This is a genomic window from Acetobacter fallax, assembly GCF_011516735.1.
GTDB classification, from domain to species: Bacteria; Pseudomonadota; Alphaproteobacteria; order Acetobacterales; family Acetobacteraceae; genus Acetobacter; species Acetobacter fallax.
Window position 1 is genome coordinate 1 of the sequence record NZ_WOSX01000001.1, and the last position, 57671, is coordinate 57671.

General features: G+C 59.4%; 53 protein-coding genes and 1 tRNA gene (1 of these 54 running past the window's edge). 27 read left to right on the forward strand and 27 right to left on the reverse strand.

Annotated elements, in window-relative coordinates; genetic code table 11:
* The first annotated feature begins 269 nt into the window (after positions 1-269).
* The 3 genes from GOB85_RS00005 to GOB85_RS00015 are packed head-to-tail and all read left to right on the forward strand — an operon-like array spanning position 270 to position 3521.
* Positions 270-1499: a glycosyltransferase gene (locus tag GOB85_RS00005; RefSeq protein WP_173575575.1), complete on the forward strand. Its 1230-nt coding sequence runs from the start codon at positions 270-272 to the stop codon at positions 1497-1499.
* Positions 1500-1536: 37 nt separating this feature from the next.
* Entirely contained in the window at positions 1537-2952 is a 1416-nt protein-coding gene (locus GOB85_RS00010) for a hypothetical protein (RefSeq protein WP_173575576.1), read from the forward strand.
* Positions 2949-3521, forward strand: coding sequence for a phosphatase PAP2 family protein (locus GOB85_RS00015; protein ID WP_173575577.1), 573 nt, complete (start codon positions 2949-2951; stop codon positions 3519-3521). Before GOB85_RS00010 ends, GOB85_RS00015 begins: the two co-directional genes overlap by 4 nt.
* Before the next feature lie 534 nt (positions 3522-4055).
* On the opposite strand, the gene GOB85_RS00020 is transcribed toward GOB85_RS00015, so the two are convergent.
* Positions 4056-5555, reverse strand: a complete 1500-nt coding sequence (locus GOB85_RS00020) for a carboxypeptidase M32 (protein WP_173575578.1) — start codon at positions 5553-5555, stop codon at positions 4056-4058.
* Between the two features lie 32 nt (positions 5556-5587).
* The gene (locus GOB85_RS00025; RefSeq protein ID WP_173575579.1) at positions 5588-7303 is read right to left on the reverse strand and encodes a SulP family inorganic anion transporter; all 1716 of its coding nucleotides are present in this window, start codon (positions 7301-7303) and stop codon (positions 5588-5590) included.
* Between the two features lie 84 nt (positions 7304-7387).
* Between GOB85_RS00025 and GOB85_RS00030 the strand changes: the two genes are divergently transcribed.
* On the forward strand, positions 7388-7855 hold the full coding sequence (locus tag GOB85_RS00030) for an NUDIX hydrolase (protein WP_173575580.1): 468 nt from the start codon (positions 7388-7390) through the stop codon (positions 7853-7855).
* A gap of 31 nt (positions 7856-7886) precedes the next feature.
* Entirely contained in the window at positions 7887-8756 is an 870-nt protein-coding gene (gene mazG / locus GOB85_RS00035; RefSeq protein ID WP_173575581.1) for a nucleoside triphosphate pyrophosphohydrolase, read from the forward strand.
* A 260-nt stretch (positions 8757-9016) separates the two neighbouring features.
* Here the strand turns inward: mazG and GOB85_RS00040 are convergent, their stop codons facing one another.
* A complete protein-coding gene (locus tag GOB85_RS00040) occupies positions 9017-9796 on the reverse strand; it encodes an SDR family NAD(P)-dependent oxidoreductase (protein ID WP_173575582.1) in 780 nt (259 codons plus the stop codon).
* 50 nt (positions 9797-9846) lie between these two features.
* On the opposite strand from GOB85_RS00040, the gene GOB85_RS00045 reads away from it, so the two are divergent.
* Positions 9847-10569 (forward strand): GNAT family N-acetyltransferase, encoded by a 723-nt coding sequence (locus GOB85_RS00045; RefSeq protein ID WP_338421589.1) that lies wholly within the window; start codon positions 9847-9849, stop codon positions 10567-10569.
* A 411-nt stretch (positions 10570-10980) separates the two neighbouring features.
* On the opposite strand, the gene GOB85_RS00050 is transcribed toward GOB85_RS00045, so the two are convergent.
* Positions 10981-12876: a tetratricopeptide repeat protein gene (locus GOB85_RS00050; RefSeq protein WP_173575584.1), complete on the reverse strand. Its 1896-nt coding sequence runs from the start codon at positions 12874-12876 to the stop codon at positions 10981-10983.
* Positions 12877-13033: 157 nt separating this feature from the next.
* Between GOB85_RS00050 and GOB85_RS00055 the strand changes: the two genes are divergently transcribed.
* Together GOB85_RS00055 and GOB85_RS00060 are read left to right on the forward strand one after the other, a co-directional pair.
* Positions 13034-14182, forward strand: coding sequence for an acyltransferase family protein (locus GOB85_RS00055; RefSeq protein WP_198912176.1), 1149 nt, complete (start codon positions 13034-13036; stop codon positions 14180-14182).
* 89 nt (positions 14183-14271) lie between these two features.
* Positions 14272-15942, forward strand: a complete 1671-nt coding sequence (locus GOB85_RS00060; RefSeq protein WP_173575585.1) for an NAD(P)/FAD-dependent oxidoreductase — start codon at positions 14272-14274, stop codon at positions 15940-15942.
* A 72-nt stretch (positions 15943-16014) separates the two neighbouring features.
* Here GOB85_RS00060 and GOB85_RS00065 read toward each other — a convergent pair whose 3' ends face one another.
* From GOB85_RS00065 to GOB85_RS00075, 3 genes are all read right to left on the reverse strand, one after another.
* The gene (locus GOB85_RS00065; protein WP_173575586.1) at positions 16015-17178 is read right to left on the reverse strand and encodes a 5-(carboxyamino)imidazole ribonucleotide synthase; all 1164 of its coding nucleotides are present in this window, start codon (positions 17176-17178) and stop codon (positions 16015-16017) included.
* Positions 17162-17686: a 5-(carboxyamino)imidazole ribonucleotide mutase gene (purE, locus tag GOB85_RS00070; protein WP_242011210.1), complete on the reverse strand. Its 525-nt coding sequence runs from the start codon at positions 17684-17686 to the stop codon at positions 17162-17164. Before purE ends, GOB85_RS00065 begins: the two co-directional genes overlap by 17 nt.
* A gap of 131 nt (positions 17687-17817) precedes the next feature.
* Entirely contained in the window at positions 17818-18018 is a 201-nt protein-coding gene (locus GOB85_RS00075; protein ID WP_173575588.1) for a YdcH family protein, read from the reverse strand.
* A gap of 269 nt (positions 18019-18287) precedes the next feature.
* Between GOB85_RS00075 and GOB85_RS00080 the strand changes: the two genes are divergently transcribed.
* Entirely contained in the window at positions 18288-18458 is a 171-nt protein-coding gene (locus GOB85_RS00080) for a YdcH family protein (RefSeq protein ID WP_173575589.1), read from the forward strand.
* A gap of 63 nt (positions 18459-18521) precedes the next feature.
* Here the strand turns inward: GOB85_RS00080 and GOB85_RS00085 are convergent, their stop codons facing one another.
* Both GOB85_RS00085 and rpmE read right to left on the reverse strand, forming a co-directional pair.
* A complete protein-coding gene (locus GOB85_RS00085; RefSeq protein WP_173575590.1) occupies positions 18522-19097 on the reverse strand; it encodes a DUF1013 domain-containing protein in 576 nt (191 codons plus the stop codon).
* Between the two features lie 251 nt (positions 19098-19348).
* Positions 19349-19579 (reverse strand): 50S ribosomal protein L31, encoded by a 231-nt coding sequence (gene rpmE, locus GOB85_RS00090; RefSeq protein ID WP_173575591.1) that lies wholly within the window; start codon positions 19577-19579, stop codon positions 19349-19351.
* Between the two features lie 338 nt (positions 19580-19917).
* Between rpmE and mscL the strand changes: the two genes are divergently transcribed.
* Positions 19918-20382 carry a large conductance mechanosensitive channel protein MscL gene (gene mscL, locus GOB85_RS00095; protein WP_173575592.1) on the forward strand — a complete coding sequence of 155 codons (465 nt, stop codon included), beginning with the start codon at positions 19918-19920 and terminating at the stop codon, positions 20380-20382.
* 84 nt (positions 20383-20466) lie between these two features.
* Here the strand turns inward: mscL and GOB85_RS00100 are convergent, their stop codons facing one another.
* From GOB85_RS00100 to GOB85_RS00110, 3 genes are read right to left on the reverse strand one after another with little or no spacing between them, the layout of a single operon-like run.
* On the reverse strand, positions 20467-21798 hold the full coding sequence (locus GOB85_RS00100) for an MFS transporter (RefSeq protein ID WP_198912177.1): 1332 nt from the start codon (positions 21796-21798) through the stop codon (positions 20467-20469).
* Positions 21799-21852: 54 nt separating this feature from the next.
* Positions 21853-23064: a CaiB/BaiF CoA transferase family protein gene (locus tag GOB85_RS00105; protein WP_338421590.1), complete on the reverse strand. Its 1212-nt coding sequence runs from the start codon at positions 23062-23064 to the stop codon at positions 21853-21855.
* Positions 23009-24202, reverse strand: a complete 1194-nt coding sequence (locus tag GOB85_RS00110) for an acyl-CoA dehydrogenase (RefSeq protein WP_173575593.1) — start codon at positions 24200-24202, stop codon at positions 23009-23011. The genes GOB85_RS00105 and GOB85_RS00110 overlap by 56 nt, the downstream gene beginning before the upstream one ends.
* Before the next feature lie 163 nt (positions 24203-24365).
* Between GOB85_RS00110 and GOB85_RS00115 the strand changes: the two genes are divergently transcribed.
* From GOB85_RS00115 to GOB85_RS00165, 11 genes are all read left to right on the forward strand, one after another.
* Positions 24366-25274 (forward strand): LysR substrate-binding domain-containing protein, encoded by a 909-nt coding sequence (locus GOB85_RS00115; protein ID WP_173575594.1) that lies wholly within the window; start codon positions 24366-24368, stop codon positions 25272-25274.
* A gap of 390 nt (positions 25275-25664) precedes the next feature.
* Positions 25665-27224, forward strand: a complete 1560-nt coding sequence (locus GOB85_RS00120; RefSeq protein ID WP_173575595.1) for an MBOAT family O-acyltransferase — start codon at positions 25665-25667, stop codon at positions 27222-27224.
* Positions 27225-27268: 44 nt separating this feature from the next.
* On the forward strand, positions 27269-29227 hold the full coding sequence (locus tag GOB85_RS00125; RefSeq protein ID WP_173575596.1) for an HAD-IIIC family phosphatase: 1959 nt from the start codon (positions 27269-27271) through the stop codon (positions 29225-29227).
* A complete protein-coding gene (locus tag GOB85_RS00130) occupies positions 29220-29462 on the forward strand; it encodes an acyl carrier protein (protein WP_173575597.1) in 243 nt (80 codons plus the stop codon). Before GOB85_RS00125 ends, GOB85_RS00130 begins: the two co-directional genes overlap by 8 nt.
* Positions 29463-29470: 8 nt before the next feature.
* The gene (locus tag GOB85_RS00135) at positions 29471-30526 is read left to right on the forward strand and encodes a hypothetical protein (protein ID WP_173575598.1); all 1056 of its coding nucleotides are present in this window, start codon (positions 29471-29473) and stop codon (positions 30524-30526) included.
* 337 nt (positions 30527-30863) lie between these two features.
* Positions 30864-31634, forward strand: coding sequence for an IclR family transcriptional regulator (locus GOB85_RS00140; RefSeq protein ID WP_173575599.1), 771 nt, complete (start codon positions 30864-30866; stop codon positions 31632-31634).
* Positions 31624-32601: a 2-dehydro-3-deoxygalactonokinase gene (locus GOB85_RS00145; RefSeq protein WP_173575600.1), complete on the forward strand. Its 978-nt coding sequence runs from the start codon at positions 31624-31626 to the stop codon at positions 32599-32601. Before GOB85_RS00140 ends, GOB85_RS00145 begins: the two co-directional genes overlap by 11 nt.
* Complete coding sequence (locus GOB85_RS00150; RefSeq protein WP_173575601.1) at positions 32598-33215, forward strand: 2-dehydro-3-deoxy-6-phosphogalactonate aldolase; 618 nt, start codon at positions 32598-32600, stop codon at positions 33213-33215. The genes GOB85_RS00145 and GOB85_RS00150 overlap by 4 nt, the downstream gene beginning before the upstream one ends.
* Before the next feature lie 77 nt (positions 33216-33292).
* Positions 33293-34441 carry a galactonate dehydratase gene (gene dgoD, locus GOB85_RS00155; RefSeq protein WP_173575602.1) on the forward strand — a complete coding sequence of 383 codons (1149 nt, stop codon included), beginning with the start codon at positions 33293-33295 and terminating at the stop codon, positions 34439-34441.
* Between the two features lie 103 nt (positions 34442-34544).
* The gene (locus GOB85_RS00160) at positions 34545-35822 is read left to right on the forward strand and encodes an MFS transporter (protein ID WP_338421591.1); all 1278 of its coding nucleotides are present in this window, start codon (positions 34545-34547) and stop codon (positions 35820-35822) included.
* A gap of 4 nt (positions 35823-35826) precedes the next feature.
* On the forward strand, positions 35827-36798 hold the full coding sequence (locus GOB85_RS00165) for an SMP-30/gluconolactonase/LRE family protein (RefSeq protein ID WP_338421593.1): 972 nt from the start codon (positions 35827-35829) through the stop codon (positions 36796-36798).
* A 350-nt stretch (positions 36799-37148) separates the two neighbouring features.
* Here the strand turns inward: GOB85_RS00165 and GOB85_RS00170 are convergent, their stop codons facing one another.
* The 4 genes from GOB85_RS00170 to aceA all read right to left on the reverse strand — a co-directional run bounded on the left by GOB85_RS00170 (position 37149) and on the right by aceA (position 42162).
* Positions 37149-37895 carry an LrgB family protein gene (locus tag GOB85_RS00170; RefSeq protein WP_173575603.1) on the reverse strand — a complete coding sequence of 249 codons (747 nt, stop codon included), beginning with the start codon at positions 37893-37895 and terminating at the stop codon, positions 37149-37151.
* A gap of 2 nt (positions 37896-37897) precedes the next feature.
* Entirely contained in the window at positions 37898-38341 is a 444-nt protein-coding gene (locus GOB85_RS00175) for a CidA/LrgA family protein (protein ID WP_173575604.1), read from the reverse strand.
* Positions 38342-38498: 157 nt separating this feature from the next.
* A complete protein-coding gene (locus GOB85_RS00180) occupies positions 38499-40718 on the reverse strand; it encodes a malate synthase G (RefSeq protein WP_173575605.1) in 2220 nt (739 codons plus the stop codon).
* A 133-nt stretch (positions 40719-40851) separates the two neighbouring features.
* Complete coding sequence (gene aceA, locus GOB85_RS00185; protein WP_173575923.1) at positions 40852-42162, reverse strand: isocitrate lyase; 1311 nt, start codon at positions 42160-42162, stop codon at positions 40852-40854.
* Positions 42163-42297: 135 nt separating this feature from the next.
* On the opposite strand from aceA, the gene GOB85_RS00190 reads away from it, so the two are divergent.
* From GOB85_RS00190 to GOB85_RS00200, 3 genes are all read left to right on the forward strand, one after another.
* Entirely contained in the window at positions 42298-43728 is a 1431-nt protein-coding gene (locus tag GOB85_RS00190) for a helix-turn-helix domain-containing protein (protein ID WP_173575606.1), read from the forward strand.
* Positions 43729-43989: 261 nt separating this feature from the next.
* On the forward strand, positions 43990-44316 hold the full coding sequence (locus GOB85_RS00195; protein ID WP_173575607.1) for a hypothetical protein: 327 nt from the start codon (positions 43990-43992) through the stop codon (positions 44314-44316).
* 434 nt (positions 44317-44750) lie between these two features.
* Complete coding sequence (locus GOB85_RS00200) at positions 44751-45152, forward strand: VOC family protein (protein ID WP_173575608.1); 402 nt, start codon at positions 44751-44753, stop codon at positions 45150-45152.
* Between the two features lie 129 nt (positions 45153-45281).
* Here the strand turns inward: GOB85_RS00200 and GOB85_RS00205 are convergent, their stop codons facing one another.
* From GOB85_RS00205 to GOB85_RS00225, 5 genes are all read right to left on the reverse strand, one after another.
* Positions 45282-45824, reverse strand: coding sequence for a DUF3035 domain-containing protein (locus GOB85_RS00205; RefSeq protein WP_173575609.1), 543 nt, complete (start codon positions 45822-45824; stop codon positions 45282-45284).
* Positions 45825-45834: 10 nt separating this feature from the next.
* Complete coding sequence (lspA, locus tag GOB85_RS00210; RefSeq protein ID WP_173575610.1) at positions 45835-46374, reverse strand: signal peptidase II; 540 nt, start codon at positions 46372-46374, stop codon at positions 45835-45837.
* Complete coding sequence (gene ileS / locus GOB85_RS00215) at positions 46371-49313, reverse strand: isoleucine--tRNA ligase (RefSeq protein WP_173575611.1); 2943 nt, start codon at positions 49311-49313, stop codon at positions 46371-46373. The genes lspA and ileS overlap by 4 nt, the downstream gene beginning before the upstream one ends.
* Before the next feature lie 124 nt (positions 49314-49437).
* Positions 49438-49998: a GNAT family N-acetyltransferase gene (locus GOB85_RS00220; RefSeq protein ID WP_173575612.1), complete on the reverse strand. Its 561-nt coding sequence runs from the start codon at positions 49996-49998 to the stop codon at positions 49438-49440.
* 69 nt (positions 49999-50067) lie between these two features.
* A complete protein-coding gene (locus GOB85_RS00225) occupies positions 50068-51225 on the reverse strand; it encodes a PepSY domain-containing protein (protein WP_173575613.1) in 1158 nt (385 codons plus the stop codon).
* A 491-nt stretch (positions 51226-51716) separates the two neighbouring features.
* Between GOB85_RS00225 and GOB85_RS00230 the strand changes: the two genes are divergently transcribed.
* Positions 51717-51854 (forward strand): hypothetical protein, encoded by a 138-nt coding sequence (locus GOB85_RS00230; RefSeq protein ID WP_173575614.1) that lies wholly within the window; start codon positions 51717-51719, stop codon positions 51852-51854.
* Between the two features lie 120 nt (positions 51855-51974).
* Here the strand turns inward: GOB85_RS00230 and GOB85_RS00235 are convergent, their stop codons facing one another.
* Both GOB85_RS00235 and GOB85_RS00240 read right to left on the reverse strand, forming a co-directional pair.
* Complete coding sequence (locus GOB85_RS00235) at positions 51975-52184, reverse strand: TOBE domain-containing protein (RefSeq protein WP_173575615.1); 210 nt, start codon at positions 52182-52184, stop codon at positions 51975-51977.
* Between the two features lie 31 nt (positions 52185-52215).
* A complete protein-coding gene (locus tag GOB85_RS00240) occupies positions 52216-52740 on the reverse strand; it encodes a TlpA disulfide reductase family protein (RefSeq protein WP_242011174.1) in 525 nt (174 codons plus the stop codon).
* A gap of 69 nt (positions 52741-52809) precedes the next feature.
* Here GOB85_RS00240 and argH point away from each other — a divergent pair, with 69 nt between their 5' ends.
* Together argH and GOB85_RS00250 are read left to right on the forward strand one after the other, a co-directional pair.
* Positions 52810-54258 (forward strand): argininosuccinate lyase, encoded by a 1449-nt coding sequence (argH, locus tag GOB85_RS00245; protein ID WP_173575617.1) that lies wholly within the window; start codon positions 52810-52812, stop codon positions 54256-54258.
* Entirely contained in the window at positions 54255-54392 is a 138-nt protein-coding gene (locus tag GOB85_RS00250; protein WP_173575618.1) for a hypothetical protein, read from the forward strand. The genes argH and GOB85_RS00250 overlap by 4 nt, the downstream gene beginning before the upstream one ends.
* 190 nt (positions 54393-54582) lie before the next feature.
* Here GOB85_RS00250 and GOB85_RS00255 read toward each other — a convergent pair whose 3' ends face one another.
* From GOB85_RS00255 to GOB85_RS00270, 4 genes are all read right to left on the reverse strand, one after another.
* Positions 54583-55455 (reverse strand): glycosyltransferase family 2 protein, encoded by an 873-nt coding sequence (locus tag GOB85_RS00255; RefSeq protein WP_173575619.1) that lies wholly within the window; start codon positions 55453-55455, stop codon positions 54583-54585.
* A gap of 189 nt (positions 55456-55644) precedes the next feature.
* Positions 55645-55719 (reverse strand) — tRNA-Met (locus GOB85_RS00260).
* 62 nt (positions 55720-55781) lie between these two features.
* Entirely contained in the window at positions 55782-57329 is a 1548-nt protein-coding gene (locus tag GOB85_RS00265) for an amino acid permease (RefSeq protein WP_173575620.1), read from the reverse strand.
* 304 nt (positions 57330-57633) lie between these two features.
* Positions 57634-57671, reverse strand: partial view of an undecaprenyl-diphosphate phosphatase gene (locus GOB85_RS00270; protein WP_173575621.1) — the 3' portion only. 826 nt of this gene lie beyond the right edge of the window; 38 of the gene's 864 nt are visible here — the last part of the coding sequence; its start codon lies off the right edge, out of view; the stop codon is at positions 57634-57636.

Genomic DNA, 57671 nt, shown 5'->3' on the forward strand with positions numbered 1-57671 from the left:
TCGCCTCCAGCGCAACCCGTGACTTGAACTCTGCCGCATACCGTTTCCGCGTAACCTTGCCCATAAAACCCGTCCTCGTTCAGGCCAGATGATAGCTTATCGCCCTGTCCGAAAAATGGGGACCACCTCTGGTCTTCCGATATTATCGTCGGTAATTATTAATAATGTGCTAATTGTCCTTACGATTTGTGTGAAGAAACTTTCGGCAATTAAGTCGCGTCTCACCGTCGACTGACACATACAGAACGATCATATAGACTGACGGTTTTATGAGGCATGCCAGAGTCTGGACCGCGAAGCAGGTCGGACGTTTCAGGCAGATACGGGAGAGCAGTGTGACAGCATCAGGACCAAAAGTAGCAATTGTCCATGAATGGCTGGAACATTATGCGGGCTCTGAGCGCGTGGTGGGTGAGTTGCTCAGGGTTTTCCCGCAGGCGGATCTCTTCGCTGTGGTCGATTTTCTGCCGAAAGCGGAAAGGGAATTTCTGGGTGGCCGGAAAGTCACCACGACATTTATTCAGAAGCTGCCTTTCGCCCGACGGCATTTTCGCAATTATCTGGGGCTGATGCCGCTGGCAGTGGAGCAGTTCGATCTTGCGGGGTATGATCTGGTATTTTCCAGCCACCACGCAGTTGCAAAGGGGATCATTACCGGTCCCGACCAGATTCATATCAGTTATGTTCATTCGCCGATGCGCTATGCCTGGGACATGCAGGCATCCTATCTGCGCCAGAGTGGCCTTGAGCATGGTCTGAAAGGTTTTTTCATCCGGTGGCTGCTTCATCGGATCCGTAACTGGGATGTCAGATCGGCTGCTGGCGTGGACGCCTTTGTGGCCAACTCCGCGTATATCGCACGCCGCATCAGAAAAGTTTACCGCCGCGAAGCTGAAGTCATTCATCCGCCGGTGGATGTGCATCGTTTTATGCCGGCACAGAAGCAGGCCGACAGAAAGCAATATCTCGTCGCAGCCCGGCAGGTTCCTTACAAACGTGTCGATCTGGTGGTGGAAGCTTTTCGCCTGATGCCGGAGCGGGAGTTACTGGTTGTGGGAGATGGCCCGGAGCATGAAAAAATTGCGGCTCTTGCCGCAGGGGCGCCCAACATCACGCTGCGCGGCAAAATTTCTGATTCTGAATTACTCACTCTGATGCAGCAGGCACGCGCTTTCGTGTTTGCCGCTGAAGAGGATTTCGGGATCACGCTTGTTGAGGCTCAGGCCTGCGGAACCCCGCTTATTACATATGGTCGCGGCGGCGCTCTGGACATTGTGCGTGAAGAGGGTGATCCGGACGGCGTTTCGGGTGTTCTGTTCCGTGAGCAGACTGCCGCATCCATTGCTGAGGCAGTCGGCCGGTTCGAGACGATCCGCGAACAGGTCACGACAGAGAACTGTCGCGGCAATTCCCTGCGCTTTTCCCGCGAGGCATTCCAGGGGCATATTGAAAGTCTTGCCGCACGACTGCTTGACGAGAACGGCACCGGAGCGATCTGATCGGTATGGTTTTGATTATGGCAGAAAGGCGGAACTGATGTCACTTCCGCTTATGGGCGCGATTCTGTTCCCGCTCTGCCTGATTTTCTGGACGAAACCTTCCCGGCTTCTGGAGTTTTTGCTGATTGCCGGGATTTTCCCGGCAGCGTCGGCTCTGACGCTCGGCGGTCTTGCTGTCCAGCCTTCTCTTGTTCCGGGTCTGGCGTTTCTTTCCTATATTGTTTTGCAGAAGATGCTCGGGGTTCGGTATCCGGGGCAGACTGACGTGATGCGGCTATGTGCCCCGATGATTTTCAGCACGGCGTGGGCAATTTTCGGATCGCTTGCGATGCCACGTCTGTTTCACAACCAGGTGCTTGTCTGGCCACAGAAGCTCGATGCATTTGGCGCGCGTACGTTGCTGGCGCCGAGTTTTGGCAACGTCACTCAGGACATCTATCTTCTTCTGAACGTGGCGCTGATGGTGTACGCGGCACAGTATCTGACGCGGTATCAGGTCAGTATCGCGCGGATGTATTATGCGTTTCTCGTAGCGGGCTGGATGGTCGTGGTCCTCTGCGTCTGGCAGTTTGCGGCGCGCACGGCGGGCGTTCCGTTTCCAAAGACCTTCCTTTACTCCAATACGGGATGGTCTGTGCTTGATAGCCAGGTTGCGGGGCCGGTGCCCCGGATCAACGCAAGTTTTTCTGAACCGGCAGCCTGCGCAACCTATCTTGCGGGTGTTCTGTTTTCTACTGTCTGGGTGACGCTCAAGGGATATCGTGTTCGCGGGGTAAAACCGCTGATCGCGGCATCGGGACTCTGTCTGTGTCTTACGACGTCGACAACCGGTTTCGCGACAGTTGCTATCGGCGCGTTGCTGCTGCCGGTGATGGTTGTGGCGACAGGCGCCGCGCGGTTACTCGGGCGAGTGGGGCAGCTTGCGATGATTGCGGCGGTCCTCCTTGGGGTGAGCGGTCTGGTTGTGGCGACTTTTATTCCGAAGGCTGTCACAGGGGCACAGAGTGTCGTTTCAGGCACGGCGGAAAAGAAAGACAGCGCATCTTACAAGGAGCGCAGCCAGGCGGATGCCGACGCGGTTTCAGAATTTGTGGAGACATATGGACTGGGTGTCGGGTGGGGAAGCAATCGCTCATCGAGCCTTGTTCCCGGGTTGCTGGCAACCGTGGGTGCGATTGGTGTCATCGGATTGATGATGTTTGACTGGCGGGTGATCCGCGCGGCTGGCTGGGCATTAAAAACAATGCCGGGCTGCACGGAGTGTCTGGTGATTGAAGGGATGCTGGCTGCGGTGCTGGGGCGCCTGATCGCGGCCATTGTTTCAGCTCCGACGATTGGCATGCCCGATTTCTACGTCATGATTGCCGTTGCGATTGCCGCGGTCACGCGTATCCGCATGGCGGTTCGCACCACAGGGCAACCTGCCCTGAGGGGAGAAACCGCTGCTGTATGATCGGGACGTTTACTGACTTCGCCGATCAGGGCGTGCTGATTCCTGTTGAGATTCTGGTTTTTCTCTCGCTGTTTTTGTCAGGTCGCAAGCGGGACGCGACAACGTGGGGTCTGGCGATGCTGTCCGGTTCCATCGTGATTGTTGCGCTGAAGCTGTGGTTTGAACGATGCGGTGTACCGCATCATCGAATCATTTACAGTCCGAGCGGGCATTCGATGGGCGGCACCATGGTATATGGCGGGTTGCTCGCGCTTTTCTGCCGTCGAAATCTGATATTTCTGGTCGGAACGGTTTTGCTGGCTGTAGCTTTCGCGGGGTCACGGGTGATTCTTGGAAAGCATACGGTACCGGAGGCGATTGCGGGCGCTCTGGTGGGGCTTATCGTTGTCTTTGCGCTTCGCTCTGCCCTTGCCGGGCGAAAGGAGCCTGCCAGGTCACGTGCGGCTGTGCCGGTGACGCTGATTCTGGTCGGTCTGATCGGTGTGGGGCTTCATGGTGACCGACTGGCTGCGGAGGCCTGGATACAGGTCGCAGCGCAGCGTATCCTGGGTTCTGTTCTTTGCCACTGAAGAGTTTCTGATTGAGGGCAGCCCCTGCAGGTCCTTCCTTTTTCGCAACGTCATACCAGGGGGGCTGGCCTTTGACCTGTACGGAACTGACAGGGCTCTGCCCTGGAACCCACCAAAGGTCACAGACCTTTGGAAACCATTTTATTATAAATAAATCGGGGTGCAGGGGCCTGCGGTCCCTGCCGGGTCCGGGCTGAGCCCGGATACTCTCATCCACAGGGCAATCTTCACAGCCGCTGGTATCAGGCGTTCTGCCAGTCAGCGCCGGAGCTAACACACGGAAAGAGAGCCCCGGGGCTCCGCCCCACACCCCGCCAAAGGTCGCAGACCTTTGGAATCCACTTTGTTTGTCAACAGATCGGGGTGAAGCGGCCTGCGGTCCCTTCCGGGTGCGGGCAGTGCCCGGGCTTCCGTCAACTCTTTGAAAATTAAGGCTTCAACACGTAACGACAGCAGAGCCTTTCCACAGGTCTGCAACTTTTACCGGGTTCCTGGGCAGAGCCCTGTCAGTCCCACACAGTGCAAAGGCCGGTATCAGTCCGCATCTTCGAGATAACGGCGGCGAACATGCGTGAGGTAGCTTTCCGCACCGAGCGGCTGGCCCGTTGCATCTTCCACGATAGCCATCGTTGACGCACTGCTGGCGCGTTCATGAACGGTGGTGCGGAGCCAGCCCAGAAGAGGTGTGAAGTCACCGGCTCTGACTGACTGCGCGAGATCAGGGATTTTTTGCCTTGCGGCCTCGAAAAGCTGAGCCGCCGTAAGGGCGCCGAGTGCGTAACAGGGGAAATATCCCCACAGACCGAGTGGCCAGTGAATATCCTGAAGACAGCCGTGCCGGTCATCCGGCACGTCCAGACCGAGAAGGTCCCTGATGCGGGCGTTGAAGGCTTCCGGAAGATCACGCAGAGCGAGACGGCCATCGATCATCGCGGTTTCGAGTTCGTACCGGGTGATGATGTGGGCCGGATAGGTCACTTCGTCAGCATCGACACGGATGAAGCCGGGTGCAACGCGGGTCATGTGCTGACAGAGCGCTTCAGGCGTCCAGTTTCCGCCCCCGCTGAAACTCTGCGCCATGACCGGAGCCGCGAAGGCCGCGAAGGAACGGGAGCGTGTCACCTGCATCTCAATCAGCAGGGACTGGCTTTCATGCAGGGTCATCCCGCGCGCGCGTCCGACAGGCTGGCCCTGCCAGGCTGCAGGCAGGCCCTGTTCGTAAAGCGCGTGCCCGGTCTCATGCATGATGCCCAGAAACGCGGGGAGGAAGTCCGTGTCGTCATAGCGGGTTGTGATGCGAACATCGTCGGTAGCCCCGCCACAGAACGGATGGGTGCTGACATCAAGGCGACCACGGGTCATATCAAACCCGGCGCGTTCCATCATCATACGGCCGAGCGTTTCCTGTTCGGCGATGGGGAAGGGCGCCTGACCAACGGCTGAAGCGGCGGGACCGGAAGCCTGACGCTCCAGCACTTCGTGCAGAAGCGGAGGCAGATCGCGGGCGAGAGTGGCGAAGATCGGAGCGATCGTCGCTTGTCTCATGCCGGGATCGAAACCGTCCAGCAGAGCGTCATACGGGGAAAGGTTCAGGGCGCCTCCGATCGCCTGGGCAGTTTCCCGGGTCAGGTCCAGGACGGTCTGGAGATCGGGTTGCAGGGCGGCAAAATCGTTGGCTTCCCGGGCGCTTCGCCAGGCCATTTCGGTGCGGGAGCAGGCTTTTGAGAGGGCTTCGACGAGTGGACCCGGCACGGCGACGGCGCGGGCGTGAAGCCGCTGCATTTCGGTGAGATTCGCCTGACGCCACGGATCGGAGCCGGGCTCTGCTTTCGCAAGAAGCTCTGCGGTCGCGGGGCTGACAAGAAGTTCGTGCCGGAGACCTTCCAGCGTGGCGACGCCGTTGCCACGCCGGTTCGCTGCGCCTTCTGGCATCATCACGTCACGATCCCAGGAAAGGATGCCGAGCGCATCGTCGAGCGCTGACAGGCGGCTGAACAGACGTTCGAGGGATTCATAAGCTGACGGGGCGATCATCGGGCTGCTGTCTCCTGAAGGATGCGAAAAGGTTAGGCGATCGGATGGACGAATGGGAGAGGGGGCGGCGAAGAGGGCTGCCGGGTTGTGGCAGCCAGAACGGCGCGGGCCGACGCGAGGGCCCTGTGGAGCGTCGGATAGATGTTCTGCGGTGGCAGCACGGTGGTGATACGGTGTCGGGTCATATCCGCGAACAGGTAAGGGCTGACGCGGCCAAACCAGATGGATATACCGCGATCCTGCAGGCTGTGCAGGAGATCCCGCAGGGCGGCTGAGGCGGAATAATCGATATCCGTCATAGCGCTGGCATCGACAACGATGCAGCGGACCGGCGTCGGCGCGTGATCGATGAGCGTGTGGATATCGTCCGCAAAACGCGTGCAGTTTGCATAAAACAGGTCGGCGCTGAACCGGTAGATGATGAGACCGGGTTCGGTTTCCTCACCCGGTGCGACGGGTTCCGCTTCAAAGCCGTGCTCATCGGCCTCCTGGTGCAGGATCGTCGTATGCGGTTCGTAACTGTGGCGAACATGCCGGAAGAGTGACAGGGCGATGGCGAGGAATATTCCCTGCTGAACCCCGATGCCGACGACAGCGGCGGCCGTGACCAGAGCGAGCCGGAATTCGCCCGGGCTTTCCGGGCGGATGGCCCGGATGGTGCGGACATCGATCATGTCGATGGCGACCAGAAAGACAATGGCGGCCAGGACGCAGCGGGGCAGATATTCGAGCGGACCGGTGAGGAACAGGAGCACGCAGAGCGCGACGGCGGCAAAGGTGATCTGTGCGAGTTGAGTCCGGGCGCCGGCACGCACGGCCATGGCTGTCTGGGTGGGGCTGCCGTTGACAGTGAAAGTGCCGCTGATGGCCGCGACGAGATTGGCGGCGCTCAGACCCAGGATGTCAGCGTTGGCATCGATTTTTTCATGAAAGACGCCAGCGAAACTCCGGGACGTGGCGATGCTCTGCGCGATGATGACGAAAACGCAGGACGCCGCCACAGGAAGCAGAGCAAGGGTTCTGTTCCAGCCAATGACCGGGATATGAAAATCGGGAAGACCACTTGCGACAGGGCCGATGGTGGCAACGCCCTGCGTGCTCAGATAGAGCGTTTTGCTGGCGATGACAGACGCGATGACAGCCAGCAATGGTGCGGGCACGCGTGGCAGAAAACGGCGCCCCAGGAAAAGCAGCGCCAGTGTGGCGAATGTTATTGCGAATGTCAGATGATGGATGTTCGAAACATTTCTGACTATATCATATAAAATCATGATCTGATTATGATACGCCGTTGAAATTCCCAGCATTTCCGGCAGCATGGAGATCGACACCTGGACGCCGACGCCGGCGACAAATCCGGCCAGAACCGTGCGCGACAGGAAGTCAGCGAGAAAGCCGAGCCGGAACAGGCGTCCGATCAGCAAAAACGCGGCGCAGAGTATCGCGACGACGCTGACCATCGCGATGTAGTCAGGCGAGCCGGGAACGGCGAGAGGCGCAAGACCGCTGGAGAGGATGGCGGCTGTTGCGGAATCCGCCGCGACGACAAGATGTTTTGACGAACCCAGAAACGCGAAGGCGAGGGGTGGGAGCAGCACTGTGTAAAGCCCGGTGACGGCCGGCATGGCTGCAATGCGTGTATAACCCAGCACCTGAGGGATGTTGACGGAAGCGAGCGTGACGCCTGCCAGCACGTCCCGGCAGATGCCGGTGGGTGATCTGCGTTGAGGTGCGGGCGGGGTAGTCATGGGACAGGCCTCGTTTAAGGTTTGAGTGTCATATATCTGTCATACTTTAACGAAGTGAGGTGGTTTTCCGAATGGCGAGGGGTCATGACTGAACGTGTTATCCACATTGCAACAGGGTTGATCCGCGATTCCGATGGCTGCGTTCTGCTGGTGCGCAAACGCGGCACGCAGGCTTTTATGCAGCCGGGCGGAAAAATCGACGCCGGTGAAACGCCGGTACAGGCGCTGTTACGGGAGCTTGAGGAGGAGCTTGCTCTGCGGTTACGGGTCGGGGACGTTGTCGATCTGGGGACATTCTCGGCACCGGCAGCGAACGAGCCAGGGTTTGAGGTACAGGCCGCGCTCTTTGCCGTCACCCGCGCTGTGGAACCGAAGATTCAGGCCGAGATCGAAGAAATGGCGTGGGTTGATCCGGCGGCGCCTGGCGATATCGTGCTGGCGCCTCTGACGCGGGATTATGTATTGCCTTTGTGCGCGGTTCTGAATGCGGAGGGGCCGATGGCGGAAACGGATTGCGGGGATATTTTGACCCGTCTGCAAAACCCGTCATGATGACGCACCCTGACCTGCCGGAGCCTGCACGATGACCACTTCGATCCCCTCTCTGGCCATGAAAGATGAAGCGCTCAGCGATGCGGCGGCCACGGATGCCGCGCATGAGCTGAAGCGGCTGCTTGAGGTGATGGCGAAGCTGCGCGATCCGGAAACCGGTTGTCCGTGGGATATCGCCCAGACACCGGAAACCATTGCACCCTATGCGATCGAGGAGGCTTACGAGGTGGCCGACGCAATCGATCGTGGTGCGTGGGATGAGATGGCTGACGAACTCGGGGATCTGTTGTTGCAGGTGGTCTATCAGGCGCGGCTGGCCGAGGAGGAAGGGCGGTTCGCGTTTGCCTCCGTGGTCCGGCTGATCACGGATAAGATGATCCGGCGGCATCCGCATGTGTTCGGCGATGCTGCACTGGTGGCGCGGAACGACGGCACCGTGCGGGCAGCGTGGGAAGCCCGCAAGGAGCAGGAGCGGATCGCGCGGGCCGAGCACGGAACACTGGCCGGGGTGCCTCGCGCTCTTCCCGCGCTGCTGCGGGCCAGGAAGATTGCAGAACGGGCGGCGCGGGTTGGTTTCGACTGGCCGGATGTGTCGGGTGTCGTCGATAAGGTTCGCGAAGAGCTGGAGGAGGTCGAGGCCGAAATAACGTCAGGCGACCGGGATGCGTTGCAGGATGAGATGGGTGATCTGCTCTTTTCGGTTGCCACACTGGCGCGGCGGCTTGATCTCGATCCTGAGGCCTGCCTGAGACAAGCGACCGACAAGTTCACGCGGCGGTTTCAGGCGCTGGAGGCAATCCTGGCCTCACGCGGTTCCACGCCTTCCGATCAGTCCGTGGACGAACTGGACCAGGTGTGGCGTGAGGTGAAGCGGCGCGAGGCGAAAGCGAAGGGGCTCTGAAAGGCTGCTGAACGGTTCTGTTAATGTCGGGTGCTGGCACCCTCTTGGGGCTTTGCCCTGAAACCCGCCAGAGGTCGCAGACCTTTGGAAAGGCTCTGTTGTCGTTAAGTGTTAGCTCCTTCCCAAGGCTTTGCCCTGGAACCCACCAAAGGTCACAGACCTTTGGAAACATGCTTATTTATCAACAGATTGGGGTGAAGGGGTCCGCGACCCCTTCCGGGTTCGGGCAGAGCCCGGCTTTTTGAAATAGCCTCAAAGGCTTACATCGTTGAATTGAAGGCGCCCCCATCCAGCAGCACATTCTGTGCAACCATGAAACCGGCATGCTGGCTGCACAGAAAAGCGGCGGTGGCGCCGAAATCCGACGGGCGGCCGAGATGTCCTGCCGGGACAGTTTTTGCGAGATTTCCGGCCACTTCTTTTGGGGTGATGCCGCGCCGGGCAGCCTCTTTTTCGATGCGGCCCCGCAGGCGGTCTGTCTCGTGCATTCCGGGAAGCAGATTGTTGATGATGACGCCGTGACCGGCCACCTGTCGCGCTGTGCCGCCCACGAAGCCGGTCAGGCCACAGCGGGCGGCGTTGGACAGGCCGAGATCCGGGATCGGGCTTTTCACGGCTGCCGAGGTGATGTTGACGATACGGCCCCATTTCCGTTCGATCATGCCGGGCAGAACGCTTTTCATCAGCATGATCGGCGTGAGCATGTTTCCGTTGAGGGCGGCAAGCCAGTCCGCTTCCGTCCAGTCTGACCAGATGCCGGATGGCGGACCGCCCGCATTGTTGATGAGGATGTCGGGAGCGGGCTCGACCTCGAGCACGGCCTGCCGTCCTTCGCGGGTGGTGATGTCGGCGGCGACATAGCTGACATCCACACCGTAACAGATGGCGAGACGGTCGGCGGCATCCCGCAGGTCGTCTTCATTGCGGGCATTGATGGTCAGGTGGACCCCGGCTGCGGCAAGGTGTTCCGCGACGGCATAGCCCAGGCCTTTCGATGCGGCGCAGACAATCGCTCTGCGATCGGCGATACCGAGATCCATTGGAAAGCTCCTGTGCTTTTTATGTGTGGTGCCGGAGGGGAGATTTGCCTGTGAAAGAGACTGACGCAAGGGTTATCGCCGATCATCCTCTGGACCGGCCTGTCTGGTCAGCGCTGACAGGCCGGCAGTCGGCTTTCGCATGCCGTAATTCGCTGGCTTTGCGGTTCCGGCCTGTGGTCAGTCCACTGGCGGCGGCAATGGACAGTTCGGCAGTGGCGCTGGCCGCATTGCATGATCTCGCTGGCGAGGATGAGGAACTCTGGCAGCTTGAGAAAGATCCCGGGCCAATCCCCGCGGGCATGGAACTGGTGCGGGAGGCCGCCTGTGTACAGATGACCGCACATTCCGTGACGGCTGGCAGGGCTGTGTCCGGTGCCGTAAGGCTTGGAGAAAACGATGCAGAGGACATGCTGGCTCTGGCGACCCTCACCGCGCCGGGGCCGTTTCGGGTCGGGACGTATCAGATTGGCGGATTTACCGGCATCCGGCACGAGGGACGGCTGGTTGCGATGGCGGGAGAGCGCACGAAACCGGGGGAGTTCACCGAGGTGAGCGGAGTCTGCACGCATCCTGACTTTCGCGGACGCGGTTATGCCGGTTTTCTGATGCGGGAGGTGACGTCGGCCATCCTTGATCGGGGCGAGACGCCGTTCCTGCATTGTTATGCGACGAATCAGAGCGCGATCACGCTGTATGAGTCGCTGGGGTTCAGGGTGTTTCAACAGGTCATGGCGCGGGTCATCCGGCGCGGGACGGCCTGCTCCGGGGCCTGAACCACTCTCTTATACCAGAGGTTGTGAAGATTGATCTGTGGATGAGGGTATCCGGGCTCTGCCCGGCCTCCCGGCAGGGACCGCAGGCCCCTGCACCCCGGCTTGTTGATAACAAACGATTTGCAAGGGCGAGCCTTTGCCGGGTTCCAGGGGAGAGCCCTGCCAGTCCTGCCCCTCCCGGTTCTGCCCCTGCCAGTCTCACACACAGGTCAAAGGCCAGTCCTCCGGTATTATACCAGCCCGCGTCGCGGCTGACACCACAAGGCCGGGGCTTCACCCCGCACCCCGCCGAAGGTCACCAGCCTGTGGAAAGGCTCTGTTTGCTGATCTGTGATTTTTCAAAGGACTGGCAGAGTCCGGGCTGTCTTCATGACAGCAATACTATTACGCCGGCTTGCAGAACCCGTCACATCACCCGCCGCTGAGGGACCGGAGAGCTTCCGCGAGCGCGTTAACGGGTTCCTGCCACGCCAGTTCGGGCAGTGCCGGCGTTTGCTGGTCGAACGGTCTGACGCAGGGATACCAGAGACTGCGCTGAGACCCGTCCGCCACTGTGACGCGACTGGCTTTCGCCCAGCGCCAGTCTCCGCCGAAGCGATTGAGCAGCCAGACGGGGCGCCCGATGGCGCCGGCGAGATGGGCCATGGCGGTATCAACGGTGATGATGAGATCAAGGCCGGCCATGACAGTGGCGGTGGTGGCCATGTCACCATCCGGGAGCGGCTCGAAACCATCCGGGGTTTCGCCGGGCCGGAGCGAGACCCAGTCTATGTCGGGCACGGCCAGGAGCGGCGCAAGCAAAGGAAAAGCGATGGAGCGCCGGCGGTCAAAACGGTAGGTCGCGCCGCCGGCATGGCAGAGGCCGATGCGAAGGCCGGGATGCAGGCGTTCCACTGTTTCCGATGCGCGTGAGCGGAGATAGGGGGCGAAAGCCGGCGGAGCGGCGACCGCGAGGAGGAAAGGCAGGCTGAGGAGTGAGGCCTTCCTGGTTGCGCCGTTTATCGCGCTGTCGCCCGTGATCGTGAGTCGACCGGATCGGAAATGATCTTTCCAGAATGGAAGATTTTGTGAGTCTGTGACCAGACGAATGAGGGTTTCGGGCAGGACCAGACAGACGGGGGCCCGATCGAGCGCGAACGGGACATAGCGCAGGAACTGGATAAGATCACCTAATCCCTGTTCGCCGCAGAGCAGAACGCGCTCCGTCGTCGCGTTTCCGTCCCAGTCCGGAAGGTCCGGACGGGGCAGGGGAGCGAGGATGGCGCGGCGGGATTCAAAATCCTGCCAGCCCTGGCCAAAACGACCATCCGCAAGCTCGATGGTGGCGCGGTTAAAGCGGGCGCGGGTGGCGTCCGGCGTTCCGGGCACGGCTTCGATCACGCGGTTGAAGAGCGTTTCAGCGGCGTGACGCTGGCCGAGTTCGCTGAGGAGTGTGCCACGATTAAGGGCAATGCGCGGATCGTCGGGGCGGAGACGGGCAGCTTCGGCAAATGCCTGATCGGCGCTTTCAAGATCACCGAGCGCCATCTCAACGAGGGCAAGATTGCTCAGGGTTTCGGCTGTCGGCGAAGCGAGAGACAGGGCACGGGTGAGAGCGGTCTTTGCGTCATCGAAACGCCCGAGACTGAACAGGATAGCGCCGTGATTGGCCGCGGCTGCCGGATCTTCGGGGCGGATGCTACGGATTTCAGCGGAGATGCGTTCGGCATCGTCCTGCGCGCCGATGCGCGTGAGCAGAAGCGCCTGTTGCTGGCGGATCACCACGTCATCCGTGGCTGCAAGCCGACGCGCGTCACTGAGAACACGAAGGGCGTCCCCGGCGCGGCCCTGACGTTCGAGGAACCGGGCGAGCACAAGCCTTAGTCCGGCTTCGAGCGGGCGCAGTCGGATGGCTTCGCGCAATTCGGTTTCTGCATCATCAGCGCGGCCGAGGGCTTCGAGGATTTCGGCGTGTGCGAGGCGGGCCTCGGGAAGATCCGGTGCGCTGAGGACGGCGACATGCAGAGCGGCGCGGGCAGGTTCTGCATGACCGAGCGCGAGGAGCGACAGACCAAGCGTGATGTGAAATTCCGGTCGGGGATCGTGTCGGATCGCCTGACCGGCATAGCCTGCGGCGAGATCGAAACGGCCGAGCGCATGGGTGGTGCGGGCCAGAGCGTGGAGCAGAATCGGGTTATCCGGCGCGTCGGCCCGCAGGCTGTTCAGCTCCGCGAAGGCCCGTTGCGCATCACCCTGTTCAAGCCGCCGGAGCGCTTCCTGAATCCGCGCTTTCAGCACGCGGTTCGCCTTTTCTTTTGGGCGCGCCATCACGGTGTCTCCCTCTCAGTGCCTGTGGTCATAGGAGGTGACGTGAACATCCGCAAAGGGCGGACGGGTTCCGGTCGTCTGTGACGGCGTGCCGGCTGCCATGGTCTGGCCCGAATTTCGCTTCAGGAGAGAAACGAAACAGGGCAGCGGAGCGTCCATGAGGAAGATGTCGGGGAATACGGGACGCAATGCGGGTATTGACCTGCTGCGTGGTCTTTCCATTGTGCTGGTCGTCATACATCACGTGGCACTTCGCATTCCGCTGGCGAAAACCGGGCTTGCTGATGTTCTCCCGGCTCCGCTGATCAGGGCTCTGAACTGGAACGGACAGAACGCAGTGACGATGTTTTTCGTCATTTCGGGATTTCTGATTACGGGGACGACGATCCGGCGCTGGAGCGGCATCACGCGGGTTGATCCGGTCGCGTTCTTTTTCAGACGGGCGGCGCGGATCATGCCGTGTCTTATTGTTCTTGTCGCCATATTGAGTCTTCTCGATCTGCTGCATGTTCCTGACTACACGATTGAGCATAAGGAGCAGACGCCGGGCCGGGCGGTCCTGTCCGCGCTGACGATGCATCTGAACTGGTATGAAGCTCAGACGGGTTATCTGCCGGGAGGGTGGGACGTGCTCTGGTCGCTTTCGATCGAGGAGATGTTCTACTTTGTTTTTCCGTTTGCGTGCCTTGCCGCCGCCGTGTTTCCGCGTCTTCTGACTGTGGCCTGCGCGGTTCTGGCATTGTCACTGCCGCTGCTGTTGAGGGCGCTGAGTGACGCGCCCGATATCTGGCAGGACAAAGCGTATCTGCCGGGCATGTCCGCGATTGCGATGGGCGTCTGCGCGGCACTGGTCGCTGAAAGGATGTCGCCCGCCCGGGGGCGAACACTGCGTGCGCCTGTGGGAGCGTGTGGTGCGGTCAGTCTCGCGTTTTGTCTTGCGGACCATCACGCCCTTTATCTGGCGCTTGGCGACTGTGTGGCTCTGCTGATGACAGTCTCCGTTGCAGCGCTTCTTCTGGCGTTCGATCAGGGCTGGGGCGCGGGGCTGACCGGATGGGGGACAGGCTGGCTGCGGTCGTTCGGGCGCATGAGTTATGAAGTCTATCTCACGCATATGTTTATCGTCTTTCCGGTCGTGGCGCTGTTTCACGCCACGGGCGGGGCTCTGCAGTGGGGATGGCTGTGGTTCATTCCGGTTCTCGCACTGTCATGGTGTCTGGGCAGACTTGTGGACCGCCTGTTGTCGCAACCGGCTGACCGTTGGCTGCTCAGCCGGACGCGGGCCTCACGGCGGGCGATGGCCTGACCGGCGGGTCGCGGCGGAGGACGTGGCGTGATATGCAGCGCCGCCCGTGTGATGACTTCGCCGCCTGATGACTGCAAGGAAACCCCGTCATGATCCGACTGACCGAACTCAGGCTGCCGCTGGATCATGCTCCGGGGGCGCTCTCGGATGCGATTGTTATGCGTCTGGGGATTCAGCCCGCAGAACTGCGTGGCTTTTCGGTGGCGCGACGCGGTTATGACGCGCGAAAGCGCGGCAGGATCGTTCTCGTTTATAATGTGGACTGTGATGTGACGGACGAGGCGTCCGTGCTCACCCGTTGCAGGGACGATCAGCGTATCCGGCCCACACCTGACGCGACATACCGGTTTGTCGATGTGGACGGACCTGCTCTGGCCAGCGCACCGGGGTTCACGCGGCCCGTGGTGATTGGCGCCGGGCCGTGTGGTCTGATGGCGGCGCTGATTCTGGCGCAGATGGGGCTGCGACCGCTGGTTCTTGAGCGTGGAAAGGAAGTCCGTGAGCGGACGGTGGACACGTTTGCTCTGTGGCGGAAGTCGGTGCTGACGCCGGAGAGCAATGTGCAGTTCGGAGAAGGCGGCGCGGGGACGTTCTCGGATGGCAAGCTCTACAGTCAGGTGAGCGATCCGCGTCATCTCGGGCGCAAGGTGCTGGAGGAATTCGTTCGCGCCGGGGCGCCGGAGGAGATCCTTTATGTGTCCAAACCGCATATCGGCACCTTCCGGCTGGTGACGATGGTCGAACATATCCGGCAGGAGATTGAGGCGGCGGGCGGGGAATATCGTTTTCAGGCACGGGTGGAGGAGCTTCTGCTCGATGATGAGCGACATGTTCGTGGTATCCGGCTGGCCTCGGGCGAGGACATCGCGGCGTCTCATGTCATTCTCGCCGTGGGGCACAGTGCGCGGGATACGTTCACCACGCTTCATGAGCAGGGCGTTGCGATGCAGCCCAAACCGTTCTCGATCGGTGTTCGCATCGAGCATCCGCAGTCTCTGATTGACGCGGACCGGTTCGGGCCTCAGGCGGGAACGGAAATCCTCGGTGCGGCGGATTACAAGCTGGTGCATCACGCGTCGAACGGACGCGGGGTTTATTCATTCTGCATGTGTCCGGGCGGAACTGTCGTGGCCGCGACATCCGAGGTCGGACAGGTAGTGACGAACGGGATGAGCCAGTACTCACGGGCCGAGCGGAACGCGAATGCGGGGATTGTCGTCGAACTGAGGGCGGGTGAGGATTATCCCGACACGCCACTCGGTGGGATCGCGTTTCAGCGGCACTGGGAAAGACAGGCGTTTCTCGCGGGCGGCAGCGATTATCGCGCGCCGGCGCAGCGCGTTGGAGATTTTCTTGCGGGACGGCCCTCGACGCATCTGGGGGATGTCGTGCCGTCCTATCGCCCTGGCGTGACGCCGACAGATCTTGCAACGTGTCTGCCTGACTTCGCTGTTCAGGCGATCCGGGAAGCTTTGCCGGCATTCGCGCGCAAACTGTCGGCCTTTGCGCTGGAGGATGCGGTGCTGACGGGCGTTGAGACGAGGACATCGTCGCCACTGCGTATCGCGCGGGAACCGGACGGGGAGAGCCCGAACACGCCGGGGCTGTATCCGGCGGGCGAAGGGGCCGGCTATGCGGGCGGCATCCTCTCGGCGGCCATTGACGGTATCCGCATCGCGGAAGCGGTGGCGCTTGGCATGTCCGGCCGGAAAGCGACGGGGCTTCTGCGTGGTTCGGCTGGTCTGGAACAGGCGGGATAAGCAGACTGCGGGAGCCAGTGGTCCTGCCAGGTTCGGGCAGAGCCCGAGTATCCTGCCCGCAGTTTCGCAGTTTTACCCCTCCGGCGGAATCGTAGCCAGCGGCCCCAGCGCAGCCTGCACACCGAACTCTCCGGGAAGCGCGCCACGCGGAAACAGCATATTCACGTGTCCCATCTTCCGGCCCTTCCGGGCTTCGCGTTTGCCGTAGAGATGCGGAATAAGGCCCTGATCCGCGACAATCTCTGGCCAGAGCGCCATATCGTCGGGACCGACCAGGTTCTTCATGACCGCATCGGAATGGCGCACGGGCTCGGGCAACGGCAGACCCGTTACCGCGCGGATATGCATCCCGAACTGGTCTTCCGGGCAGGCATCCATTGTCCAGTGACCGGAGTTGTGCGGACGCGGGGCGATTTCGTTGACGAGCACCTCACCGTTCCGGCTGATGAACATTTCCACGCCGAGAATACCGACAAGGCCCAGTCCTTCGGCGATGCGCCGGGCCATGTCGCGGGCTTTCGCGGTCAGTGGCTCTTCGATCCGGGCGGGAGCGAAGCTGAGATCAAGAATGCCGTTTTTATGGCGGTTTTCGGTGACATCGAAGCAGCGAACCGTACCGTCCTGACCACGGACGACCATAACACTGACTTCCATGGCAAAATCGACGAGCCCCTCGGCGACAAGGGGTTTGGGCGCGAGAGCATCGAAGGCAGCATCCAGTTCGGATTCCTGCGTAACCCGGCGTTGACCCTTGCCATCATAACCCAGGCGCGTCGTCTTCAGGATGAAAGGGTAGCCGAGATCTTCGGCTGCTGTTCTGAGGCTGTCATGGCCGGTAACCAGACGCCACGGCGCTATGTCCACACCGATTGAGCCGAGGAAGGTCTTTTCCTGCTCTCGGTCCTGACTGATGCGCAGGATCGTGCCGGACGGATGAACCGGACGCAGCCCTGAAAGCAGATCGAGCGCGTCCGCCGGAATGTTCTCGAACTCGAAGGTCACGACATCCACGGCCTCGGCGAAGCGCTTCAGGGTCGCGGGATCGTCGAAGGCACCGATAGTCGCCGAATGTGAGACCTGGACACCGGGATCATCCTGTCTGAGGGCGAGGATGTGCGCGCGAAAGCCGAGACGGGCGGCAGCCATTGCTGACATGCGCCCGAGTTGTCCGCCGCCGACAATGCCGATCACGGCGTTGGGGGAAAGCACTTTACTGTCGTTATTCTTCGGGTTCATCACGTACGGAAGCAGTCTGAAGGGCGCGCCATGTGTCCAGCCGGGCGGCGAGATCAATATCCGCCAGCGCAAGGATGGATGCGGCGAGGAGAGCGGCATTGATCGCCCCGGCTTTGCCGATGGCAAGGGTTCCGACGGGGACACCGCCGGGCATCTGGACGATGGACAGCAGGCTGTCCATGCCTTTGAGTGTTTTTGATTCGACGGGAACGCCGAGAACCGGCAGGCGGGTCCATGCGGCGCACATGCCAGGCAGATGCGCCGCGCCGCCCGCACCGGCGATAATGACGGACAGGCCACGTTCGACAGCAGTTTTAGCGTAATCCGCCAGTCTGTCCGGTGTGCGATGGGCCGAGACAATTCTGGCTTCAAAACTGATGCCCAGCGCTTCGAGCGTGCCGGTTGCGTGGAGCATGGTTTCCCAGTCAGACTGGCTGCCCATGATCACACCGACGCGCGGCTGGCCGTTATTGTCCGCGGCGGTTTCGGTGTCGTTGTCCGGCGCCATCACCGGCGTATTTTCAGTGTCATTCATTGTTCAGCAGTTCCACCCGGGAGCTTGGGTGGCTACCGGGTCTGACAGGTTGTCTGACAGGTTCCGTCTGATCCTTGCGCCGGCACGCCGGCTCAGGAGCGGAATCAGGCGATGTTATCCGGAATGAGGCGACTCTCGATCCAGGAAATTTCGTCTTTCAGCAGGAGTTTTCGCTTTTTCAGGCGCTGGAGATGGAGCTGGTCCATCGGTTCAAGGGCCAGGCGGTCAATGACCGTATCCAGGTCCCGGTGTTCGCTCCGCAGTTCATGGAGTTTGCGTAGCATACTGTCCCGGTCACGCAGCATTGCACCTCCGGCTTCGCAAGACGTTTTCAGTCAAGGGTCCGTGTCCTCCCGCCTCAGGCGTCTGTCGTCCACGCACACGACGCATTAGCCACGATATGACACGATCCGCATTTGCGCCAGTATCCGTGATGCGCATGAGACCGGTAAGCCTGTGCAATACGGTCTGACATCAGGCTGCGCGCCACCGAACATGAGCAAATTTTCATGACAAAACCGATGGAGATGGCGTTAGCGTTCTTGTGTCGCAATCAGAAATACGGAGAGTGGCCATGAGCAAACAGTCACGTATTGAAAGCCTGCACCGCCGTCATTCCACACTCGATGCCAAAATTCACGATGAAGGCCATCGACCCATGCCTGATCAGAGGGTGCTGATGTCCCTCAAGCTGCAGAAGCTGCGCGTGAAAGAAGAGATGGACCGGCTCCGCTCTGCAATCTGAATCAGCATAACCTGCTTTCGGGGACCACCGGACCGGCGGCCCCGTAAAAGCGGGAGAGGAAGATCAGTCCTCGTCGCCGATCTGAATCGGGGCGGGTGCCTCACGGCCTTCACGAGCCAGACGGTCATTACTTGCCGTAACAGCCGTATTCAGGTCCATCTGGCTGCACAGGCCGAGCGTGACGGGGTCACGCGGTTTGATGTTCGGGCTGTTCCAGTGCTGCTTGTCCCGGACCTTGGCGATGGTGTCCTTGGTCGTTCCGAGCAGTTTGGCGACCTGCGGGTCCTGGAGTTGCGGGTAATTGCGCAGCAGGAACGCGATCCCGTCGGGGCGGTCATTGCGTTTTGCGACGGGTGTGTAGCGTGCGCCTTTGGCGCGACGTTTCACCGGATTGTTCGCAGCAAGGATTTTCAGACGCGCATTGGTGTCTTTTTCGCAGCGGTCGATTTCCGCCTGTGTCACCTGATGATTGGCAACCGGGTCATAGCCTACGATACCCTGCGCGACTTCACCGTCCGCGATGGCCTGCACTTCGAGAGGGTGCATGCCGCAAAACTCGGCCACCTGCTGAAATGTCAGAGCAGTCTTCTCGATCAGCCAGACGGCCGTCGCTTTTGGCATTAAGGGAAGCGTCGTCATCGATCGGTCCTGTTGCTGCGTGGTCGTTCGGCGCTCACGCAGGCACCGGATCCGGTCTTCGGGTCGAACGAGGCTCCGTACCCTGCGTGCCTGCCGGCGCGCTCATGGGGGACGGTAATGGCCGTGACCTGCTTCCGGGTCAAGCCAAAATCACAGGAGTGAGGCTGGCGGGCAGGCATGAAAAAACCCTGCTCCCGGGGACTTGCCGGAAGCAGGGTCTGTTTCTGACGACCTTTGCGCGGAAGGCGAGATCAGTCTTCCTTGCGCTTGCCGATCCCTGCGAAACGCTTGTTGAACTTCGCGACCTGGCCGCCCGTATCAAGCATACGCTGGACGCCGGTCCAGGCCGGATGCGACTTCGGGTCGATGTCCAGACGCAGCGTGTGGCCAGCCGTGCCGGCGCAGGAGCGGGTTTTGAATTCCGTGCCATCTGTCATGATGACATTGATTTCATGGTACTCGGGATGGATATTGGGCTTCATGTCAAAAATCTTTCGATGGGGAAAGTCCCGATGCCGACCGGGACATGCTGGCGCATGCTATAGGGATATCAGTCATGCCTTGCAATGCCCCGACTGAAGGAAAAACCCCGGTCCCACGCTCTTTATGCGGAGATTTTTCCGTGCGGGGACGATCCCGGGGCGGAACAGATGCAGCTCCTGTGAAGCGTTGTCGGGTAATCTTTCGTAAGATTCCGTAAAATAATCGCTAAAGAACCAGTCATGTCGGCAATATGTTACGGTTGATTTAACATTATTCTTGTAAAACGAACAGAAAGGCCGGATAACGGCCTCCGAACAGTAAATTTTCTGAGGATCCAATGATCGAGCCTAAGCTGAAAGTGCATACTCCGGGATGGGTTGCCGACTTTAAAACCTTCATCATGCGCGGCAATGTCGTTGACATGGCAGTCGGTGTCATCATCGGTGCGGCGTTCACAGCCATTGTGAACAGCCTGGTCAAAGATGTTTTCAATCCTTTCCTTGGTCTCCTGATCGGCGGCATCGATTTCAGTAACCTCTTCGTCACGCTGAAGGGTCCGATCGAGCCGACTCTGGCGGATGCACAGAAGGCAGGTTCCGTCACACTCAATTACGGCGTGTTCATCAACGCGGTCATCCAGTTCCTGATCGTCGCGCTGGTCATCTTCTGGGTTGTGCGTCTGCTGAGCAAGATGCACTCCGGCAAGGACGCCGCCCCGGCTGCGCCGCCTCCGCCGCCGAAGAGCGAAGTTCTGCTCGAAGACATTCGCGATCTTCTGGCGAAGCAGCAGACACACGGCTGAGAATTTCAGTCAGGGTCATGATATGGAAAAGGGAGGCTCCGGCCTCCCTTTTTTTGTCCGGTCACTCTGATTTCCGACCCGTATTTATGTCGGTGCCCCGGTTGCGGCCAGTGGCTTCGTCTGTTTTCCGGCCCTTAACGCCAGCACAGCCGCCGCCGCGATAATCGCGCCCATGGACATGACAAGCGTAACCCCGCGCAGGGAAAGACCTGAAGAGAGCAGCCATCCGGCCAGAACAGGTCCTATGGCAGCGCCGCCTCGTCCGATACCGAAGACGAATCCTGTTCCTCCTCCGCGCACTCGGGCCGGGAAACTCTGCGCGATAATCGCGAACAGACCATTCACCGCCCCCTGACTGCAGAAACCGGCAAGGGTCAGAATGATGCGGATGGACCCCATATCGGCGGAAGACCGGCCAAACAGGGTGACGAGACCAGCCGCCATGATCAGCAGCGTCACCACCATTTTTCGCATATTGATCCGCAGGCTGAGACCGCTGATCACGAAACCGCTGATCAGGCCGCCGACATTGGCCCAGACCAGAGCCGTGCCGGCATCGGAATGAGAAAAACCCATATCGACCAGAATCTTCGGCACCCATTTCAGGATAAAATAATACGTCAGCATCTGTGAGAAATAGGCGAGTGTCAGCAGAAGCGTTGTCGTGACAAGCGGAGGCGAGAGCAGTTCCCGCAAAGAGACTTTTGCCTCCGTCAGAGGTCTGGCGGGCAGCTCCGTGACCGGCTGATGACCGTATCGGAGCAACACTCTGTTCAGGCGTTCCAGCGTGCGCGGAGGTTGCCTGTGAGCAAGCCACGATACGGATTCCGGCAAGAGGAAAAGGACAACAGGAATAAAACAGAGCGTGATGCAGCCGCCGAGAATGAAAATCTCACGCCAGTTTCCATGGATCAGAAACCGCGACGCGAAAAAACCACCGACGACGGCGCCCAGGGGGTAGCCCGCCGCCATCGCAGAAATCGACAGGCTTCTGAACCGTGTGCTGGCGAGTTCCGACGCCATGACTGTTCCGCAGGCGAGCATGCCGCCAATACCGAAACCGGTCAGCAGGCGGCAAACTGAGAGCGTGGTCAGGGTGGTCACCTGCGTGCAGGCCCACATTCCGCAGGTCATGATGCACAGGCAGGCGATCATCACCGGCCGGCGTCCGACCTTGTCAGCCAGGTTTCCAAACCCGATTGAACCTGCGGCCATGCCGAGCAGTTCCATCGAGAGAATGAAACCGAGTGCGCTGCGGTCCACGCCCCACTCGACCGCGATACCGGGCGCCGCGAAACTGATGGACAGCACATCGAAGCCATCGATGGCGTTGAGCAGGACACAAACGGCTATCGCGACAATCTGCCATGTCCCCATCGGGGATCGCGCCAGTACGGCGCGCGGATCTTCCATCATTGTTATTCTTCTTATCAGGAGACGCCTGAGCCGGGATTGGCTCGGTCAGCTTTGTCAGGATGCGATCATCTGCTCCTCCCGGTCCTGCACAGCCCGTACGGGTGCCGCCGGAGCCGCGCAGCGCAGCGCCATATCAGAGTCTGAAAAGCGGATTGGCGTGCGCACCGTTGGCACCGGAGCACCGTTGCCGCGTTCCAGCCATGTCACCAGTCCGCGGTGGACCACCTGCGGGTCGGACAGGGCCTCGGCCACCGTGTTGATCGGCCCTGCGGGAACACCCTGCGCGGAGAGAGCGGCCAGCAGTTCGTCCCGATGCCAGCGCTGTGTTGCCTCGGCTATGAGCGGGCTGAGTTCAGCCCGCAGCGCGACACGCAGGGAGTTGGTCTCAAAACGGATATCGTAAGGCAGGGAAACAACGTCACAAAACCGACGAAACTGGGCGTCGTTGCCGACGGCCAGCGTGAACCATCCGTCGGCTGTCGGGAACGCTTCGTAGGGCGCGATATTGGGGTGAACGTTGCCGAGCCGCGTGGGTGATGTGCCGGAGACCAGACAGTTCATGGCCTGGTTGGCCAGAGTGCTGACCATGACGTCCAGCAGGGCCATGTCGATCTGTTGTCCGAGACCGGTCCGCTCGCGCTGCGCCAGTGCTGCCTGGATGCCGATCACCGCGTAAAGGCCTGTCATGATATCGGCATAGGCGACGCCGATCTTTTGCGGCGCTCCCGCCGGGTCCCCTGTCAGGTCCATGATGCCACCCATGCCCTGAACAATAAAATCATAGCCGGCACGTGAGGCATAAGGACCGTCCTGGCCAAACCCCGTGATGGAACAATAAACAATCCGGGGATTGATTGCGGACAGACTCGCATAATCGAGACCGTATTTCTTCAGTCCGCCGACTTTGAAATTCTCGATCACCACATCCGCGTCAGCAACCAGTTTCCGAAGTGCCGCCTGGCCTTCGGCTGTGGCGAAATCGATGCAGACGGACGTCTTGCCCCGGTTGGTTGCGTGGAAATAGGCCGCATCATGCGTTCCGTCCGCGTTTTCCACGAAGGGCGGACCCCAGCGACGGGTGTCGTCTCCGGCGGGACTCTCGACCTTGATGACGCTGGCACCAAGATCCGCAAGGATCTGCCCGGCCCACGGACCTGCCAGAATTCTGGCCAGTTCCACGACCTTCAGACCAGCTAGAGGGGCCGCCATCTCAGAAGGCCGCGATGCCGGTAATGGCACGCCCCAGAATGAGGGCGTGAACGTCATGCGTTCCTTCATAAGTGTTGACCGTCTCAAGGTTGATCATATGACGGATGACCTGAAACTCCTCTGAAATGCCGTTGCCGCCGTGCATGTCGCGCGCCATGCGGGCGATATCCAGGGCCTTGCCGCAATTGTTCCGTTTGATGATGGAAATCATGTCCGGCACGAACTGCCTGTCATCCATCAGGCGTCCGACCCGCAGGCTCGCCTGAAGGCCCAGCGAAATCTCCGTCATCATATCGGCAAGTTTCTTCTGGTAGAGCTGGGTGCCGGCCAGGGGTCGCCCGAACTGCTGCCGGTCGAGGCCATATTGCCGCGCGGCATGAAAGCAGTATTCGGCGGCTCCCAGAACACCCCACGAAATGCCGTAACGCGCCCGGTTCAGGCAGCCGAATGGCCCTTTCAGCCCTTCAACATTCGGGAGAAGCGCGTCTTCGCTGACCTCCACTTCGTCCATGTTGATCATGCCGGTGATCGAGGCGCGGAGGCTCAGTTTTCCACCGATCTTCGGTGCGGAAAGCCCCTTTGTCCCCTTATCGAGAACAAAACCCCGGATGGCTCCGCCATGGGCGGCGGATTTCGCCCAGACCACGAAGACATCCGCGATCGGTGAATTAGAAATCCAGGTCTTCGTGCCGCTCAGCCGGTAGCCGCCGTCGATCTTTTCGGCGCGCGTCCGCATTCCTCCGGGATCCGAGCCCGCGTCGGGTTCCGTGAGACCGAAGCAGCCAATCAGTTCGCCGGACGCCAGGCGCGGCAGATAGCGCTGTTTCTGCTCCTCCGAGCCATAGGCGAGGATCGGATACATCACGAGGCTGGACTGCACGGACATCATCGACCGGTAGCCGGAATCCACCCGCTCGACTTCCCGCGCCACCAGTCCGTAGGCAACATACGACGCTTCGGCGCCGCCGTAAGCCTCGGGCACGGTCACGCCCAGCAGTCCCTGCGCGCCCATCTCACGGAAGATCTCCGGATCGGTATGCTCGTCCGCATAGGCCTCGATAACGCGTGGCTGCAACCGGTCCTGAGCGAAGGCGCGCGCGGAATCACGGATCAGCCGTTCATCGGTTGTCAGCTGATCGTCCAGGATAAAGGGGTCGGACCAGTCGAGCCGGCCTGAGTGAGGTGAATGTTCCAAAACCTGCCTCCGGAAATTCTGACCGACCTGCTTGTTTTATTTGTTATGGCCTGTCGGTTTCACGCGGGCACCGGCCCGCAGAACCAGACGCTAGGACCGGGTGAACCATCGCATCAATTCTGCATTTCAGTGCATATGATCTGCTCAGGAGATTAAAAACGCGATGATCGAGAATCGGCACCTCCATGCTTTCGTTGTCCTGGCGGAGGAACTTCATTTCGGCAGAGCGGCGGGCAGGCTGAATATCGCGCAGTCGGCGCTCAGCACGCAGATCATGCGGCTTGAAGACACCCTCGGCACGCCTTTGCTCATGCGCAACCGGCGTTCCCGGCCGGCGCTCACTCCCGCCGGACATCTGTTCCTGGAAGAGGCCAGAGATATCCTTGCCCATATAGGGCGTGCCGCGCGCATCACCCTGCTGACGGGCCGTGGCGAGGGAGGGCCGGTCAGCATCGGCTACGTCTTCTCGGCTGCGATCTGCGGTCTTGTCCCGGTTGTGCTGCGCCATCTGCACGAGCGTTTTCCAATGCTGAACATCACGCCACAGCTCATGGAAACGCCGGATCAGCTGGCGGCGATCGCCGATGCCCGGCTTACTTTCGGCTTCACCCGTCCTCGTCCGGTCTATCCTGACGCTGTTGTCACCCGGCTGGTGCATAGCGAGGGCATCGTCATCGCCATGCCGGTTCACCACCGGCTGGCATCGGTTGCTTCACTCCGGGCGGCCGATCTGGCGGAGGAAACATTCATTGTGCCTCAGTTTCACGACAAGGTTGGTCTGATCGACAATCTCGGCCGCCTTGCGGAAGCCGGCGGATTCCCGTCGCCGCCTGTGCACACCACAAGCGATTTCATCACGGCACTCTGCATGGCCGCAGGTGGCGGCGGCGTTGTGCTGGCACCGGCTTCCCTTCAGAAACTCACTCTTGAAGGCATCGTTTTCAGGGAACTGGATGATTTTCACGATCACCTGGACCTGGTGCTGGTGTCCCGTCGTGATGCGCCGGCTTCCCTCATCACGGCGATTGAGGATTTCGTCCGCACTTTACGGCCCGGTAGTATAAGCACGTAATCTTATTATCCGGGTGATTTTGTGAGCCTGCGCGCGTGCTGGTGCGCCCGACCTCAGATGAGAGTGCTTCAGGGCAGGGATCGTCATTATGCGGAGAAACATGCAGCAGAAACCGGGGTTTCCAGCTCTGCAAACATTTTCTGGAAGAGTCGGTAATTTTCAGAATGAATACAATTCATCGAATGATGATTTTATCGACACCGAGGGGATGGAACGAGCTGATAACCTTCCCGGCACATTTCCAGTATGATGCATTACCCCGAGGCCATATCCGGTAACGAAAATGTTACAGCGGGCGGTCTGTGCATGGTATAATTACTTTTCATCGTCTGAATAAATAACAAAAAGAAAATATTATGTAAGACGAAAATACCTTTCGGGAAGAATGCCATGCTGTTCAATTCTCGGCTGTTTATTCTGTATTTTCTTCCTCTGGTCTATACGGGTTTCGTAATTCTGACACGATGGAAAAGAAACAGAGAAGCAGTAGCGTGGCTTGGCATTGCGTCGATCGTATTTTATAGCTGGTGGAATATTTCAACTCTGCCGATTCTTCTTGTGAGTATTGCAGGGAATTTTCTTTTCGGAACATTGCTGTCAAGATTTCCCTCAAAAGCGCTCTTTATATTTGCTATAGGCGTTAATCTCGCAGCGCTTGCATATTACAAATATACAACCTTCTTTATCGAGGCTTTAAACGACACCGCAGGACTTGATTTATACGTCCCGTCGATCGTTCTGCCTCTGGCAATCTCTTTTTTTACATTCCAGCAAATTGCGTATCTGAGCGATGCTTATGATGGCAGGGCTGTCGAGCATCGGTTTACCGATTATCTTCTCTTTATTTCGTTTTTTCCTCATCTGATAGCCGGGCCGATTACGCACCATCGTGAAATGTTGCCGCAGTTCAGCCGGCTGACAAGCGGAAAAGGTGAACCGGGACGCCTCGCCGTGGGCATGACACTGTTTCTTGCCGGATTAACCAAGAAAGTCATTATCGCGGATCCTGTGGGAACCTACGTTGCTCCCGTTTTCAATTTTTCACAGGAGGGCGGTATTCCGTCCTTCTCCGACGCATGGGCGGGAACGTTAAGTTACGCAATGCAGATTTATTTCGACTTTTCCGGTTATACCGACATGGCAATAGGTCTCGGTCTGCTGTTTGGCATCAGCCTGCCACCGAATTTTGACAGTCCCTTCAAGTCACGGAATATCATCGAATTCTGGTCACGATGGCATATGACGCTGACGCGTTTTCTGACCGCTTATATCTATAATCCCCTCACGCTTCATTTCACGAGGATGCGGATAAAATCAGGTCGCTCCGTGCCGCGAAAAGGGAAGACCACACCGGGAGCCTTCGTTGTCCTGACGTCCATACCGACGATGTTCACGATGTTTGTTTCCGGGTTATGGCATGGTGCCGGCTGGCAATTTATTATTTTCGGGGTACTTCACGGATTTTATCTGACCGTAAATCACGGGTGGCATCTTCTGAAGACAAGGCGCGAAAGCTGGCCCGGCACCGGGAGTCGCCTCATGGCAGTATTCTCGGTGGCGCTGACCTTTCTGTGTGTTCTCACCGGACTCATCTTTTTCCGGGCTGAAAGCGTTTCGTCAGCCTGGCGTATTCTCCTCGGCATGGCAGGGCACTCGCCATTTTATCCGGTATCGGCACTCAAACTTCCTGATATCACGGCAACGCAATGCATTTTTCTTGCTGTTCTGGCGATTATTATATGGAGTTTCCCAAATACCGGTCAGATAATGCGGAATTACCGGACTGCACTGGATCTGACTCCACGTGTGTCCTGGATGATGCGTATTTTTCCATCAGTGACATGGCATCCTACTCTGATTTGGGGCGTTGCAACCGGTATCGTCGCCTCTTTCACGCTGATGCGGGCGTTGTCAGCGGCACCCTCAGAGTTTCTTTATTTCCGATTTTAAATACCGGCACCTGATGTCTCAATAATCTGTTTTAGGAAAATGGTATGCTCCGGATGGATTGGCTGCCGCCTCGTCCTGTCGGTTTTGACAGTTTCGACGAAGCGTTTCATGCAACGCATGACCTGACGAATACGGACGAAATACTGGCTCGTCTTCGTTTGCTGTCCGGATGCCGACGCAATTTTCTTCAGACGGGGAAAGCAGACCGGCTGTTAGAAAAAGTTGCACAGAAGACGGACGGCCATCTCGCCAGCGATCTTCGCACGGTCCGGATAGCTATTCTTGCATCGCATACGGTCGAGCACCTCGTGCCCTCAGTCAGAATTGCCGCGCTGGCAAGAAGTCTCGACGCGCGCATCCACGTTGCGCCTTATGGTCAGTATCGACAGGCCGTTTACGGTCCGCATGCGGATCTCCTTGCCTTCTCGCCACAATTCATTCTGTTCGCGCTCGATATGCGGGATGCTCCGCTGGATCTTCCTCTTTCGGCATCACTGGCTGACGTGGATGAGGCCGTGCTCCGTCGCACGGACGAATTGCGTGCGTTATGGCGTCACGCGATGGCCACTTTCGGCGCCACGATCATTCAGCAGACGTTCCTGAATGTCGATCCGCCGGTTTTCGGGGCCTTCGAGCAACTGGTTCCCGCATCGCGTGCTTCAGTGCTTCTGCGCCTTCATCTGAGCCTGGCACAGGCTGCCAGGGAAGAAGGCGTTCTCCTTCTTGATATGGATGAATGCACAACTCTGGCGGGAGGATTGCCAGAGTTGCACGACGCCATACGATGGCATCAGGCAAAACAGTTTGTGTCGCCGCATGCCGCCATAATCTGGGGCGATGTCCTTGCACGCATCATCGCGGCGGCATGCGGATTGTCCCGTAAATGTCTGATTGTCGATCTCGACAATACCCTCTGGGGAGGCACCGCCGGCGATGACGGCCCGGAATATCTCAGACTTGGCCCCGGAACGCCGGATGGAGAAGCGTTCTACGTTTTTCAGGAGCATATTTCCCGCCTGATGCAGCGTGGAATTGCAGTGGCCGTCTGTAGTAAAAATGACATCAATATCGCGGAAGCGGCCTTTAACCAGCCTTCCATGAAGATTCAGCGCCGCGACATCGCGGTATTCGTCGCAAACTGGAACAATAAAGCTGACAATATTCGCGAGATTTCCCGCACCCTGAGTCTTGGTCTCGATGCTTTTGTTTTTGCAGATGACAACCCGGCAGAACGGGAAATCGTCCGGCGTGAACTTCCGCAGGTCGCTGTGCCCGAACTCAGTGACGATCCGTCCGATTATCCCCGGCTCATATCGGCTTCAGGCTGGTTCGAGGCTGCGTCGTTCACCCGGGACGATGCCATACGCGTTCAGAACTACAGCGCTGACGTTTCCCGCAGTGCTGCCCGGGAAAACGCTTCCGATCTGGATTCGTATCTGCAGGATCTCAACATGGTGATGTCAGCCCGGCGGCTGGCGGATTCCGATTTCTCGCGTGTTCTTCAGCTTCTGAACAAGACAAACCAGTTCAATCTCACGGGACGACGCTATACCGGGCCTGAACTCCGCGCGCTCCTTTCCTGTCCTTCAGCGCAGATCTGGACGTTCCGCCTGGCAGACAGGTTCGGCGATAACGGCCTCGTCAGCGTCGTTATTCTCGTCCCGAACGAGATATCGCCATCCGTATCCGGGCAGGACCAGAAGCTTCTCCACATTGAAAACTGGATCATGAGTTGCCGTGTCCTCGGACGCGGGCTCGAACATGCGGCACTTGCTGTTCTGATTCAGGCTATGAAACAGAACAATATTTCAGATGTTACGGCTGATTACCGACAGACATCCAGGAACAGCATGGTTTCCGGGCATTATGCCAGCCTGGGTTTTTCCCGCACAGACGGCACTGAAGACGGTACGGATACGTCCTGGGCTCTCTGCACTCATGACCCGATACACGACGCCACTCAAAAAGCGTGTATGAACATAAGGATTGTCACAGATGAATGATATCTATCAGAAACTTCAGGACGTTTTCCGTGATGTCTTTGATGATCCGGACATTGTCCTGACACCTGAAACAACGGCGTCCGATATCCAGGGCTGGGACAGCCAGGCTCATATCAGCCTTATCGTCGCAGCAGAAGAAAAATTCGGTATCCGTTTCCGAACAGCTGAACTTGAAAGCCTGCATAACGTTTCTGATTTTGCTGATCTTATCCGGAAAAAATCGACCGCAGGATAATGTCCTCCATGAAGATATTTCCGACTTCCGAGCACGGTGATCCGGGTTCAGCTGCGCCCGAAAGCGTTGGTACTTCTGCGGCACTCCGATATTTTATCGGTATTATGGCAGGCGGCTGCCTTGTTCCTCTTCTTTATGTCTTTTTTCTTCTGCATCTCAACAAAACCGGGAACCTTCCGCCACCAGCATTATCCAACAATATCTGTGTTGATGAAAAACTCAAATTCCTTCGGGATAACAGGGATACTCTCTCTCCCACACTCCTGATTACCGGATCATCCGTTGCATGGCGCGGCGTGAACGGCGCTCTCCTTAAAAACATGCTGCCAGAAGAACGTCCTCTTAACGTTGGTCTGTGCGGCCAGAAAGCCACTCAGACCGCTAACACCACAGAATGGCTCGTCGGGCATTACAAACATGTCAGAACCATTATCATGCTGGCTGTACCGCAGGATTTCACACAGTGTCGTGGTCAGCCTTCCCGGCTGTTCTCCCCTGCGGACGCTGATGACTATGTTTTCGGAGGGAAAAAGGACAGCCTTCCGATCGGAACCTATTTCAGATTTTTTGATCCTGTCTCGTTGCAGCATAATGCCCGCCGCGTTGCCGACCAGCGCAGTGACCGTATCCCGCTCGATCCTCTCGTCATGACCCCCACGGGAGACGGACCGCTCACAACCAGCATCAGCCGGCCAGATCTCGGCGTTTACGCGCTGCCGCCTTATGACCCCACATGTCTTTCCGCTTTAAAGACAATGATGGAGTCTGCTGACACGCAGAATCAGCGATTTCTGGTTGTCCTGCTTCCCGTAAAGCACGAGTGGCAGGCGAGATATGATCCTGACAATCTGCGGCGGGTTCAGCTCCGTCATGAAATAGAACGCGTCATGACCGGAACTCATGCAAAATTTGCGGACATTAACGATAATATTGAACTTCCCGAAGTGGCTTTCACAGACGCTGTTCATGTACGCTGGGCCTATGTTTCCATTGTGACGTCTGCAATCGGGCAGTATTTACAGCCGCCTCGTATAGCGCAATCTGCGACCATTCTTCGAAACTGACATTTATTTCAGGCATCTCTCTGTGCGTCGGGACAGCGACCTGGTGAATGATGGATTTTAGCTGTTAATACGAGATCACGTTATTTCGCCTTACAGTCCGACCTCGCCTGTCCACTTGCACCCGATCACAAATGCGACACCCACAGACAGCATTTTTCGGTGTCGGGCTCCCTGTTTCAGTCATAATCGCGACAAAATGGCGTCCGGACGGGACGCGGCATCTGGTGGTGTGCCTCAGCCAGAAAACCCGATATATGGGTTCTGAAACTATATATTGAATTCATTTTTGCGCTGCTTTACCGGGTTGAGGAGTGGCACAAACCGGAAAACAACAAAAATGAACAAGGTAAGTCAGATCTGGCCGGAAGGCACGCAGACACTTGGCCGCGGACTGACGCTGATGGTGGCGGTCGGGAGCGGGCATGCCACGATACCGGCGCTGATGGGGCATCTCGGTTTCAGCCGAAGCACCACGCAGCGTCTGGCCTCCGCTCTCGTGCAGACCGGCTGGCTCGTTCAGCACAACGACCATTCCTACGCGCTGGGTCCGTGCCTCATGAAGCTGGCGTCGGGTCTGGAAGAAAGTCCGTTGCGGGTACTGGCAAAGCCCATTCTTCGTGAACTGGGCGACCGGACGCGCGATACGGTCCATCTGGGTGAACGCGCCGATGACGAAGTGCTCTACCTGGACAAGGTTTATGGCCAGCGCGGTCTGGAAATGCGCTCGCGGGTCGGGCTGCGTCTGCCGCTTGCGCTGACCGGCATCGGACGGGCGCTGATTCTGGATGATACACCGGATGAATGGGAACGGCTTTATCATGTCGCCGGAGGAAAACCGTCGAAATTCTTAGCCTGGCTCACGCGCATGCACGGTTATCAGAAGACGCGCGTTGTCTTCGACCTTGAAGACAACGAGCCAGGAATTCACTGCGTCGCGTCACCTGTCACCGACAGCAGTGGTCGTATTGTCGCGGCGCTAAGCGTCGCCAGCGCGACACCCTACCTGCCGAAACGGCGAATGGAGGAGATGGCGCCCATGATCCGCGCGGCCGCCGAAACGCTGTCCCGGGAACTGGGATGGGCAGGAGATCATTCCTATGCCGCCTGATGCAACCGCGCCGCCTGTGCTGGTGGGGCTCGACTGGGGAACATCATCACTCCGGGCCTGGCTGTTTGACGCAAACGGATATGTGCTGGAGGAAAAGGCGCTTCATCACGGCATTCTTCATCTGCCGGAAGGCGGTTTTGAGACTGTTCTTGCAGAGATCTGCACGTCCTGGCCCGGTCTGCCTCTGATCGCGTGCGGAATGGTGGGCAGCGCAAATGGCTTGCGAAATGTCGCTTATCTGTCGTGTCCTGGCTCGGTCAGCAAACTGGCGGAAGGGCTGGAAGTCCATCCGACAAAATACGGCCCGATCCGGATCGTTCCGGGATTTATGGAACGCGGCGCGATGCCCGACGTCATGCGTGGCGAGGAGACCCAGATCGCGGGCGTTCTGGCGCTGCGCCCCGCACTGGCACAAAATGCGACGATTGTGCTTCCGGGCACCCACTCGAAATGGGCAGTCGTGCGTGACGGCTGGCTGGAGCGGTTCAGGACGTTCATGACCGGCGAGCTTTATGCCGTGCTGTCGCAACACAGCATTCTCGGTCGCCTCTCATCATCAGAAACGCCGGATCCGGCCCTTCGCGCCGATGCGTTCCGTCGGGGCGTGATCTCGGCCCGGACGGAAACGCCGCTCTCCGGCCGGCTGTTTTCCACGCGCGCTCTGGTTCTCACGGGTGATCTGACTGCGGGATGCGCGCCGGATTATCTGTCCGGCCTGCTGATCGGCGATGAAATTCAGGCCGGGATGCGTCCGGAAAGCGAGCCGGACATGGCCAGGGTGCCGGTGATCGCCGGAGAGGACGCGCTCTGTGCGCGATATCGGGATGCGTTCTGCCATCTTGGTTATCCGGAGCCAGAGCTGATCGGCAACACGGCGCCAGCCGGTCTGTTTCTCATTGCACGAAAAGCGAGGCTCCTGACGCCGGAGCCATCGGATGGTTCTTTTGAAGAAGGACAGGTTGCATGACTGTTTTTTCAGACGCCGTGGCGCGTTGCCCGCTGATTGCCATTCTGCGCGGCGTCAGACCCGATGAGGTCGTCGCGATCGGGCATGTTCTGGCTGATGCGGGCTTCTCGATGATCGAAGTGCCGATGAATTCGCCAGAGCCTGTGAAAAGTATCTCTCTGCTTCAGGAGGCGTTGGGGGAGCAGGTGCTGGTCGGTGCCGGAACAGTCACGTCGGTGGAGATGGTTTCGGATGTGGCGCGGGCAGGCGGACGGCTGATCGTGATGCCGCATGCGGATACGACGGTCATCAGCAGGGCTGTGCAGGAAGGCATGATCTGCACACCCGGAGTCTGCACGCCGACGGAAGGATTTGCCGCGCTGAAAGCCGGCGCGACGGCATTGAAAATGTTTCCGGCGGAGCAGCTTGGTCCGAAGGTGCTCTCGGCATGGAAAAGCGTTTTTCCAAAGAGGACGCCATTTATCCCGGTGGGCGGCATCACGCCTGACACGATGGGAGACTACCTCGCGGCGGGCGCTGCCGGGTTTGGCCTGGGATCGGCGCTGTACAAGGCCGGGCGGACGGCGGAAGAGGTTGCCGTGGCGGCGCGGGCCTTTATGCGGGCGCTCCCGTAAGCATTCGGCAAACGTGACGCCTCGCGACCGGGCCACGTCCCGATCTGTTCTTTCATGATAAAGAGAAAAAGAAAACAATGAAGATTGTATCGCTCAAAACCTATGTTGTTCCGCCGCGCTGGCTGTTTCTGAAGATCGAAACGGATGAGGGCGTCAGCGGCTGGGGTGAGCCCGTCGTGGAGGGGCGCGCTGAGTCCGTGGCGGCGATGGTGGCCGAACTGGCCGATTATCTGATCGGGAAAGATCCTTTGCTGATCGAGGACCACTGGAATGTGATGTATCGCGGCGGGTTCTATCGTGGCGGCGCGATCCATATGAGCGCGATCGCGGGCATCGATCAGGCACTGTGGGACATTAAGGGGCGGGCGCTCGGCGTGCCGGTCTGGCAGCTTCTGGGAGGAAAATGCCGTGACCGGATCAGGGTCTATTCCTGGATCGGCGGAGACCGCCCGGCCGATACGGCAAAAGCCGCCATCGCCGCGAAGGAACGGGGCTTTACGGCCGTAAAGATGAACGCCACCGAGGAACTGCAATTTGTGGACAGCCATGAGAAAGTGGATGCGGCGATTGCCCGTGTGGCCGCGATCCGTGAGGCGGTTGGTCCGCATTTTGGAATAGGCGTGGATTTTCACGGTCGCGTTCATCGCCCGATGGCAAAAGTGCTGGCACGGGAACTTCAGCCTTACGACCTCATGTTCATCGAAGAGCCGATCCTGAGCGAAAACCTCGACGCATTGCCGGAGATCGCGGCGCAGACCTCGATCCCGATCGCCCTGGGCGAACGTCTGTTCTCACGCTGGGATTTCAAGGAGGTTTTCAAACAGGGCTGCGTGGATATCATCCAGCCGGACCCCTCTCACTCCGGCGGGATCACCGAGACGCGAAAAATCGCGGCGATGGCGGAAGCGTATGACGTCGCGCTGGCGCTGCATTGCCCGCTCGGGCCGATCGCTCTGGCAGCCAATCTGCAACTGGACGCTGTTTGCTACAACGCGTTCATCCAGGAACAGAGCCTCGGCATCCATTATAACCAGACCAGCGATCTTCTCGATTATCTCTCCGATCCCGGCGTGTTTTCCTATGTGGACGGATTTGTCGCGATACCGGACGGGCCGGGGCTCGGGATCGAGGTCAATGAAGACTACGTGCAGGAAAAGGCGCGTGAGGGGCATCGCTGGCGCAATCCGGTCTGGCGCCATGCGGACGGCTCTGTCGCGGAGTGGTGAGCCACACCTCCATCAGGCAGTCATCAGGCAGTCGAGAATAATTCCGACGCCCTGAAATCAGAAAACAGACTGTGCAGCCTGCCTGCACGAGGGAGAAGAAGACGTGGCAGAACAATGCACCCTCTCCCTGCGCGGCGAAACACCGCAGCAGGACCATGACAACACAACGGCCTTCGCCGCGCTGAGACCATACTGGCGCGTCACCATCGCCGCTTTTCTCGGCTGGTTCATGGATGCCTTCGATCAGGTGGCGCTGTTGCTGTGCCTGCCCGATATCGGTCATTCGCTGGGTGCCGGACTGACGGCAATGGGATTTGTCATCACGGCCCAGAGCATCGGGCGCGTGGTGGGGAACACGACCTGGGGGTGGCTGTCGGACAGCTACGGCCGGAAAATCACGTTCATGCTCGGGGTCATGTGGTTCGCGGCATTTTCCGGGCTGACGGCGGTCACCTGGACGTATGTCGGGATGATCGCGGTGCAGTTTCTGTTCGGAATCGGCTTCGGTGGCGAATGGACGGCCTCCGCCGCGCTGCTGATGGAGAGCGTGCCACGCCGTTCACGCTCGCTGGCGTCGGCGATCATGATGTCGGGGTATGAGTGCGGATTTCTCGCGGCAGCGGCGATTCAGCCCTTTGTGCTGCCTCACTGGGGCTGGCGCGGGATGTTCGTGATCGGCGTGCTTCCGGCGGTGCTGGCCGTGTTTATTCGCCGGGGCGTGCCTGAAAGCCCTGTGTGGCTGAAGACGCGCTCAGAAGCGCGGAAGGCCTCGCAGAGCGTGCCCCGGCCACGGCTGACGCTGAATGGCGCGGCTGTACAGGCGTTCGTGTTCATGGCGGTGCTTCAGTTTCAGAACGCTGCGATGTACAGCTTCTATCCGACAGTATTGCGGGAAGTGCAGAAGCTTTCCCCTGGGGCGATTTTTCCGCTGATCGCAGCCTATTGCGCCGGGTCACTGGCAGGGAAGCCTCTTTGCGGACTGCTTGCGGCACGGATTGGCGAGCGCCCGGTATTTATCGGATATTTTCTCATCACCGTTCTCGATATCTGGCCTTTTGTCGCGGGAAAGGGCGCGGACATCCTCATCCCCGCAGCACTTGTCATGGGGTTGTTCGGAAACGCGATCTTTGCTCTCGTGCCCCACTACCTGGCGCAGCGTTTTCCCTCATCGTCACGATCGCTGGGAATGGGGTGCAGTTATGCACTCGCCGCTCTGGGGCAGGGGATCGCGGGATTTCTCGTGCCCTGGCTGGGCGGCTCGTTCGGGCTGCCTCTGGCCATCAGCAGTTCCGTGATCCTTGGCACGATCGCCAGCGCGGTCGTTGTCTTTTACCGCCCGTCCTTCCTGCCGGGCGCGCATATGGAAGGTGAGGAGGCCTGACACCGTGATTCCGTCTTTTGCAACGGGTCTGAGCGATGCGGCAGCGCCGGATTTTCTGCCACGCGACCGGTTCGCGCCAACCTGTTTCGATCCGGCGTTTTCAGGTGTGATACCGGATCTGGCCGACACGGAACGGCTTGTGACCGGGACCGCCTGGGCTGAAGGGCCGGTCTGGTTTGGTGACGGACGTTATCTGCTGTGGAGCGATATTCCCAACAACCGGATCTTACGCTGGTCGGAGGAGACGCGGCGGTCATCCGTGTTTCGCTCTCCCTCTCATCACGCGAACGGAAACACGCGGGACCGGGAAGGGCGGCTGATCACATGCGAGCATGAGACGCGCCGGGTCACCCGGACGGAGTATGACGGACGCATCACTGTTCTGGCGGACCGGTTTGAAGGAAAGCGCCTGAACTCGCCAAACGACGTTGTCGTGGGGCCGGACGGCTCCGTCTGGTTCAGCGATCCGGATTATGGCCTGAACAGCCATTATGAGGGCGGTGGCGGCGAGGCAGAATGTCCGGTCGCCCTGTATCGCATTGATCCCGGCGGTGGCGTGCATCTGATGGATGACGGGTTCATCAACCCGAACGGGCTGTGCTTCTCACCGGACCGGCGAACGCTCTATGTGATCGATACCGGCGCGCAGCCCAATATCATCCGGGCTTGTGCACTGAACAGCGGGCATGACCGGATCACGAGCCACAGGGTGCTGATTACGGCGCCACCGGGCGAGGCCGGAGATGGATTTCGATGTGACGCAGCGGGCAATCTCTGGTGCGGCTGGGGCGGCCCGGCCGGACAGAATGGCGTGAAGATTTTCGGGTCTGATGGGGCGCTGCGGGCTTTTATTCCGTTGCCGGAGAGATGCGCCAATCTGTGTTTCGGCGGTGTGCGACGAAACAGGCTGTTCATGGCGGCCTCGCACGGATTGTATGCGCTGCATGTGAACGCTCAGGGGGATGTGACGGTCTGACCGGCTTATCACAGAGGTGACCCGGGCTCTGCCCGGACCCGGCAGGGACCGCAGGCCCCTGCACCCCGATTTGTTGATCATTAAGGTCTGCGACCTTTGGCGGGTTGCAGGCTAAAGCCCTGCCAGTCCTGCACCTCCCGGTCTCACACATGTCAAAGGTCTCAAACCTCTGGAAACCTGCTTATTTATCAACAGATCGGGGTGAAGGGGTCCGCGACCCCTTCCGGGTCCGGGCAGAGCCCGATTTTCTGCTGACCCTTTGAAAAATCAACACGTAACGCGAACAGAGCCTGTGCCGAGTACCAGGGCAGAGCCAGCTTCCACAGGTCAAAGGCCAGACCCTCCCGGTATTACCCCGGTAAAAAATGCAGAATTACCGGAACAAGGATCGCCGTGACCAGCCCGTTCAGCCCGATCCCCAGCGCCGCGAACGCAGCACCCACAGGGTCCCGCTGCGCGACCTGCGCCGCCGCGATGCCGCTCCCCGCGATCCCGGCCGCCAAACCGTGCGCGCGCCAGTCCGTAATCCCCAGCCGCCGGAGCGTTGTTTCACCGATCATCGCGGCAATAATCCCGCCCAGAATAGCAAAAGCCGCCGTCAATGCCGGACTGCCGCCAATCTGGCTGGTGATGGCGATGGCAATCGGCGTGGTCACGGCCTTGGGGGCCATGGACAGGGCAACCTCATGACTGCCGCCAAACAGAAGCACAAGTGCGATACCGCTGACAACCGACGTGACGGAGCCCGCGAGCAGAGCCAGGGTCATGGTCGGCAGACTCTTCGTCACCAGCCGGATCGAGTCCGCCAGCGGTATCGCCAGCGCGACAGTGGCAGGCCCCAGAAGGAAGTTGATAATGTGGACGCTCTGAAAATAGGTCGCATAAGGCGTTTCTGTCACGAAAAGCGCTGCGGCAATCAGAATGATTGAAAACAGAACCGGATTGGCCCAGGGTGCACGGCCCAGCCTGATCTGCAGGCGCATGCCCAGTCCGAAAACAGCCAGTGTGGCACAGAGCCAGAACAGCGATTCAGTGCCGGGTGTGCCAAGGGTGTGGACGTAGAAACTGTGGATGGAGCCGGATGCCTGATCTGTCATGGTCACAGCACCTGCCCGCCAGTATCAGGCAGTTTCTCAGGCGCGGCCCCGCCGGTCGTGGCCCGGTGCATGACGAGCGCCGTCACCATCAACCCGAGAATGGTGGACCCGAACAGCGCCACCGCGATCGGCAGGGCATTAGCGGAGAGAACGGGCAGCTCCGTGATAATCCCTACGCCCGCTGGCACAAACAGAAGCCCCAGGCAGGCGATGAGCGTACGGGAGAGTGCTGCGAGAGCAGGGGATGCGGCGGACGTTCCAGGTTCGCTGTCCGGCGAGAGGGGGCTGTGGGCCTCTCTGCGGGACGCCCGGCTTTTACGCCAGATCAGCAGCGCAGCCAGCAGGAACATGCCGATTACGGGGCCTGGCACGGGCAGGTTCAGCGCGGCCTGAGCGGCAGTGCCAATGAGCTGAAAGACGAGCAGGGTAAAAAAGGCTTCCGGCATGATTCAGTTTCGCTGGATTTGAAGGAGCAGCCCCATCTGGCGCTGAGGCAGGGCAGCGGGCAACGCACTATCACGCGACTGATGGCCATGGTGCCCCGGCTATAGCGTTCCGGCCGGCATGCGGAGCCGGCCGGAACACATCGCAGGTCGATAAAACTCAGACTGCCGCAAGCTCCGGTTCAAAATGCGAAACGTCCTCGATGTTGTGACGGATTTTCGCTTCCCGACGACGCTTGTGGAGAATGCTCTCCGTATAGCCATTGGGCTGAAGAGCGCCACCGAACACAAGATCATGCGCGGCAAGAAATGCCGGGCCATCCTGATGCGTGGAAAGCGCGACATAACCCGGCTCGTCCTGGTTCTGTTCGTCCACCAGGCGGGCCATGCGGGCAAGCGCCATTTCCACCTGCGTCGCGGTGACGATGCCATGCATGAGCCAGTTGGCCACATGCTGAGAAGAAATGCGCAGCGTGGCGCGGTCCTCCATCAGGCCGACATTGTTCAGGTCAGGCACTTTCGAGCAGCCGACGCCCACATCCACCCAGCGCGCCACATAGCCGAGGATGCTCTGCAGATTAGTGTCCAGTTCGTGAGCGATTTCCTCATCAGACCAGTTTTCATCGCTCGCAAGAGGCATGATCAGCAACTCGTCCAGTGACGCAGGAGCGCGATGGCTGAGATCATGCTGAACGCTGCCGACATTGATCTCATGATAGTGCAGGGCGTGCAGTGTCGCAGCGGTGGGTGAAGGAACCCAGGCCGTGCTCGCGCCGGCGCGGAGCTGTGCGCCTTTCTGCTCAATCATGTCCGCCATCCGGTCCGGCATCGCCCACATGCCTTTCCCGATCTGACCATGACCGTGCGGCCCGATTTTCAGACCACATTCGAGACCGATCGCGACATTACGCTGCTCGTAAGCCCTGATCCACGGCGTAGTCTTCATGTCGCCTTTGCGGATCACCGGGCCTGCTTTCATGCAGGTGTGGATTTCATCGCCGGTGCGATCCAGGAAGCCGGTGTTGATGAAGAAAGCACGTTCCCGTGCCGCGTTGATACAGGCGGCCAGGTTGACGCTCGTGCGGCGTTCCTCATCCATGAGGCCCATTTTGATCGTGTTGCGCTCAAGCGAGAGCATGTCCTCAATACGGGCGAAAATCGCATCGGACAACGCGACCTCTTTCGAGCCGTGCATTTTCGGACGGACGATATAGATCGAGCCGGTACGGCTGTTTTTCACGTCGCTGTCGCCACGCAGGTCATGCAGCGCCGTCACGGACAGGATCGCGGCATCGAGAACGCCTTCGGGAATATCGCGCCCGTCCTCGTCCAGCACCGCGTCCGTGAACATATGGTGCCCGACAGTGCGCACCAGCAGCAGACTGCGACCATGCAGGGTCACGCTGCCCCCGTCCGGCGCCGTGTAGCGGCGATCCTTCGCAAGCTGACGCGTCATGACGCTTCCGTTGCGGGGAATCGCGGCGGTGAGGGTGCCGCGCATCAGGCCAAGCCAGTTGCGATAGACAAGGATCTTGTCCGCCACATCCACGGCGGCGACACTGTCCTCGCAATCCATGATGGTGCTCAGCGCCGATTCCATCAGAACGTCTGTTATTCCGGCCGGGTCAGTCCGGCCAACGACCGATTCACGATCAAAACGCAGTTCAACATGCAGGCCGCGATTGCCCAGCAGCACCGTGCGGGGCTCTCTCGGGGCTCCCTGGAAGCCCGCGAACTGTGTCGGATGACGCAGACCGGTGGTGCGCCCGCACTCAAGCTTCACATGCAGTTCGCCGTGGTGAACGTAATACTGCGTCGCCTCGGCATGACTGCCAAGCAGAAGCGGCACGGTCTCATCCAGAAACAGCCGGACCCGGCGCACGACCGTCCTGCCACGCATGGCGTTGTAGTGCTTTCCGGGCGCGAACGGAGCGGCCTGCGGGATCGCGTCCGTGCCATACAGTGCGTCATAGAGGCTGCCCCAGCGGGCATTTGCGGCATTCAGCGCATAGCGGGCGTTGTTGACCGGCACGACAAGCTGCGGGCCGGCGATGCGGGCAATTTCCGCGTCCACATCGGGTGTGGACACACTGAACGCGGGCGGCGCATCCTCGATGTATCCGATATCACGCAGAAAGCGGGTCTGTGTTTCCGCATCGGGATTTCCATTTTCGAGCAGGAAACCGTCAATCGCGGATTGCAGGCGGTTCCGCTGTTCGAGCGCGTGACAGATCTTTGGTTTGAACTCTTCGACCAGCACCGAAAGGCCGGTCCAGAAGGTCTGCGGAGAAACGCCGGTTCCTGGCAGGATCTCACTGTTGACGAAATGATGGAGTGTATGATCGACGCTGATTTTCTCAATCTGGATACGCGATGTCATGTCGTGTCTCCTGGGTCGCGACGCCGCCGGGGCGTTCCGTGAAAGAGTGTTCGCGCTGTCTCCGGAAAAACTGTCCGGCCTGCTGGAAAGCAGGCCGGATTCCGGATGCGCAGGAAGAGGAAGAAACGAAACGTCAGGCTGGCGTTTTGTTTTTACCGAATGCGATGTCTTCGCCGTGGAACTGGTCGTGCTCCGTCGAGCCGTGCATGGCCGTGGTCGAGGACTGTCCGCCGCTGGCGATCGTGGCGACGGCATCGAACCAGCCGGTGCCGACTTCCCGCTGATGACGGGTTGCGGTGTAGCCATCGACTTCCGCGCCAAATTCCTCCTGCTGAAGCTCGGAATAGGCCGCCATCCCACGTTCCGCGTAGCCGTGAGCCAGTTTGAACATGGAGTAGTTCAGCGCGTGGAAGCCCGCGAGCGTCACGAACTGGAACTTGTAGCCAAGAGCGCCGAGTTCTTTCTGATAGTTCGCGATTTCCGTCTCCGACAGTTTCTTCTTCCAGTTAAAGGAGGGCGAGCAGTTATAGGCGAGTATCTTGCCGGGAAACTCCTTGTGGATGGCTTCCGCGAACTGCGTTGCCTCCGCCAGGTTTGGCTCTGAGGTCTCCCACCACAGAAGATCGGCATAAGGCGCATAAGCCAGCGAACGCGCGATGGCATATTCGACGCCCATACCTTCCTTAATGCGGAAGAAGCCCTCGGATGTCCGCTCTCCGGACAGGAACGGACGATCGCGCTCGTCAACATCCGCCGTGAGCAACTGGGCCGAATGCGCGTCCGTGCGACAGACGAGGATCGTCGGCACGCCCTCGACGTCCGCTGCAAGCCGCGCCGCATTCAGCGAACGGATATGCTGGGAAATCGGGATCAGCACCTTGCCACCGAGATGGCCGCATTTTTTCTCGGAGGCGAGCTGGTCCTCAAAGTGCACGCCGGCGGCGCCCGCCGCGATCATGGCCCGCATCAGTTCGAACACGTTGAGCGAACCACCGAACCCGGCTTCCGCATCCGCCACGATCGGCGCCATCCAGTACTGATTGCGGTCCCCTTCAAGGGTCGCGATCTCGTCACAGCGACGCAGCGCATTGTTGATCCGGCGCACGACATTCGGCACTGAGTTCGCGGGATAAAGCGACTGGTCAGGATACATCTCGCCCGCAAGGTTCGCATCCGCCGCGACCTGCCAGCCGGAAAGATAGATCGCCTTGAGGCCGGCCTTGACCTGTTGCATCGCCTGGTTGCCGGTCAGTGCGCCGAGGGAGTTGATGTAAGGCTCCTCATGCAAAAGCTTCCACAGACGCTCGGAACCCATCCGTGCAATAGTGTGTTCAATCGGGAACGAACCGGCGAGGCGGGCCACATCGCGCGCTGTATAGTCGCGATGGATGCCGGCGAAGCGGTTCTGATCGTTCATGCGATCTTCGATGGCCTGGACAGACATGGTGAGGTCTCCCTTCTGATTCGTCATGATCTCAGTTAAGATGACCGTCGTGATTACTTCCACTTAAAAGGTGATAACTCAGATGAATGTTGTAAATCGCTTCACAAAAATTCGTCTGTATTTGTAAATCCTGTTATGACCGGATCATCCTCCACACGGATCGGCCGCATCGTTCGCAGGCTCCGGCAGGAGCAGGAACTGTCACAGCAGGCGCTGGCGGCACGGCTTGGAATTTCCGCGAGTTATCTCAATCTGATCGAGCACGATCAGCGCAGCGTGACGGCATCGCTTCTGATCAAATTCACACGGGCGCTCGATGTCAGTATCGAGGCGCTTTCAGGAAGCGAAGAACAGAAACTGGAAGCGCTGCTGCGTGAGGCGCTGTCCGACCCGGAGCTTGGCTCGGATATGGAAAACGCCGCTCAGGAGGTGTCTGTGCTGGCAGCCCAGCCCGCCGTGGCGCGGGCGGTGCTGACATTGCATCAGGCGTGGCGCGCGGCGCGGCATGATGCGGCGGGCATGGCCCTGCCCGGTGGTCGGCGGATCATCCTGCCGCAGGAGGAGGTGCGCCGGATTTATGACGAGCGGATGAACCATTTCCCGATTCTTGAAGAGGTTGCCGACAGGATTCGTCAGGATACCGCACGCGATATCGGCCTGCGGCCTGACGAGCCCCTGCCTCAGTCGGAAGTCAACCACGCCATCGCGACCCGGCTGCGTCAGCGTCACGGCGTGATCGTCCAGGTTCTTCCCGTGGCCGATGTGCTCCGGCGTTACGATTCCGTCTCGAAAACACTGGTTCTTTCCGATCTCCTGCCTCGCGAGAGCCGCGGTTTCCAGATGGCGTTTCAGCTTATGCTGTTCGAGGCACGGGAGGCGATCGGATGCATCATTGGCGCTGAAGCACCCAGTTCTGACGAAGCCCGGACCTTTCTGCATATTGGCCTGACAAATTACACCGCGGCAGCGCTTCTTATGCCATACACGGTGTTTCTGGGGGTAGCGGTCTCCAGTCGCTACGATCTGGAAATCCTGAGTCTGCGGTTTGGCGTGTCCTTCCAGCAGGCGGCGCAGCGACTGGCTAGCCTGCAAAGACCAGGCGCACGTGGGGTGCCTTTTTTCTTCGTGCGAAGCGATCCGGCCGGAAATATCACCAAAAGCTTCTCAGCGTGTGGTTTCCCGATCCCGAGACAGGGAAATCCGTGCCCGCAATGGAACGCCTGCACAGCCTTTTCGGCGCCTGGCGAAATTCAGACCCAGATCGCCGCCTTTGCGAACGGCATGACATTTCTTTCCGTGGCTCGCACTCTGCCGGGAACCGTATCCCGCTGGGGCGACCCCCGCCCGATGCAGGTGGTCGCCATCGGTTGCGATATCGCGAGGGCAGGGGAGGTGGTTTACGCTGATCGCCTGAACCTGACCGCACGCCCCACGCCGATCGGCATCTCGTGCCATCTCTGCGACTGGACCGAATGTCGTTCCCGTGCGTTCCCTCCTGTGTCACACCGGCTGACGCCCGATGTAAATCAGCGGGTGGCACGGCCGATCCCGTTCGAGGATGTCTGAGATCATGAGGAGTCAGTCATACCGGAGGATCCGGCCTTTGACCTGTGTGAGACAGAGCAGGTGTGAGACAGGCAGGGCTCCGCCCCGGAACCCGTCAGACGCTCGCCTTTGCAAACCGTTTTATTATAAACAAACCGGATGCGGGGGCCTGCGGTTCCTTCCGGGTTCCGGTTGCGCCCGGACGCTCTCATCCGCGGGTCAGTCTTCACAGCCTCCGGCATCAGATGGAGTGCAATAGTTTCTTTATGGATAAACGATTTTATGAATTATGATGAAAATTCCGAGTTTCAGGAAAAAGAGCGTGAACGGCGGCTGGAGTTACTGATCTGTCGTCTGCCGGCAAAAGGGCAGCCACCCGTGCGCTGGCTTCGGCGTCCAACATCGCGCTGGGCACGGATTCCGGCAGGCGTAATGCTCATTATTGGTGGCATGCTCTCCATTTTACCGTTTCTGGGCCTGTGGATGTTGCCTCTTGGTCTCCTTCTGCTTGCGGAAGACATGCCGCTCCTGCGTCGTGCCAGCAATCGCGTTTTACACTGGATCGAACACAAGCACCCCCGATGGATGGGTCTGCCTGAACAGAACTGACGATCGGCTCATGTTTATAGTCGCGGTGGTCAGGTCTTTTCGAAATACAGCGGGCTATCCCGACACCCCTTAAAGATGACATTCAGAGGCATGTCGTTCTCAGCAACCTGTTCAGGACATCGATGCCCCGTACACATGCCCTTCAGAGTTTCCTCCTTGCAATCCCTGTCCCCGCCGGAAAATTCCGTTCCGATCCCAAACCGAAAATGTCCGCAACTTTCCGGAATCCGCATCGAACTCATCCCGTCTCCGAAACCAGCCAGCAGGCTTCGAAAAATAAAAACTTTCGTATTCCGGGAAAAGACACGTCTTCTGCCTGATACAGAAATCACTCAGGACAGGAATTCAGCCCATAGCGGCTCACTCACCGCCAGCCATCGCCTCTTCCCAGTCGCCTCGCTAAATACTTCCGACAGCGAGAGGGGGTGCTTACGATGGCAAAGATGATTCATTCCATGATCCGGGTTCGTGACGAGCAGGCGTCACTGGCTTTCTATGAAACCGCTTTTGGCCTGAAAGTTGCGGAACGGATTGCCTTCGAGACGTTTACGCTGGTCTATCTCGTCAATGACGAGCAGAAATTTGAACTTGAACTGACAATCAACCATGACCGTGACCGTCCCTATGACCTCGGCGACGGATATGGCCATCTGGCTGTGTCGGTGGACAACATCAAAGCCGAACATGCCCGTTTCGGGCGCGAGAGACTGAACCCTCAGCCGCTAAAGGAACTCGCGCATGATGGCCGTGTCATCGGACAGTTTTTCTTCGTCACTGACCCGGATGGGTACAAAATCGAAGTTCTTCAGCGAGGCGATCCGGGGCGTTTTCTCTGAAAATCCACCCCGCAATAAAAAACCCCGTGTTCTGCCTTCACTGCGTGGGGAAGGGGCAGGTCACGGGGGGCTGTGAGACAGTTACAACATCCGGCCCCCGCCATGATCTGAGCGGCGGACGGATGAACTTCAGAAAATGCCCAGAACTTTGGATTTCTTCGCTTTCACCGTTGGTGTAGCGCCCTTTGTGGGCGCGTTACCCAGCGCGGCATTGGCCTTCAGACGGCGGTTCTCGGCGTCTCCGTCCACAACCGTTCCGGCATTGCCACCCTTCCAGAACAGCAACGCATCGACATAGCCTTCGCCAGCCCTGCCAAGTTCGCCCTGGTCAGGCTCGGCAGCGGCTTCGGATGCCTCGGTGATGAGCATGTTCTGGGCCTCGCTGCCCGAACCGGCTGTGCCATGAAGCGCGACATCGGGCGAGAGCGTCTCAAGCGCCTGCATCCGTTCGCTCTCGTTTTCAGCGATCGGAGTGGTGGCGCCCGCCTGCGGCGCGGCAAGCTCCGAAGTTGGCGGCATGGAGAGCGGAGCCCTGGTTGTTACCGTGTATTCATCCGGCACATTCCGCTGGAGCCCGAACGCACGGGACACCTCTGCGCCGGAGCACCCTGTCAGCAGGGCACTGAGCCCGACCCCAAGTGCAACATGCCGAAATCCGACAATCACTCGCATTCTCTCCGCCTCACCTGTCCCCGGTGCCTGGTCTGACCGCGCCGTGGGCATCCCGCATCCCATGCTGCCGGTCGGCATACAGACTGTCCAGTATCAACCCGATTACACTACACACTATCGCAGCGTCAGCCACATTGAACACGTACCATGACCAGCCAAAAGCATGGGCGTGGATAAAATCGACCACGGCGCCATATCTCAGCCGGTCGAGCACGTTGCCGACTGCCCCGCCCGTGATCGCGCCAAGCAGCAGCGCGATGACCAGCCGCTGCGTCCGCGCCATCCATACGAGGAGGCCTGCGACGATGGCAAGGGACACGGTCGAAAAGAGGAGTCGGCCCGCCGCTCCGGCACCGCCGAGCATGCCAAAGGTAATGGCGTGATTCCAGACCATGGTGAAGTTCAGACCTGGAAAGACGGCCACCGAACCTTTTTCAGGCAGCCGGAAATCGAACAGAATCCAGTATTTCGTCAACTGGTCGAGCACGAACACGGCGCAGGCGCTGACGAGACCCAGGCTCAGGGAGCGGTAGTGCAGTTTCAGGCTCATTCGGAGGCCGGGGTGCAGGTCAGGCCGCGTTCAACGACATCGGCACAGCGCAGGCAAAGCGTGGCATAAGCCGTGTTCTGTCCGACTTCGGGCAGGACACGCCAGCAGCGATCGCATTTTGCGCCAGCCGCCACAGTGACAGTCGGCACGCCGCAGGGCAGGCTGAGAGCGCTCTGAGTCGTCGTTGCCTCTTCGTCCGCCGCCGGCGCCAGGGCGGGAATGATGGTCAGCCCGGCCTGTGAGACAATGGCCAGTTCGGCCCAGTCCACGCCGGCGATCTGGCCTGCCTTATCCTCGAAGACCGGCAGATCGATGCTGGCCTGCAAAGAGGACCCGATCTGCCCGGAACGGCGTCCGGCTTCGATCTCGGTGGTGATGATGCGGCGGACGGCACGCAGGGTGGCCCAGCGATCGCCAAGCTCCGGGTCATTCCATTCCGGGGGCAGTTCGGGGAATGCCTGGAGATGCACGGACGTGTCTGTGCCGAAGCGGGCGGTCCAGGCATCGTCGGCGGTGAAGACGAGAACCGGGGCAAGCCACGTCGTCAGGCAGCGATGCAGGACATCGAGCACTGTGCGGGCGGCACGGCGCTTCAGGCTGTCCTTGCCGTCGCAGTAGAGCGTGTCTTTGCGTACGTCGAAATAGAAGGCGGAGAGATCTGTGGTACAGAACCCGTGCAGAGCCGGATAGACGCCGACCCATTCATGGGTTTCGACGGCGTCCGAGATCAGGCTGCCAAACTCGGTCAGACGGTGCAGAACCCATTTTTCAAGTTCCGGCATCTCCTCGTAAGGCACGGCTTCTTCAGGTGTGAAGCCATCCAGAGCGCCAAGCAGCCAGCGCAGGGTGTTACGCAGGCGGCGATAAAGCTCACCCTGCTGTTTCAGGATCTCCTTACCGATCCGGAGATCTTCATTGGTATCGGAATTCATCACCCACAGACGGAGGATATCCGCGCCCAGACTGTCGTTGACGTCCTGCGGGGCAATGACGTTGCCGAGCGATTTGGACATCTTGCGGCCGGCCTCGTCCAGCACGAAGCCATTGGTGACGAGGGTTTTGTAGGGCGCCACGCCGCGCGTGCCGACACTTTCCAGCAGAGAGGACTGAAACCAGCCTCGATGCTGGTCGGAGCCTTCGAGATAGAGATCCGCCGGGAAGCGCAGGCCAGGCTGGTTCAGCACGAAGGCATGGGTCGATCCGCTTTCAAACCAGACATCGACGACGTCAAAGACCTGTTCGTAATCGGCTGCGTCGTAAGCGTTGCCAAGGAAACGGGCCGGGTCGCTGTCATACCAGGCATCGGCGCTTTCTTCACGAAAGGCGTCGACGATGCGTTTCATCACTTCGGGATCGCGCAGGACCTCGCCGGTTTCCTTATTCACGAATACGGCGATGGGCACGCCCCAGGCGCGCTGACGCGAGATGCACCAGTCCGGACGGCCTTCGACCATGGAAGTCAGCCGGTTACGGGACTGCTCCGGCACGAAGGTGACATCATCAAGCGCCGCAAGAGCCTTGTCGCGGATATGGTTGTGGTCATCCATGCTGATGAACCACTGCGGCGTTGCGCGATAGATCACCGGCGCACGGGACCGCCAGGAGTGCGGATAGGAATGAACAATGGAACTGCGGGAGACGAGCCCGGCGGGGGCGTCTCCGCTGGCACTGGCGCGCTCCATGGCCCCGGCGAGGGCATCGCTGACCGGATCGGCGGCCTTGAAGACGTGGGTTCCGGCGAAGAGCGGCACGCGGTCCACATAGCGTCCGTCATCGGCGACGAGTTCAGGGACTTCGATCCCGTTAGCGCGTCCGACGGCGAAATCGTCCTCGCCGTGAGACGGCGCGATGTGGACGAGGCCGGTGCCTGCGTCGGCGGTAACGAATTCGGCGGGCAGCAGAGGCACATCAAAATCATATCCCTGACCACGCAGGGGATGGGCTGCCACGGCGCCTTCGAGAGCCGAGCCGGGCATGGTGTAGAGGATGTGGTGGGCCAGAACTCCGCAATCGCGGCAGACGGTTTCGATCAGGGATTCGGCAAGCAGGATTTTAGCGCCCGGAGCGAGCAGGGCTTCCGGGCTGGTCTCATCGACGCGCACGACGGCGTAGGTGATCTCAGGATTGAATGCGATGGCGCGGTTGGCCGGGATCGTCCAGGGCGTTGTGGTCCAGATGACGGCGGAGACACCGTCCAGCGCCTGAGCGGAAGTTGGATCTTCAACGAACGGGAAGGCGACATAGATCGTCGTTGACGTATGGTCGTGGTATTCGATTTCGGCTTCCGCCAGCGCGGTTTTTTCGACCGGGCTCCACATAACCGGGCGCAGGCCGCGATAAAGGCTGCCGTTGAGCAGGAAGCGACCGATTTCTTCGGCGATGGTGGCTTCCGAACTGTAATCCATTGTCGAATAACGATGCGCCCACTCGCCCTGCACACCCAGACGCTGGAATTCGCCCATCTGGACATCGAGCCAGCGAGCAGCCCAGGCGCGACATTCACCGCGGAACTGAAGCACGGGAACAGAGTCCTTATCGCGCTTCGCCTTGCGGTATTCTTCCTCGACTTTCCATTCGATCGGCAGGCCGTGGCAGTCCCAGCCAGGAACATAACGCACGGCATATCCGGCCATGCGATGGCTGCGATTGATGACATCCTTAAGGATTTTATTCAGCGCGTGTCCGATATGCAGATGGCCGTTGGCGTAGGGCGGCCCGTCATGGAGCACGAAAAGAGGCCGGCCTTCGGCTGCGTCTCTGATTTTTCCATCGACATCCAGGGTCTGCCAGCGGGCGAGCAGTTCCGGCTCGCGCTTTGGCAGATTGCCTCGCATGGGAAAGGAAGTCTTTGGCAGAAAGACCGTGTCGCGATAACCGTCGGCTGCGGCGCTTTCATGCCCGGCGGGGGCACTGGTTTTGCTGTTGTCCGATCCGGTCATCGTAATCTCGGTCACCCTGTGGGAAAGAATTTCGGGCTGGTGTTATGCGGAGGACCAGGCGCTGAGGTCAAGGCTCGGGGTAGCGGGATGGCAGCATTCCGTGTGGCTGGCAGCTTTTAGCTGGCTAAAGCCGGTTGCCGTGATGACCTGGAGCGTTTTGTGGCTCAGAGGCTGGCCTCTGCTCGTGGCGCAGCAGGCCCATAAGTGCGAGATCCCATCTTTCGCTGCCAGCCTTTGCGGCCTGCCGGCGTGTTCCTTCATGGATAAACCCGGCGCGCTCGTATGTACGGATCGCAGCTGTGTTCCATGAGTAGACATTGAGTTCGACGCGTTCGATCTCAGGACAGGAAAAGGCGACATCAGGCATTTTTCTGATCAGCGGGAGAGCGAGACCCTTACCGCGCGCCTCGGGTGCCAGAATGACACGGGCAATACGCGCGACCCCATCGCGTCTGTCGAGACAAAGCTGGATATGCCCGATGACCTGGCCATTCCGATCGGCGACCATGCGGCATAGCCGGAGCGGAGGGTCGAGACGCTCTTCTTCAGGCATGGTTTCCATCTGGTCTGGCGTGAGCGGATAAGAAACGCCGGTGCCGCCCCATTGCACCACGTCTTTTTCCCCGGAGAACCAGCCAGCAAGGGTTGGAAAATACTCGCGGCAGAATGGAATGAGGGTCAGCATCGGCCAATACGGAACAGAGGCCTGTCTGAAAAACTAACGCACCCGACGGGCCGATCGAACCTCATGCGTTCAGTCAGCCTCTGACAGGCGTTCGGTGAGCGTAGCGGAGACTCTGGCGCTGCGTCGTGCGCTGTCACGACGGCGCAGACTCCACATGACGAATCCTGAAACCGAAAAAAACACCAGTGCAGCACCCGTGACGAAGACGACGGCTTTCCAGAGTGGAGCAATGACTGCCGGGGCGGCAAGCTTTGCCTCGTGAAGGGTGTGCAGCCACTGGAAGGTCCACTCGCCAGTGCGCTGCTGGCCAGGATCACGCGTGATCCGGAGCGAGTCATCATGAGGATTATACTGGACGGTCGCAGGTCGGTTGAGACCATAGGCGGGAAGGGCGACTTCCAGCGACTGCTGGCGCGGGCTCGCTCCGAGCCTTACGTCCAGCAGGCTGGCATCCGGCATGTGGAAGTGTAACGCCTGAAGGGCTGCATCGAGCCCCTTTTCGCCGGGAACATTTTCCATCGGGCTGTGGTGCTCCCCGTGACGGGGACCCTGGTCGGGGCGCTGGATACCGAAGAGTGGGCGTGCGAACGGAAAAGCCAGAATGCTGCCGCTCAGGGCGAGGAACAGCAGCATGGCAGAGGCCCAGAATCCGATACTGACATGGGCTTCACGCCACAGCCGGAGGCCACGGGCGCGGGACGAGATTGTCACTGTTCTGCGCCATTTGCCTGATGCCCACAGAGCCGGGTGAGGCCACCAGAGGATAAGCCCGGTGATGGCCATGCCGGAGAGCAGCAAGCCCATGACGCCGGTCGCGGTCTGGCCGTAGGGCAGGAGGAACAGGTCGGCGTGCAGATTGTGCAGGAAGCGGAAGAAAGCGGGAAAGACGTGCGTGCGGATCACGGACGGCCCGCCCGGGTCCATCAGGACCTCAAACGTCGGGTGTCGTTCACCGGGAGGCCCGAACGTGACGACTGCGCTGTCACCTGCCCAACGGGCAGGGTCGAAACGCAGGGGGATCATTTCCTGCGGCGCCGCCGTCCGGGCGGCTGCGATCATCGCTTCGACGCCCGTTAGCGTGTTCATGGCTGGCGGACCGGCTGGTCTGACCTGCGGCCGTCCTGGCATCAGCAGCGGGATCAGGATCAGCAGCGTGCCGGTCAGACCCTGGAGTGCGAATGGAAGCACCAGAATGAGTCCGATCCATCGGTGAATTTTGCGCAGCACGCCGTGGAATCCTGTTGTTGCGAATGGTTCGCATCATTACCGGGATTCATAAAGATGATCAAGTCTCGTTTCGAAACTGAAGTGTCGTGGACCTAATAAAAACTTGGCGAAATGTGGCTCGTCGGTAAGGGACGGTTTCAGAAGTTTCTCTGCTGAGCGAGCGTGCTCCGTAAGGAGTGCCGTGAGCATCGGAGCACCGGTGCTTTGAAAACAAGCGTCAGATCGCCGGCAGCAAAAGTCATAAAACTGTCTCTGAGACAGGATTGCGCTGATTCTGCCATTGGAAACCGTGCGGTGCTGGTTTTATCATACGGAAAACGGATGAATTTTCGGCAGGTTACAGCCGCACACAACCGGAGAAATGTTCTTTTTCTTTTTGCTGATCAGGAACTTTTCAACCGCACCACGGTTAATGACATGCGGGAAGATAATGATGCGCCGGCATTATGGCGTTTCTTTCTCCGCTGATATTTTCTGAAAGGAGTGTCTTTATGAGCGTGAATCAGAACGACAAACCTAAGGACAAGCCAGTCGAAAAGCGCGACAGCGAACTCGATGAGTCGCTAAAAGAAAGCTTTCCGGCCAGTGACCCGCCATCGCAGGAAGATGTTGTGCGGCCAGATAATTAAGTCATTCTGCCAGTGAACCCGGTGTAAAATCGGGTTCTTCTTTATCGGCTGAAAGTCTCGCGATAGTGAACTGGCAAACGGGCAGTCATCTGACTTCCCGCCGCACACTTCAGGTCGGACTCAGTCGTCCGTGCCGACCATGACATCCGAGGCTTTGATGACCGCATAAGCCTGCCTGCCAGTCTCAAGCTTCAGATCGGCTACGGCCTCGTTGGTGATCGCGGCCATGATGACACTGCCCCCGATATCAATGCTGACATGGGACGTGGTCGCGCCTCTGGTGATGTTTGTGATTGTGCCTCTGATCTGATTGCGGGCGCTAAGTTTCATTTTATCTCTCGGTTTTGTGTCGGGATTACTGTCATGCCAGCAGGTGCCTTATGCTGGCTTCTGCACCCGGGTCATCCCACCGGACAGGACCGGGGTGCCGCGCGATTTCCTGTGCTTCGCGGTTGAGAAACAGTGTCAGAGGAAGTGTCGGTTCTTCAAGGGCTGCGGCGGTACCAGCCCGTGTGTCGTAGAATGATGTGAACGTGCTCAGATTCAGACGGGCCAGAAAGGGCGGAACTTTTTCGGGGCCACGGTGATCGAGGGCAACCGGAATGACGGCGATTCCGTCCTGTCGCAGTTTTGGTGCCAGAGCCGCGAGGGCAGGGAGTTCGGTAACGCACGGGCCGCACCAGGTTGCCCAGAGGTGAAGGATGGCGGGCTGCCCTCTGAAACTGGCCAGGTCCAGCTCATTCCCGTTGCTGTCCGCGAATGTGAGCGGGGGCAGAATCTGTGCGGCGTGAGCCAGGATCTGAGCCGGGGAAACAGGACCATCTGTGGCCGTTGCGGCGCGAAGCGGTTTGCGCGCCATCGGGGCTGCGATTAGGGTGCCCGCCATAATCAGAACGGTGCGCCGACACAGCGATGGGGCTGTCAGTTGGGACCGGATGTCACGTTGAGGCATGCGATGAGTTTGGACGAGCAGGGCAAAACAGGCAAGTCGGGCGAGGCGGCTGCCAATGCGCAGTGGGGCGGACGGTTTGCCGGCGGGCCGTCTGCGATCATGCGTGCGATCAACGTGTCGATTGGGTTCGACAAGGCGATGTGGCGGCAGGACATTGCCGGTTCTCTGGCTCATGCGGCGATGCTGGCAAAGGTCGGGATCATCAGTGCGGCTGATGAGGCGGCGATCCGTGAGGGTCTGACGGAGATCGGTCGTGAGATTGAAACCGGCACATTTGTTTTCGAGGATGCGCTTGAAGACATCCATATGAATATTGAGGCTCGTCTGAGTGAGCGTGTGGGTGAAGCAGGCAAGCGGCTGCATACGGCGCGGTCCCGGAATGACCAGGTTGCAACCGATTTCCGGCTCTGGGTGAGGGATTCGATCGACGGGCTGTCTGCCCAGGTTTCAGCGCTGATGAGATCTCTGGCGACGCGGGCTCTGGAGTATGCGGACACGGCGATGCCGGGGTTCACGCATCTGCAGACGGCTCAGCCGGTGACGTTCGGGCATCACCTTCTTGCTTATGTGGAGATGCTGTCGCGGGATCGCTGGCGGCTCGCGGATGCGCGGAAGCGTCTCAACGAGTGTCCGCTTGGTTCAGCGGCGCTGGCAGGAACATCGTTCCCGATCGACCGCAAGATGACGGCGGCGACGCTGGGTTTTGACCGGCCGACGGCCAATTCTCTGGACGCGGTATCCGACCGGGATTTCGCGCTGGAATATCTTTCGGCGCTGTCGATCATGGCGATGCATCTTTCGCGCTTTGCGGAGGAGATCGTGATCTGGTGTTCGGCGCCATTCAGTTTCATCCGGCTTTCGGATGCTTTCACGACCGGTTCTTCGATCATGCCCCAGAAGCGGAATCCTGATGCTGCGGAGCTGGCGCGCGCTAAAGTGGGTCGTGTGCTGGGATCGTTTGTCGGACTGCTGACGGTGATGAAAGGACTGCCTCTCGCCTATGCCAAGGACATGCAGGAAGACAAGTTACCTGTGTTTGAGGCGACGGAAGCTATGACGCTGACGCTTGCTGCGTGTGACGGCATGGTGCGCGATCTGACGGCGAATGGAGCGCAGATGCGTCGCTTTGCCGGTTCAGGATATTCGACGGCGACAGATCTGGCGGACTGGCTCGTTCGCGTTCTGAAGCTGCCATTCCGCACGGCCCATCATGTGACCGGGCGGCTTGTGGCTATGGCTGAAGCAAAAGGTGTGGATCTTGGCGAACTGACTCTGGCGGAAATGCAGCTGGTCGAACCGGGGATTACGGAAGATGTGTTTTCCGTGCTTTCGGTTGATGCTTCGATTGCCTCCCGTACGAGCGAGGGCGGCACGGCCGGATCGAACGTGCGGCGGCAGGCGGATATCTGGCTGACGCAACTGAACGGTGAGCAGGCAGGAGACGCGGCATGAAGCGCGTTGTCGTCCTGCTTGTGCTTTGTGCGATGCTGTCGCCGCTGGCCGCATGCGGGAAGAAAGGATCTCCCTCCGCTCCCGGGCCATCGAATTGGGTTACCTACCCACGCACATATCCCGCTCCGGACTGAGGCTGGCATTCCGTGGTCTGGTTGCACGACTCCTGATCAGGACGGGGTGATCAGCGTGTAACGACCAGTCTGTTCCGTAGACATAATGTCATCATGCGTCATGCGTCATGCGTCATGCGTCATGCGTCATGCGGGGCATGAGCCTGCTGTCATTCCGTAACAACGGCAGGCTCGTGTTTTATCTGCCGGATCAGAATGTCCCGATGAATCGCTGCGGAAGACGCCAGAGTTCTTCACCGGAAATATGTAAATCCAGTCTGTAGAGATCCTGTTTACGGAACACGGTGCTTTCCGTGACGCGCCCCACCCAGTGACCGAGCGTGACATCGTCTGTCCCGAGACTTATGTCGTCGCGGCGCGGCAATCCGGACATCCCCCGGAGCATATTGTTCCAGTCCGTGTCGGGCATGCGCTGATGTTGTCCCGCTTCCGCGCTTGCCCAGGGCTGTTCACGAGTGCGCGTGAGGCGCGCAAGACCGGATGGCTGATCGGCGTAACGGAGATGGAACAGATAGAGGTCATCAAAAGCCGGCGTATCATCGATGCAATGAAAACCGGGAGCCCAGGTGACGGCTCGCCGGATCAGGACCGGCTTGCACATTGCACTGGAAAACCGGAGCCAGTGGCGCTGTTCGCTGATGGGACGCGCCCAGTCGATAGCCGGCTCCTCATCCTGCTGATGAATGACATCGAAACCGATGGCTGTCCGGACACCGCCAGGCTCAACCGCTGAAGCATATGCGGAGAGAGAGGGAAAACGCGAGGGATCGGCGACCAGCAGTTCGTCCACATCCACGTGAATGACGGCGTCATACCAGTTGAGCAGGGAGGCGCAGAATTCCGAAAGAAACCTGGTCCGTCGGGTGTCATCCTGCGGCGAACGGGGGATACGGACGCGATTCACCTCACCCAGCGATTCTGTGCTGCCATCCGTACTGCCGTGGTCAATGACATAGCACTGTGCGGCGCCGGCCGCCGCAGCATAATGGCGACACCAGACGGGCAGGAGTTCGCCTTCATTATAAGCCATTGTAACGACAGCAAGTGAGGGAGTTTCAGGCATGGCACCATCTGCGAGGCATTAACCAGGAGGGGGCTGAATATCGGGTCATCCGAAGCCCCGGCGTGATCGGGAGACCGTCCACATAGTATTGAAATGGCGAACAGACACGGTCTTCGTCAAGATGCCTGTATTCAGGTCAGACAGACACCCTGTGGTCTGTTCATCATTTTTGCAGGAGAAACCGGCAGATGGTAGCGGCGGACGGATTTGAACCGCCGACCAAGGGATTATGATTCCCCTGCTCTACCGCTGAGCTACGCCGCCATCGTGCCGGTGGGCGTTGAGGTATCCGCGCCCGGCTTTCAAGTCAAGCCGGGTTCTGATGTTCATTCGGCCGCGCTTGTCGAGGCTTCAGCGGCGACGGCAGCAGCAAGTCGCGAATGAACACGGCCGTAAAAGCGATAGATCGCGGCTCCCAGAGCAAAATAGCTCAGAAGCAGTATTGCGGGCGTGGGATTACCTGAAAACAGGTCGCGCAGCACATCGATGACCAGTGGCGCGGCCATTACGAAGCAGAACAGGATTCCGAGCGCCGGGATGATTCCGATCCAGACTCCGCGAACCCGGATTCCTCCCAGCGGCACTCTGAACGGACGCAGAGCGTCCGGACGCGCATTACGGTCCCAGATGACCGTGAAACAGACGACACCGAACGCAGAAGCCGTTCCTATGCTCACGAGGTCGCTGATGATGTCGATGGGCAGCAAAGCTGTCGCTATTGCGACCGTGATGCCAAGGATGATCGAGCCGATCCAGGGCGTGCTGTAACGCGGGTGCAGCATGCTGAAGACGGGCGGGAGCAGGCCGTCACGTGAGATGGTGAAAAAGATCCGGCTCTGGCCATAAAGCAGGCCAAACAGAACGGAGCAAAGCCCGATGACCGCGCCCAGCTTCACCAGCAGGGCCAGTGATGGCCAGCCTATGGCATCCACGGCAAGTGCCAGCGGATCTGCGACATCAAGAGTGCGCCAGGGCACGACGCCGATCAGCACGGCGGCCACGCACATATAGACAACAGTGCAGATGAGGAGCGACCCGATGATACCGATCGGGATATCGCGGCGTGGGTTTCTGGCCTCGGAGGATGCCGTGGAAACGGCTTCGAAACCGACATAGGCGAAGAAAATGATGGAAGCGGCGCGAAAAATACCTGGGATCCCGTAACGGAACGATCCTTCGGAGGGCGGGATGAAAGGGTGCCAGTATTCTGTGTGTACGGAACGCAGTCCGACGATCATGAACACGAAGAGCACGCCGACTTTCAGCATGACAATCGCCGTATTGATTTTGACGGATTCCTGTACGCCCATCACCAGAAACACGGTGACGAACAGCACGACAGCAGCACCGACAAAGTCGATATGAGGTCCGACGGACGCCAGCATGCCAGTGGGTGTGAGTATGGTCTGGATGAACGTCCGGCACAGCATGTCAGGGACGTTGACGCCAAAATCATGCAGGAGGCTGACGGCGTATCCGGAAAATCCCGCGGCGACACCGGCGCAGGAAACGCCGTATTCCAGCAGCAGGAGCCAGCCGACCCACCAGGCTGCACGTTCTCCAAGCGAGACATAGGCATAGCTGTAGGCAGACCCCGAGACAGGCATCGCCGAAGCCAGTTCTCCATAGGCGAGTGCCGTAAACAGGCAGGCGAGCCCGGCGATAACGAAAGAGATGATGATCGCCGGCCCCGCATAGTTTGCCGCGGCTGTGCCGGTCATGACGTAAATTCCGGCACCGATGGTCGAACCGACGCCCAGCATTGTGAGCTGGACCGGACCGAGCGAACGCTTCAGTCCGCTGTTCTCATTTTCCATCTCAATGCGCTCGATGGATTTACGCAGCGCTCGGGCACCGGACAGGGGACGGGTCATGATGGGGTAATGGTCTCCTGCGCAGGATCGGTTCAGTGTGGCACGTTATCTCATTTGCGTACCGGACTGTGTTTAACCAGGAACGTTAACGTAAGGAAACATTCCGTGGAATGGTGGCCCTGCTGAAAGGCACTGTAAAACTCCGTTTTCCGGAAGATAAGCAATAGGAATCCTGAAAAACTCCCGTCAGCGAAAGGCCGTAATCCATTCTTCAAATGAACCTGGTCAGAGAAAACGCACACTTTGACTGCCCGGATTTATCTTGCCGGACGCTCAGAGTGCACCCCCGGCAAACGGAATGCGATCAGAGAACGCCTCCGAGCACGACCAGCGAACCGAGAC

Bases quoted from the DNA above. Each gene is read 5' to 3' on its own strand.
- purE (WP_242011210.1), bottom strand. From the start codon at position 17,686: ATGGCGCCGGACAACGACACCGAAACCGCCGCGGACAATAACGGCCAG.
- GOB85_RS00080 (WP_173575589.1), top strand. From the start codon at position 18,288: ATGAGCAAACAGTCACGTATTGAAAGCCTGCACCGCCGTCATTCCACA.
- rpmE (WP_173575591.1), bottom strand. From the start codon at position 19,579: ATGAAGCCCAATATCCATCCCGAGTACCATGAAATCAATGTCATCATG.
- GOB85_RS00065 (WP_173575586.1), bottom strand. From the start codon at position 17,178: ATGAACCCGAAGAATAACGACAGTAAAGTGCTTTCCCCCAACGCCGTG.
- GOB85_RS00220 (WP_173575612.1), bottom strand. From the start codon at position 49,998: ATGCTGACCCTCATTCCATTCTGCCGCGAGTATTTTCCAACCCTTGCT.
- GOB85_RS00265 (WP_173575620.1), bottom strand. From the start codon at position 57,329: ATGACCCGTCCCCTGTCCGGTGCCCGAGCGCTGCGTAAATCCATCGAG.
- GOB85_RS00015 (WP_173575577.1), top strand. From the start codon at position 2,949: ATGATCGGGACGTTTACTGACTTCGCCGATCAGGGCGTGCTGATTCCT.
- GOB85_RS00200 (WP_173575608.1), top strand. From the start codon at position 44,751: ATGGCAAAGATGATTCATTCCATGATCCGGGTTCGTGACGAGCAGGCG.
- GOB85_RS00050 (WP_173575584.1), bottom strand. From the start codon at position 12,876: ATGGCGCGCCCAAAAGAAAAGGCGAACCGCGTGCTGAAAGCGCGGATT.
- GOB85_RS00140 (WP_173575599.1), top strand. From the start codon at position 30,864: ATGAACAAGGTAAGTCAGATCTGGCCGGAAGGCACGCAGACACTTGGC.
- GOB85_RS00030 (WP_173575580.1), top strand. From the start codon at position 7,388: ATGACTGAACGTGTTATCCACATTGCAACAGGGTTGATCCGCGATTCC.
- GOB85_RS00060 (WP_173575585.1), top strand. From the start codon at position 14,272: ATGATCCGACTGACCGAACTCAGGCTGCCGCTGGATCATGCTCCGGGG.
- GOB85_RS00120 (WP_173575595.1), top strand. From the start codon at position 25,665: ATGCTGTTCAATTCTCGGCTGTTTATTCTGTATTTTCTTCCTCTGGTC.
- argH (WP_173575617.1), top strand. From the start codon at position 52,810: ATGAGTTTGGACGAGCAGGGCAAAACAGGCAAGTCGGGCGAGGCGGCT.
- GOB85_RS00250 (WP_173575618.1), top strand. From the start codon at position 54,255: ATGAAGCGCGTTGTCGTCCTGCTTGTGCTTTGTGCGATGCTGTCGCCG.
- GOB85_RS00255 (WP_173575619.1), bottom strand. From the start codon at position 55,455: ATGCCTGAAACTCCCTCACTTGCTGTCGTTACAATGGCTTATAATGAA.
- lspA (WP_173575610.1), bottom strand. From the start codon at position 46,374: ATGAGCCTGAAACTGCACTACCGCTCCCTGAGCCTGGGTCTCGTCAGC.
- GOB85_RS00075 (WP_173575588.1), bottom strand. From the start codon at position 18,018: ATGCTGCGTGACCGGGACAGTATGCTACGCAAACTCCATGAACTGCGG.
- GOB85_RS00005 (WP_173575575.1), top strand. From the start codon at position 270: ATGAGGCATGCCAGAGTCTGGACCGCGAAGCAGGTCGGACGTTTCAGG.
- GOB85_RS00100 (WP_198912177.1), bottom strand. From the start codon at position 21,798: ATGATGGAAGATCCGCGCGCCGTACTGGCGCGATCCCCGATGGGGACA.
- GOB85_RS00195 (WP_173575607.1), top strand. From the start codon at position 43,990: ATGAATTATGATGAAAATTCCGAGTTTCAGGAAAAAGAGCGTGAACGG.
- GOB85_RS00190 (WP_173575606.1), top strand. From the start codon at position 42,298: ATGACCGGATCATCCTCCACACGGATCGGCCGCATCGTTCGCAGGCTC.
- GOB85_RS00150 (WP_173575601.1), top strand. From the start codon at position 32,598: ATGACTGTTTTTTCAGACGCCGTGGCGCGTTGCCCGCTGATTGCCATT.
- ileS (WP_173575611.1), bottom strand. From the start codon at position 49,313: ATGACCGGATCGGACAACAGCAAAACCAGTGCCCCCGCCGGGCATGAA.
- GOB85_RS00020 (WP_173575578.1), bottom strand. From the start codon at position 5,555: ATGATCGCCCCGTCAGCTTATGAATCCCTCGAACGTCTGTTCAGCCGC.
- GOB85_RS00175 (WP_173575604.1), bottom strand. From the start codon at position 38,341: ATGCCGGAAGCCTTTTTTACCCTGCTCGTCTTTCAGCTCATTGGCACT.
- GOB85_RS00240 (WP_242011174.1), bottom strand. From the start codon at position 52,740: ATGGCGGGCACCCTAATCGCAGCCCCGATGGCGCGCAAACCGCTTCGC.
- GOB85_RS00040 (WP_173575582.1), bottom strand. From the start codon at position 9,796: ATGGATCTCGGTATCGCCGATCGCAGAGCGATTGTCTGCGCCGCATCG.
- GOB85_RS00010 (WP_173575576.1), top strand. From the start codon at position 1,537: ATGTCACTTCCGCTTATGGGCGCGATTCTGTTCCCGCTCTGCCTGATT.
- GOB85_RS00170 (WP_173575603.1), bottom strand. From the start codon at position 37,895: ATGACAGATCAGGCATCCGGCTCCATCCACAGTTTCTACGTCCACACC.
- GOB85_RS00235 (WP_173575615.1), bottom strand. From the start codon at position 52,184: ATGAAACTTAGCGCCCGCAATCAGATCAGAGGCACAATCACAAACATC.
- GOB85_RS00130 (WP_173575597.1), top strand. From the start codon at position 29,220: ATGAATGATATCTATCAGAAACTTCAGGACGTTTTCCGTGATGTCTTT.
- GOB85_RS00125 (WP_173575596.1), top strand. From the start codon at position 27,269: ATGCTCCGGATGGATTGGCTGCCGCCTCGTCCTGTCGGTTTTGACAGT.
- mscL (WP_173575592.1), top strand. From the start codon at position 19,918: ATGATCGAGCCTAAGCTGAAAGTGCATACTCCGGGATGGGTTGCCGAC.
- GOB85_RS00180 (WP_173575605.1), bottom strand. From the start codon at position 40,718: ATGACATCGCGTATCCAGATTGAGAAAATCAGCGTCGATCATACACTC.
- GOB85_RS00055 (WP_198912176.1), top strand. From the start codon at position 13,034: ATGAGGAAGATGTCGGGGAATACGGGACGCAATGCGGGTATTGACCTG.
- GOB85_RS00135 (WP_173575598.1), top strand. From the start codon at position 29,471: ATGAAGATATTTCCGACTTCCGAGCACGGTGATCCGGGTTCAGCTGCG.
- GOB85_RS00115 (WP_173575594.1), top strand. From the start codon at position 24,366: ATGATCGAGAATCGGCACCTCCATGCTTTCGTTGTCCTGGCGGAGGAA.
- GOB85_RS00230 (WP_173575614.1), top strand. From the start codon at position 51,717: ATGAGCGTGAATCAGAACGACAAACCTAAGGACAAGCCAGTCGAAAAG.
- GOB85_RS00025 (WP_173575579.1), bottom strand. From the start codon at position 7,303: ATGACTACCCCGCCCGCACCTCAACGCAGATCACCCACCGGCATCTGC.
- mazG (WP_173575581.1), top strand. From the start codon at position 7,887: ATGACCACTTCGATCCCCTCTCTGGCCATGAAAGATGAAGCGCTCAGC.
- aceA (WP_173575923.1), bottom strand. From the start codon at position 42,162: ATGTCTGTCCAGGCCATCGAAGATCGCATGAACGATCAGAACCGCTTC.
- GOB85_RS00105 (WP_338421590.1), bottom strand. From the start codon at position 23,064: ATGACGTTCACGCCCTCATTCTGGGGCGTGCCATTACCGGCATCGCGG.
- dgoD (WP_173575602.1), top strand. From the start codon at position 33,293: ATGAAGATTGTATCGCTCAAAACCTATGTTGTTCCGCCGCGCTGGCTG.
- GOB85_RS00205 (WP_173575609.1), bottom strand. From the start codon at position 45,824: ATGCGAGTGATTGTCGGATTTCGGCATGTTGCACTTGGGGTCGGGCTC.
- GOB85_RS00145 (WP_173575600.1), top strand. From the start codon at position 31,624: ATGCCGCCTGATGCAACCGCGCCGCCTGTGCTGGTGGGGCTCGACTGG.
- GOB85_RS00085 (WP_173575590.1), bottom strand. From the start codon at position 19,097: ATGACGACGCTTCCCTTAATGCCAAAAGCGACGGCCGTCTGGCTGATC.